Source organism: Pseudomonas sp. FG43, assembly GCF_057809175.1.
This window is the reverse complement of the sequence record NZ_JBMDJL010000016.1, coordinates 1-57,671: the sequence shown is the minus strand read 5'-3', so window position 1 is coordinate 57,671 and position 57,671 is coordinate 1. Positions and strand designations below refer to the sequence as shown.

The 57,671-nt window shown below is 58.4% G+C and carries 38 protein-coding genes (1 of these 38 running past the window's edge); 19 read left to right on the top strand and 19 right to left on the bottom strand.

Annotated features, from left to right (window positions below):
• A protein-coding gene (locus ACODS3_RS18325; protein WP_489035621.1) for a calcium-binding protein crosses the window boundary here: on the top strand, positions 1-4,457 show its final stretch. It extends 4,795 nt beyond the left edge of the window; only the last 4,457 of its 9,252 coding nucleotides appear in the window; the start codon falls outside the window, past its left edge; its stop codon occupies positions 4,455-4,457.
• 90 nt (positions 4,458-4,547) lie between these two features.
• Here the strand turns inward: ACODS3_RS18325 and ACODS3_RS18320 are convergent, their stop codons facing one another.
• From ACODS3_RS18320 to ACODS3_RS18280, 9 genes are all read right to left on the bottom strand, one after another.
• Positions 4,548-8,192 carry an AAA family ATPase gene (locus tag ACODS3_RS18320; RefSeq protein ID WP_489035619.1) on the bottom strand — a complete coding sequence of 1,215 codons (3,645 nt, stop codon included), beginning with the start codon at positions 8,190-8,192 and terminating at the stop codon, positions 4,548-4,550.
• Positions 8,189-9,433: an exonuclease SbcCD subunit D C-terminal domain-containing protein gene (locus tag ACODS3_RS18315; protein WP_489035617.1), complete on the bottom strand. Its 1,245-nt coding sequence runs from the start codon at positions 9,431-9,433 to the stop codon at positions 8,189-8,191. The genes ACODS3_RS18320 and ACODS3_RS18315 overlap by 4 nt, the downstream gene beginning before the upstream one ends.
• Before the next feature lie 66 nt (positions 9,434-9,499).
• Entirely contained in the window at positions 9,500-11,149 is a 1,650-nt protein-coding gene (locus ACODS3_RS18310) for a BatD family protein (protein WP_489035615.1), read from the bottom strand.
• Positions 11,146-12,861 (bottom strand): VWA domain-containing protein, encoded by a 1,716-nt coding sequence (locus ACODS3_RS18305; protein ID WP_489035613.1) that lies wholly within the window; start codon positions 12,859-12,861, stop codon positions 11,146-11,148. The genes ACODS3_RS18310 and ACODS3_RS18305 overlap by 4 nt, the downstream gene beginning before the upstream one ends.
• Positions 12,858-13,916, bottom strand: coding sequence for a vWA domain-containing protein (locus ACODS3_RS18300; RefSeq protein WP_201019820.1), 1,059 nt, complete (start codon positions 13,914-13,916; stop codon positions 12,858-12,860). Before ACODS3_RS18300 ends, ACODS3_RS18305 begins: the two co-directional genes overlap by 4 nt.
• Positions 13,909-14,403, bottom strand: coding sequence for a DUF4381 domain-containing protein (locus tag ACODS3_RS18295; protein ID WP_201004399.1), 495 nt, complete (start codon positions 14,401-14,403; stop codon positions 13,909-13,911). The genes ACODS3_RS18300 and ACODS3_RS18295 overlap by 8 nt, the downstream gene beginning before the upstream one ends.
• Positions 14,400-15,344: a DUF58 domain-containing protein gene (locus ACODS3_RS18290; protein WP_201004397.1), complete on the bottom strand. Its 945-nt coding sequence runs from the start codon at positions 15,342-15,344 to the stop codon at positions 14,400-14,402. The genes ACODS3_RS18295 and ACODS3_RS18290 overlap by 4 nt, the downstream gene beginning before the upstream one ends.
• A 4-nt stretch (positions 15,345-15,348) precedes the next feature.
• A complete protein-coding gene (locus ACODS3_RS18285; RefSeq protein ID WP_025259182.1) occupies positions 15,349-16,308 on the bottom strand; it encodes an AAA family ATPase in 960 nt (319 codons plus the stop codon).
• 349 nt (positions 16,309-16,657) lie between these two features.
• On the bottom strand, positions 16,658-17,404 hold the full coding sequence (locus tag ACODS3_RS18280) for an amidohydrolase family protein (RefSeq protein WP_201019819.1): 747 nt from the start codon (positions 17,402-17,404) through the stop codon (positions 16,658-16,660).
• A gap of 58 nt (positions 17,405-17,462) precedes the next feature.
• On the opposite strand from ACODS3_RS18280, the gene ACODS3_RS18275 reads away from it, so the two are divergent.
• Together ACODS3_RS18275 and ACODS3_RS18270 are read left to right on the top strand one after the other, a co-directional pair.
• A complete protein-coding gene (locus ACODS3_RS18275; RefSeq protein ID WP_489035610.1) occupies positions 17,463-22,568 on the top strand; it encodes a Tc toxin subunit A in 5,106 nt (1,701 codons plus the stop codon).
• Positions 22,569-22,588: 20 nt separating this feature from the next.
• Positions 22,589-27,157 (top strand): Tc toxin subunit A-related protein, encoded by a 4,569-nt coding sequence (locus tag ACODS3_RS18270; RefSeq protein WP_201019817.1) that lies wholly within the window; start codon positions 22,589-22,591, stop codon positions 27,155-27,157.
• Here the strand turns inward: ACODS3_RS18270 and ACODS3_RS18265 are convergent.
• On the bottom strand, positions 27,150-27,506 hold the full coding sequence (locus ACODS3_RS18265; protein ID WP_201019816.1) for a hypothetical protein: 357 nt from the start codon (positions 27,504-27,506) through the stop codon (positions 27,150-27,152). The genes ACODS3_RS18270 and ACODS3_RS18265 overlap by 8 nt on opposite strands.
• 444 nt (positions 27,507-27,950) lie before the next feature.
• On the opposite strand from ACODS3_RS18265, the gene ACODS3_RS18260 reads away from it, so the two are divergent.
• The gene (locus ACODS3_RS18260) at positions 27,951-32,807 is read left to right on the top strand and encodes an NAD-glutamate dehydrogenase (RefSeq protein WP_201019815.1); all 4,857 of its coding nucleotides are present in this window, start codon (positions 27,951-27,953) and stop codon (positions 32,805-32,807) included.
• A gap of 144 nt (positions 32,808-32,951) precedes the next feature.
• On the opposite strand, the gene galE is transcribed toward ACODS3_RS18260, so the two are convergent.
• Positions 32,952-34,055 (bottom strand): UDP-glucose 4-epimerase GalE, encoded by a 1,104-nt coding sequence (gene galE / locus ACODS3_RS18255; RefSeq protein ID WP_201019814.1) that lies wholly within the window; start codon positions 34,053-34,055, stop codon positions 32,952-32,954.
• Positions 34,056-34,312: 257 nt separating this feature from the next.
• Between galE and ACODS3_RS18250 the strand changes: the two genes are divergently transcribed.
• The 4 genes from ACODS3_RS18250 to ACODS3_RS18235 are packed head-to-tail and all read left to right on the top strand — an operon-like array spanning position 34,313 to position 39,555.
• Positions 34,313-35,482 (top strand): glycosyltransferase family 1 protein, encoded by a 1,170-nt coding sequence (locus tag ACODS3_RS18250; RefSeq protein ID WP_201019813.1) that lies wholly within the window; start codon positions 34,313-34,315, stop codon positions 35,480-35,482.
• Positions 35,470-36,669 (top strand): UDP-galactopyranose mutase, encoded by a 1,200-nt coding sequence (gene glf / locus ACODS3_RS18245; protein WP_489035606.1) that lies wholly within the window; start codon positions 35,470-35,472, stop codon positions 36,667-36,669. The genes ACODS3_RS18250 and glf overlap by 13 nt, the downstream gene beginning before the upstream one ends.
• On the top strand, positions 36,656-37,804 hold the full coding sequence (locus ACODS3_RS18240) for a beta-galactosidase (protein WP_489035604.1): 1,149 nt from the start codon (positions 36,656-36,658) through the stop codon (positions 37,802-37,804). The genes glf and ACODS3_RS18240 overlap by 14 nt, the downstream gene beginning before the upstream one ends.
• A complete protein-coding gene (locus ACODS3_RS18235; protein ID WP_489035603.1) occupies positions 37,801-39,555 on the top strand; it encodes an ABC transporter ATP-binding protein in 1,755 nt (584 codons plus the stop codon). The genes ACODS3_RS18240 and ACODS3_RS18235 overlap by 4 nt, the downstream gene beginning before the upstream one ends.
• Before the next feature lie 6 nt (positions 39,556-39,561).
• Here the strand turns inward: ACODS3_RS18235 and ACODS3_RS18230 are convergent, their stop codons facing one another.
• Complete coding sequence (locus ACODS3_RS18230) at positions 39,562-39,726, bottom strand: hypothetical protein (protein WP_201019890.1); 165 nt, start codon at positions 39,724-39,726, stop codon at positions 39,562-39,564.
• A 216-nt stretch (positions 39,727-39,942) separates the two neighbouring features.
• Here ACODS3_RS18230 and ACODS3_RS18225 point away from each other — a divergent pair, with 216 nt between their 5' ends.
• The 3 genes from ACODS3_RS18225 (at position 39,943) to ACODS3_RS18215 (ending at position 41,206) form a co-directional block, all read left to right on the top strand.
• Positions 39,943-40,284 carry a hypothetical protein gene (locus ACODS3_RS18225; protein WP_304575223.1) on the top strand — a complete coding sequence of 114 codons (342 nt, stop codon included), beginning with the start codon at positions 39,943-39,945 and terminating at the stop codon, positions 40,282-40,284.
• 49 nt (positions 40,285-40,333) lie between these two features.
• A complete protein-coding gene (locus tag ACODS3_RS18220; protein WP_201019886.1) occupies positions 40,334-40,672 on the top strand; it encodes a low molecular weight protein tyrosine phosphatase family protein in 339 nt (112 codons plus the stop codon).
• A gap of 93 nt (positions 40,673-40,765) precedes the next feature.
• Complete coding sequence (locus tag ACODS3_RS18215) at positions 40,766-41,206, top strand: YqaA family protein (protein WP_201019808.1); 441 nt, start codon at positions 40,766-40,768, stop codon at positions 41,204-41,206.
• Positions 41,207-41,254: 48 nt separating this feature from the next.
• Here ACODS3_RS18215 and ACODS3_RS18210 read toward each other — a convergent pair whose 3' ends face one another.
• Positions 41,255-41,659: a RidA family protein gene (locus ACODS3_RS18210; protein WP_201019807.1), complete on the bottom strand. Its 405-nt coding sequence runs from the start codon at positions 41,657-41,659 to the stop codon at positions 41,255-41,257.
• 144 nt (positions 41,660-41,803) lie between these two features.
• Here ACODS3_RS18210 and ACODS3_RS18205 point away from each other — a divergent pair, with 144 nt between their 5' ends.
• Positions 41,804-42,730 (top strand): LysR family transcriptional regulator, encoded by a 927-nt coding sequence (locus ACODS3_RS18205; protein ID WP_201019806.1) that lies wholly within the window; start codon positions 41,804-41,806, stop codon positions 42,728-42,730.
• Between the two features lie 9 nt (positions 42,731-42,739).
• Here ACODS3_RS18205 and ACODS3_RS18200 read toward each other — a convergent pair whose 3' ends face one another.
• The 3 genes from ACODS3_RS18200 to acnB form a co-directional block, all read right to left on the bottom strand.
• Complete coding sequence (locus ACODS3_RS18200) at positions 42,740-43,162, bottom strand: MarR family winged helix-turn-helix transcriptional regulator (RefSeq protein ID WP_201019805.1); 423 nt, start codon at positions 43,160-43,162, stop codon at positions 42,740-42,742.
• Complete coding sequence (locus ACODS3_RS18195; protein ID WP_201019804.1) at positions 43,152-44,030, bottom strand: alpha/beta hydrolase family protein; 879 nt, start codon at positions 44,028-44,030, stop codon at positions 43,152-43,154. Before ACODS3_RS18195 ends, ACODS3_RS18200 begins: the two co-directional genes overlap by 11 nt.
• Before the next feature lie 151 nt (positions 44,031-44,181).
• Entirely contained in the window at positions 44,182-46,782 is a 2,601-nt protein-coding gene (acnB, locus tag ACODS3_RS18190; RefSeq protein WP_201004364.1) for a bifunctional aconitate hydratase 2/2-methylisocitrate dehydratase, read from the bottom strand.
• Between the two features lie 399 nt (positions 46,783-47,181).
• Between acnB and ACODS3_RS18185 the strand changes: the two genes are divergently transcribed.
• Entirely contained in the window at positions 47,182-47,652 is a 471-nt protein-coding gene (locus ACODS3_RS18185; RefSeq protein ID WP_201004362.1) for a DUF1289 domain-containing protein, read from the top strand.
• Positions 47,653-47,852: 200 nt separating this feature from the next.
• Here the strand turns inward: ACODS3_RS18185 and ACODS3_RS18180 are convergent, their stop codons facing one another.
• Positions 47,853-48,713 (bottom strand): universal stress protein, encoded by an 861-nt coding sequence (locus ACODS3_RS18180; RefSeq protein ID WP_201019803.1) that lies wholly within the window; start codon positions 48,711-48,713, stop codon positions 47,853-47,855.
• A gap of 150 nt (positions 48,714-48,863) precedes the next feature.
• Here ACODS3_RS18180 and ACODS3_RS18175 point away from each other — a divergent pair, with 150 nt between their 5' ends.
• From ACODS3_RS18175 to ACODS3_RS18160, 4 genes are all read left to right on the top strand, one after another.
• A complete protein-coding gene (locus ACODS3_RS18175) occupies positions 48,864-49,475 on the top strand; it encodes a MiaE family protein (protein WP_122320629.1) in 612 nt (203 codons plus the stop codon).
• Positions 49,476-49,625: 150 nt separating this feature from the next.
• Positions 49,626-50,114, top strand: coding sequence for a MarR family winged helix-turn-helix transcriptional regulator (locus ACODS3_RS18170; RefSeq protein WP_201004356.1), 489 nt, complete (start codon positions 49,626-49,628; stop codon positions 50,112-50,114).
• A gap of 61 nt (positions 50,115-50,175) precedes the next feature.
• Positions 50,176-51,381, top strand: a complete 1,206-nt coding sequence (locus ACODS3_RS18165) for an EmrA/EmrK family multidrug efflux transporter periplasmic adaptor subunit (protein ID WP_489035597.1) — start codon at positions 50,176-50,178, stop codon at positions 51,379-51,381.
• A gap of 63 nt (positions 51,382-51,444) precedes the next feature.
• Positions 51,445-52,974, top strand: coding sequence for a DHA2 family efflux MFS transporter permease subunit (locus ACODS3_RS18160; protein WP_489035595.1), 1,530 nt, complete (start codon positions 51,445-51,447; stop codon positions 52,972-52,974).
• A gap of 119 nt (positions 52,975-53,093) precedes the next feature.
• Here ACODS3_RS18160 and lpxH read toward each other — a convergent pair whose 3' ends face one another.
• Both lpxH and ACODS3_RS18150 read right to left on the bottom strand, forming a co-directional pair.
• Positions 53,094-53,840 (bottom strand): UDP-2,3-diacylglucosamine diphosphatase, encoded by a 747-nt coding sequence (gene lpxH, locus ACODS3_RS18155; protein WP_304575227.1) that lies wholly within the window; start codon positions 53,838-53,840, stop codon positions 53,094-53,096.
• On the bottom strand, positions 53,837-54,340 hold the full coding sequence (locus ACODS3_RS18150; RefSeq protein WP_201004349.1) for a peptidylprolyl isomerase: 504 nt from the start codon (positions 54,338-54,340) through the stop codon (positions 53,837-53,839). Before ACODS3_RS18150 ends, lpxH begins: the two co-directional genes overlap by 4 nt.
• 208 nt (positions 54,341-54,548) lie before the next feature.
• Between ACODS3_RS18150 and ACODS3_RS18145 the strand changes: the two genes are divergently transcribed.
• Positions 54,549-56,243: a glutamine--tRNA ligase/YqeY domain fusion protein gene (locus tag ACODS3_RS18145; RefSeq protein WP_201019798.1), complete on the top strand. Its 1,695-nt coding sequence runs from the start codon at positions 54,549-54,551 to the stop codon at positions 56,241-56,243.
• Between the two features lie 10 nt (positions 56,244-56,253).
• Positions 56,254-57,636 carry a cysteine--tRNA ligase gene (cysS, locus tag ACODS3_RS18140; protein WP_201019797.1) on the top strand — a complete coding sequence of 461 codons (1,383 nt, stop codon included), beginning with the start codon at positions 56,254-56,256 and terminating at the stop codon, positions 57,634-57,636.
• The last annotated feature ends 35 nt before the right edge of the window (positions 57,637-57,671 follow it).

The following is a 57,671-nucleotide window of genomic DNA, read 5'->3' as shown; positions in this document are numbered from 1 at the left end:
GCGATGGCAATGACCTTCTGGACGCCGGCAATGGTGATGACCTGATCATCGCAGGCGCTGGCGCTGATTATGTCTATGCAGGTCATGGCAATGACATTCTGCAGGGCGATACCGGTAACGATCACCTTGAAGGCGGAGCGGGCAACGACCAATACCGGTTCGCTGCCGGTTGGGGGCAGGACCTCATCATCGACAGCGCTGGCAGCGACAGCGTTCAGTTCACCGGCGTAGAGCCTGCTGACCTGCTGCTGCGCCGTGAAGGTTCGGATCTGGTGGTGCTCAACCGGGTCACCGGAGATCAGTTGCGTATCAGTGGCCAGTTCTCCTATCTGGCTGGTGTGGCCGGGGTGACGGCCATCGAACAGTTCGTGTTCGATGGCGGCGTTACCTGGGGCTATGAGGCCATCAAACTCAAGGCGCTGGAAGGAACGGCACAGGACGATACTATCTACGACCATGCCGACGATGACACGATCGACGCCGGTGCTGGCAACGACTACGTCCAGGCTGGAGATGGCAACGATACGGTGCTTGGTGGCGAAGGGACCGACACACTCTATGGCGGTATTGGAAACGATCTGCTGTCCGGTGGTGCCGGAGTCGACTTGCTCGATGGTGGCATTGGCGACGACAGTTTGCATGGCGGTGCCGACAACGACACCCTGCAGGCTGGCAATGGCGATGACCTGCTCGAAGGCGGTACTGGAGACGACCACCTGGAGGGTGGTGCGGGAAGCGATCGGTACCAGTTCACTGCTGGATGGGGCAACGATCTCATCATCGACAGTGCCGGCACCGATAGCGTGCAGTTTCAGGGCGTGGCGCCAGCCGATCTGCTGTTACGCCGTGATGGCACCGATCTGGTGGTGCTCAATCAGGTCACCAATGACCGGTTACGTATCCTCGGCCAGTTCTCTTACCAGGCGGGCGTTGCGGGAGCGACTGCGATCGAGCAGTTCGTGTTCGACGGCACCACCTGGGACTACGAAGCGATCAAGCGCAAGGCTCTGGAAGGAACCGCTCTGGATGACATTATCTTCGGCCATGCCGACGACGATGTGGTCAGTGCGGCGACAGGCAGCGACCTCGTTTACGGTCAGGATGGCAATGACCAGATCAGCGGTGGCGATGGTATCGACACCCTTTATGGCGGCAACGGTGATGATCTGCTGAGCGGCGATATCGGCGACGACCTGCTCGACGGCGGCAGTGGCAACGATACCCTGCACGGCGGTGACGGGAGCGACGTTCTGATCGGTGGCGGTGGCTTCGACGTCCTGTATGGCGAGACAGGCGACGACACTCTCCAGGGGAATGGCGTGCTTGACGGCGGTGACGGTGACGATCTGCTTGAAGGCAGCGGCGATCTGTACGGCGGCGCGGGTAACGATATTCTGCGCGGTCAGGGCTTCGATACCTTGCGAGGCGGTGCGGGTGACGACGTGCTGGAGGCTTACAGCAACCCCTGGAATCAGGGCAACAATACACTTGAGGGCGGAGCCGGCAGCGATACGCTTTACGGTTCGTTCGGCGATGACACTTACCTCTTCAGTCTGGGCGATGGCCAAGACCTGTTGATCGAGCGGCGGCCGGGTGAGTCTTACAGCAACATCGAGCCGAGTACCGACACCCTGAGCTTCGGTGCCGGTATCGCAGCTTCCGACTTGAGTTTCGTGCGCCGTGGCGACGACCTGATCATCGAGCATGCTAACGGCAGCGATTCGATCACGGTGCAGAACTGGTTCCAGGAGCCGACCGACCACTTCAAGCTGGAGCACTTCCTGTTCGCCGACGGCAGCTCGCTGAGCCAGGCCGATGTGGAGAACCGTGTGGTCTGGCAGGGTACTTCCAGTGGCGACAGCTTCATTGGCTACCGTGAACTCGACGACCATATCCGCCTGGGTGCCGGTGATGATCAGGCATGGGGCCGTGCTGGCGACGATGTGATTCATGGCGAAGACGGCAACGACTACCTCGAAGGCGAGGCCGGCAACGACAGCCTCTACGGAGGCAGCGGCAATGACCAGCTCAACGGAGGTGCCGGAGACGACTTCCTGGCAGCCGGAACGGGTGACGACAAGTATGTTTATAACCCGGGAGGCGGGGCCGACATCATTGACAATAGTGGCGGCTATTCAGGGGTGTTTTTCACGGATGATATCGGTCAGGACCGCCTGAGCTTCAGTCGTGTTGGCGACGACCTGCTGATTTTGATCGATGGCGACAGCGCGCAGTCGGTGCGGGTGCTCGGTCACTTCCTCGGGGGCGACAAGGCTATCAGCTACGTGCAACCCTCCGGTGGTTATCTGCTGAGCGCCGAGCGCATAGGCCATATCGTCGCTGCGCAGGGCGTGGCTGGCGGCTTTGACGCCCTGATCGAAGGCACGGTAAGCGGTGAGCAACTGGCTGGTTACGACGGTCGAGACCTTCTGCGTGGCCTGGCAGGTAACGACACCGTGTTCGGCATGGGCGGCGACGATCAGGTCGAGGGTGGCGACGGTAACGACTACTTGTCAGGCGGCAATGGCCAGCACAATGGCTCAGGTAACGACTGGCTCATCGGTGGCGCTGGCAACGACGTATTGATCGGCGAGGATGGCGACGATGCCTTGGCCGGTGGATCGGGTGACGATGCCTACTATTACCGCGCGGGCGACGGCGTGGATGTCATCGACAACAGTGGGGGCGGCTTCGACGGAGTGTTCTTTCTGGACGTGGCGTTGTCCCGCCTGAGTTACCACCGTGATGGTGATGATCTGATAATCCTGGTCGATGGCGATCTTGGTCAGCAGGTCCGTGTCACCAATCATTTTCTCGGCAGCGATTACGCCATCGATTATGTGCAACCCGATGGCGGCAGTTACCTGACCACCGCCCAGATCGCCGGGCGGCTCACGGCGCTGCCCGACGGGAGCGGTGGCGAAGAGCCGGTTGAGCCGGGCGAACCGGAGGAACCGACCGAACCCGGCAATCCAGGCGGGACGGGAGAGCCGCCGGTGGCGGGTGTGGGCGGTTCAGATGTACTGACCGGCACGACTGGCAACGACATCCTTCTGGGCGGGGCCGGCAACGATACGCTCAATGGTGTTGCGGGCAACGACACCCTGATTGGCGGCATTGGCGATGACACTTATGTCTATACCGCGGGCCAGGATGTCATCGAGGAAATCGGTGGCGCAGATACGCTGCTGTTCGCCAATGGCATCACTTTCAATCAGGTGGCCAGTGGTTTGATGAAGTCGGGCAATGACCTGATTCTTCGGGTCAACGGCAGTTCGGCCAACCAGATAACGCTCAAGGAATTCTTCCTGGGCGGCGACCGTCTGGTGGAGAATTTTACCTTTGAAACCGGCGGCCAGCTCACGGCAGCGCAGATCTACGGTGCCTTCGGACTGTCCATGCCGGCTCCAGCGGCAGGCTTCGACAATACGGCCCAGGGATCGACCGGCGATGATGTGCTCGACGGCACTGCGCAGAGCGACCTGTTGCAGGGGTTCAATGGCAATGACGCCTTGTTCGGCGACGCCGGGAACGATCGTCTGGAGGGTGGCAACGGCAGCGACACCCTGGACGGCGGTGCAGGCAACGATACGCTGATCGGTGGTCGTGGTGACGACACCTATGTCTTTTCCGCCGGAGGCGGTCAGGAGACGATCGACAACAGCGGCGGCGGTACCGACACGCTGCATTTTGAGGGCGTCAGCTTCAATCAGGTTGCCAGCGGCCTGATGAAAAGTGGCAATGACCTGGTGCTCAATGTCAGTGGCGGCAGTGACAAGGTGACGATCAGGAACTGGTTCCTGGGTGGAGACTACGTGGTGGACAGCATCACATTCGCCTCGGGCGGGCAGATCACGGCCAGTCAGTTGTTCGATGCCTTTGGCCTGAGCAATCCCGATCCAGCCGGTTCACCGGCTTACCTGAACCTGCCCGACGAGCGTGCTTTCGGCACGGTTTTCGCTGGTCAGGCGGGCAACCAGATCATCCTGGGTTCATCCGATGCTGACCTGATCGACGGCGGTGCGGGTAACGACTTCCTGCGTGGTAATGCTGGTAACGATTACCTGATCGGTGGCGGCGGGAGTGACACCTATGCGTTTGCCAGCGGTGATGGTCAGGACGTGCTAAACAACCTGTCGAACACACCTGAGGCTGATAACGATGTGCTGAGCATTGAAGGTGTCAGCCGTGACAACCTCTGGTTATCGCGTCAGGGGAATAGCCTGGTGATTGATCTTCGGGGAGCGCAAGACAGCGTTACCGTACAGGATTGGTATGTCGGTTCGTCCCAGCGCCTGGATGCCATTCAGGCGGGCGGTTCGACCTTGTATGCCAATCAGGTCGAGAACCTCGTCAGTGCCATGGCGGCTTTTGGTGCGCCAGAGGGAGGGGAAGTCAACCTGAGTCAGGCGCAGCATGATCAGCTCAATGCCGTGATCGCAGCCAACTGGCAGTAGTCTTCAGGAGTAAACGAACAGCCCGCCTTGATGGCGGGCTGTTCGTTCAAGCAGGTTATCCAGCTCATGCAAGAGCGAACAACCTCGCCCTCAATCCCCAACCTCTATCGTACTCAACCCGTTCCCCTGTCGACGTACCTTGATCTGTACCGGAATCCGCTCATGCATTTCCTGTACGTGAGAGATCACGCCAACCTTGCGTCCCTGGGCCTGTAGGCCGTCCAGGGCGTCCATGGCCAGTTGCAGGGATTCGGGGTCCAGGCTGCCGAAGCCTTCGTCGATGAACAGCGATTCGATACGCAAGGTGCTCGACGCCATCGAGGCCAGCCCCAATGCCAGGGCCAGCGAGACGAGGAAGGTTTCCCCGCCCGACAGCGAATGCACCGAGCGCAGTTCATCGCCCATTTCCGTATCCAGCACCAGCAGGCCAAGCATGCTGCCGCCGCGCTTGAGGCGATAACGGCGTACCAGTTGCCTGAGCTGGGCGTTGGCGTGATGGACCAGCAGGTCGAGGTTGTAGGCCTGGGCGATCTTGCGGAACTTGTCGCCTTCCGCCGAACCGATCAACGCCGCCAGACGCGCCCAGCGTTGATACTCGCTTGTGGCCAGCGCGATGCGCGCTTGCAGCTCGCTGTTGGCGTTACGTCGCTGTTCATCTTCGCTCAGCTTGGCGCGCAGGTCGGCGCAGTGCTGTTCGCTGATTTCACATTCGGTCTGAACCTGAAGCAGGGCAGCGGCCAGTTGCTCGTTATCGGTAATGTCGCTGTGTTGCGCCTGATGCTGTTGCAGGCGCTGTTCGCGCTCATGCAGCAACACTTTGGCTTGCTCCAGGGCCTTTTCACTGCGGCTTAGTTGCTGGCGCAGTTGATCGGTGCGTGCGTCGTCGTAAGTCAGCAGGTTTTCAAGTGCTGCGTCATCCAGTTCGTGATGGCTGCTGCGCCACTCGCTGATCTGGCCGTCGAGTTCGCGGGACTCCTGTTCCAGAGCCTGCAACTGTTGTTGATCGGCCTTGAGTTCGGCATTGAGCTGAATCAGTTGGTGGTGAACATCCTGCAAGGTCTGGCCTGCCGAGGTTTCAGCGTGTCGGGCCTGTTCGACGGCTTGTTCCAGCGCGTTTTGCCACTGTTGGGCATCGGCATGGGAGCCCAGCAGTTCGGCCAATATCTGTTGGCTGGCGTGTTGCTGCTGGCTCAGGGCCTGAACCTGTTCAAGCAGTTCAGCCTGACGCTGGACACGGTTCTGTTGCTCGACCTGTTCCTTCTCGATCCGCTGCTGGCGTTCGCGCTGTTCCTGCTGTTCTTCGCTTTGCTGTTCGAGCTGGTCCAGACGCTGGGTCACTTGTTGCTCAAGCTGCATGACGGTGGCCGAAGCGTCGCTGCGCAGGTTGTCCAGAAGCACTGGCGATACCAGCGTGGCCAGTGCCGTCAGTTCCTCCTCCAGACGCTCGCGATCCGCTTCAAGTTGCTTGATCTGGTCCGTGACATGCCGTGCGGCGGTCTGGCTGGCTTCATGGGCGGCCTGGACCTGCTGTTGCAGGCGCGCAGCGTCTTTTTGCAGCTTGAGCAATGCATCCTGGCGCTGCTCGTCGCGGCTGATGACTTCGCTCAACTGGCTGAGCTGCTGCTTCAGCCAGCCGTCACGTTGCGTGGCATCACGGTCCAGCAGTTGCGCACCGAGGGCGTGGGCTTGCAGATCAGGAGCGAGTTCCTGCTGCTGGAGCGTCAGTTTTTCCTGCTGACGGATGAGTTCTTTCTGCCGGGCAATGACGCCGCCGACCTGTTCGCGCAACTGGGTGTACTTTTCCTTTAGCTCATCCACCGCTTTCTGTGCGCCGGCCTGTTCGGTTTCATCGTGTCGAGTCAGGCTTTGCAGCAGTGCTTCGGGTTGATGCCAGGGATGTTCGACGCTGCCGCACACCGGGCATGGCTGGTCATCCTGCAACTGTTCGCGCAGTTCTTCGACGCTGGCGCTGCGGGCCAGACGCTGACGCTCCAGCAATTGCTGAGTGACGCTCAGGGTCTGCTCGGCAACTTTCAGATCGTCCCGGGTCTGGATGCCTTCGGCATTGAGCTTTTCACGTTCCTGCTGGGCGTCTTGTTGCTGCTGCGCGAGTGCCTGCAGTTGTTTATCGATCTCTTGCTGGCTGGCCCACAAGCGAGCCAGTTCTTCAAAGGCGCGCTGCTGCTTGCGGTTGTCCTGCAACAGGCTGCCCAGAATCTGGGTCTGTTCGGTGACAGCTTCTGCTTCGCAATCGGCCTCGCGGTACAGCACTTCCAGGTCGCTGCGCTGCTGGATCAACTGCTCATCGGCATCGGCGGCACTTTGTTGCAGGGCAGGCAACTCGCCTTGCCCGTGCTTCAGGCGATTGGCGGTCAGCGTCAGGGATTTGAGTCGGTCGCGCCAGGCGTTCCAGGCGTGTGCCAGCGGTGCGAGTTCAGTGCTTTGCTCCAGTTGTTGCGCGATGCGCTCCAGGCGCTCTGCGACCTGTTGCTGTTGGTCGAGCAAACCTTGCAACTGGCTCTGGCCCTGTGTGCTGCTCTGCTCCGCCTGTTGCTGGAGCGCGACGATCTTTGCCAGTTCCTGAGTCAGGTGGTTCAGGGTGTTCTGGCTTGCAAAGGCCTGTTGCAGCAGTGGCTTGGCATCGTTCTGTTGCTGCTGGGCTTCGAGCAGTCTGGCGTGCGCGTTGCTGCGGGCGCTTTCCAGTTGCTGCTGTTGCGTCTGTAGCGCGGCTTCTTGAGTTTGATGCTGACCAATACGCTCAGCCAGTGGGTTTAGCTGGGCATTGAGGGCTATGCGGCGGGCAAAGCGATGGCGTTGCGGCCCCAGACGCTCCAGTTGGCCGAGTGTCTGGCGCTGGCCTTGCTGGTTGTCCCAATCCTGTTGCGCGCTACTCAGGCTTTCGTTGGCGCTGAGCTGTTCATCGCGCAGGCGATGCAGTTCGGTGAGCCATTGTTGCTTGAGTTCCAGTTGGCGCAGTCGGGCCTGATGGGCCTTGTGCTGTTGCTGGGCTTCGCTGAGGTTCTGTTCGAGTTCAGCGCGCTGCTCAGGCTCAAGCGGGGTGATGTTACCTGCCTGGGCGGTAAGGGTCTTGAGCGTTTCTTCGGCTTCCTTGCTCTTGCTGTAGGCGCGGCGTCCGAGCTGGCTGTAGATGGCCGTGTTGGTCAGTTTTTCCAGCAGCTCGCTGCGTTCCTTGTCATCGGCCTTGAGGAAAGCACTGAACTCGCTCTGCGCCAGCATCACGGCACGGGTGAACTGCTCGAAGTTGAGCCCCAGGCGCTGTTCGATCAGTTGCTCGAACTCGCGTTTGCTCTGGTTGCTGAGGATTTGTTCGCTGTCCAGATCGGTAAGGGTCTGGCGGCTGGCCTGCAGCTTTTTCGCAGCGTTGTCCCGTGCACGGTTGGTTTCCCAGCGGGCGCGGTAGCGACGTTGATCGATGCCGACAAAATCCACTTCGGCGTAGCCGCTGCCTGTGCCGCGTCGCAGCAGGGTTCGAGGGTCGCTGGTGGTGATTTCGCCTTCCACATCCGGGACCTTGGACTGGCCGATATTGCTCAGGCGCGGAATCGCCCCGAACAGCGCCAGGCACAGGGCGTCAAGCAACGTGCTCTTGCCCGCGCCGGTAGGGCCGGTGATCGCGAACAGACCGGCACTGGCCAGTGGTTCGGCGGTGAAATCCAGCTCGAACGGCCCGGCCAGCGAGGCGAGGTTTTTCAGGCGAATGGCGAGAATCTTCATGGCTGTTCGCTCTCCTGCTGAACTTCACGCAGCAGCGTGGCGAAATCGGTAAGGGTCTGTTCATCCACCGCGCTGCCGAAGTTTTCCTCCCAGGCACGGCTGAACAGCTCCTGTGGGCTGAGCTGGTCCAGTTCGATCAGGGTCGATTGCTCATCACCGCCATCAAGGCTGCCCTTGCCGGCATATTCGGCACCGATGCGTACCAGACGCACGGCCTTGCCTTGCAGGGCGGTTTCTATCTGGTTGCGCAGGTCCGGTTGCGGCTCGTCCAGGCGTACGCGCACTTCCAGCCAGGGCTGGCGGTCAATGTCGGCCAGCAGGTCGATGTCCGGCAGGCCCTTGAGTTGCAGCAACAGTTCGGCCAGCGGGGCAGGGCCGAGGCGTTGCAGGTTGACGGCGCGGGGGATCAGGCGAGGTTCTACGCTGACCAGTTGCTCGCCGTCGCAGTTGATTTCCAGAATCTGGTGCTTGTAGTCGATTTCCGAGAATGACAGTGGAATGGGCGAGCCGCTGTAGCGGATACGATCTTCACCGTTGACCCGCTGCGGCTTGTGCAGATGGCCGAGGGCGACGTAGGTGATGCTCGGGCCGAACAGGCTGGCGGGCAGCGCTTCGGCATTGCCGATGATCAGGCTGCGTTCGGAGTCTTCGGACACCGAACCTCCGGCCATGTGCGCATGGCTGACCGCGATCAGGGCCTGACCCGGCTGACGTTTTGCGTTGGCGGCTTCGATCAGCAATTCATGGACTTTGGCAATACCGCGCAGGTAATCGTCGCCCAGGGTTGCGCCCGTGACTTCGGCCGGGCGCAGAAACGGCAAGGCCAGACACCATGCCCGAACCTCACCTTTTGCATCAGGCAACGGCAGCAGCAGGCGCTCTGCATCCAGCGAACCATCATCCAGCCACAATACCCGCCCAAGCGCGTGGGTGCGCAAGCGGCGCATCAGCGGAGCAGGCAATTCGATACGCGAGCCGGAGTCGTGGTTGCCGGCAATCATGACGATGGTGAGCAGCGGCTGTTGCTCATGGGCGTTGACGATAAAGTCGTACAGGCGCTCCTGGGCTTTGACCGGCGGGTTGACCGTGTCGAAGATATCGCCTGCGATCAGCAATACATCAGGTTGACGTTCGGCCAGACGGGCCAGCAGCCAGCTCAGAAAGTTGGCGTGTTCGAAGTCCCGCTCCTGACCGTGGAGGTTCTGACCCAGATGCCAGTCGGAGGTGTGAAACAAACGCATTGATTGACCTGTATTTTGGGGCGGACTCCTACAAGCGGTGTAGGAGCGAATTCATTCGCGAAGATCTCATTTCGGATAAAGCGGCGGCAACCCTGCATCGCCCGTCGGGTCCTGTATCCGCTCGGCAGCGGGCAGGGTGCGGATGGCACGCCATAGTTCTTCACCCAGCCAGAATTTGCCGGTTTCGCTGTACAGCGCGCCGTTCAGGCCATCCAGCGCATCGGATAGCGGCACGAAACGGGCGGCCATATCGGTCAGGGTTTCGGGTTGCTGGCGTGCCCAGGCGTCGAGGGCCTGACGGGTTGCATGGGGATCGTTGGCCGTACATGCGCGCTTGAGATCGTCCAGCACGGTGCGCGGGCTTGGCCCGGTCTGTACCGTGCGAGTCACCGCTGGCATGCCGCGTGCCCGCCACCAGAGGATCAGGCTCACCAGGGTGGTGAAGGCAAAAAACAGGGTGCTCAGTTGCCACGGCCAGACCGGCGGGCCAATGATCGTCAGGCCACCTTGCTCGTTGTTGACCGGGGTGTCCACTGCAAGCCCCGGATTGTTGTTGATCTGCAGGGTCCGCGCAGGCAGGCTGCTGTGCTCCAGGTGATCTTCGCGGGTGTTCCACCAGGTCACGTCCACGGTAGGCAGGTCGATGGCGCCGGGACGATTGGGCACCAGGGCTTCACGTTCTTCGCGAGTGCCGATCAGGCCGCGTTCACTGACCAGATTACCCAGTTGCGGTTGATCCGGGTAATGCCTCAGGCCCGCGACTTGCGTGGCAGGCAGCGGCGGCAGTTGCGAGCCGGACAGGCCTTCGGCCTTGAGAATGATGGTGCGGGTCAGGGAGTCGCCGACCTGACTGTTGCCCGGTTCGGGGTTCCAGTTTTCTTCGAGGGTCACACTGCGGGCTGGCAGCCAGGGCACATCGGCCGGGTAGTCGGCAGGCTTGGGTTTGACGTTCAGGGGAATCCTGGCAGAGCTGACCCGCATCAGCTTGCCCGGCTGCGGACCGAACGGGCTGGCTTCCTGATTCTGGAGGCCGGTCTGCACCAGCGTTGCACTGAAGACCAGCGCCGGAACCTGAAGCGTGCCGCTCTGTTGGGGATAGATCGCATAGCGCGTTTCGATCACGCCATGGCGTACGCCATTGATCAGTTTTTCATAGGTGCGCGAGTCGCCGAGCTTCTCGACCCGAGCCTCGGCGATCTGCAAGGCGCTCAGGCTGCTGTCGTCGAACAGCGATACCGAGTGATAGATGCGCAGCGTCAGTACCGCCTGGGCCTGAACGTAGACGCTGTCCTGATCCAGACTTGCCTCAATGAAGATCGGCGCCAGTTTGCTGCCTTGCTCCCGGGTGTCGCTCTGCATGACTTGCAGGCTGACCGGCTGGCTTTTCATTTCACCCAGTTGCAGCGAAGGGATTACCACAATGCCGGACTGTCTGGGCAACAGGGTAATGATCCAGCGTGTCGTGGCCTGGTTGCCGCCATCCAGTGTGGTCAGCCGGTTGATCTGGCGGGTGCCGCGCACATCGAAACTGTCATCCAGAGGGCTCAGGTCGGGCTTGCCGAACAGCGTGACATCGGTGGTTTCCAGGGTCAGTTCCACGGTCTCGCCGGAATTGAGGCGCGTGCGATCGACCTTGGCGATCAGTTCCGCTGCCTGTGACGACAAGACGACCAGCCCCAGAATCAGGCCGGTCAAAAGGGTGTAAACACGACTCATCGGGTCTTTTCCTGATGTTGCTGTTCGTAGCGAAATTTGCGCCGCAGCAGCTCGCCGGGATCGTCCGGGATCTGCCTCAGCCATTGATCCAGTGCCTGGCGTCGTTCGACAGTGATCTGGCTCTCGGCCGGCTGGATCGGTGGACGAGTGGTTTGTTCGTCGTCCAGCGTCGAGCCTGACTTGTCGTTTCCAGCCGATTCAGGCGGCTGATTGTCGGTACTGTTTTCCTCCTCGGATTGAGGGGGGTTCTGGTCCGCTTCAGGTGTGCTGCTTGTCTGTTGATGTGGAGCCTCTTGGCCGTCTTCGCCTTGCTCGCTCTTGTCCTGCCCTGTTTCTGACGGGGTTGGACTGTTGGCCTGATCCAGCAGGCGCTGGATCAAGGCCTTGTTGAATTGTGCTGCCGGGAAGTCCGGTTGACGCTCCAGAGCCTGTTCGTAAGCGTCCAGTGCCGCTTCCAGTTCCCCGCTATGGGCCAGGGCATTGCCGCGATTGTAATGATCGGCAGCCGTGTTGCCCTCGGCGAAGCGTTGTGCTGCCGTGGCGTAATCGCCTGCTTCATAGAAGGCCATGCCTTTCCATTGCGGGTTTTCAAAGTGCTGCGCGGCTTCGGCCGGGCGGCGTTGCTCCAGCAAACGCTGGCCCTGTTGATCCGGGCGCAGCCAAAGGTCCTGAAACTCGAATGCCTGACTGTTCTGCGGCAGCATGAACAGCAGCGGCAGACAGAACAGCCAGCCCCGTCGCCCGGCACAGGCTGCCAGCAACAGCAGTGGCAACAGGAACCAGTAACCCTGATCGGCCCAGGTATCCAGGCGCAGGACCTGCCCGTCGCTGCGCAGGTTCTGCGGACCGGCAAACAGGCCCAGGCTGCGCAGGTCTTCGTCGTCCATTCTGGCTTGACGATAGCTGCCGCCAAGGTTGTTGGCGAAATCGTTGAGGCTGGCGCTGTCCAGACGCGGTACCAGAATCGCGCCCTGGGCGTCCTTGAGCAGGCTGCCGTTTTCCAGTGTTACCGGAGCACCTTCGGCGGTGCCGATGCCCAGGATCAGCAAGGGCGGTGATTGTCCTTTGAGAAGCTGCTCGATGCCCTGGCGTTCCTGTTCGTTCAGCGAGGAGCCGAGCAACAGAATCCGGCCCTGACCCAGTGCGCCTTGCTTGAGCAGATCAAGTGCTTTCTTGACGGCCAGATCGGCGCGTTGACCGGCCTGGGGCATGATCGATGGCTTGATGGCATCCAGCAGGTTATGACTGGTCACCTGATCGTCGGACAGCGGCACCAGCGTGTGGGCGCTGCCGGCATAAACGATGATTGCGGTCTGTGAGTCGCTGCGCGCCTGCAACAGGTCGAGCAGTTTGCGTTTGGCCTGTTCCAGACGTGTCGGTGGGCTGTCGGTGGCGAGCATTTGTGGTGTCAGCTCCAGCAACACTACCAGCGGATCGACCGGTTTCTGGCTGATCTGTTCGACACGCTGCCAGCCGGGACCGAGCAAGGCCAGTACGGCCAGGGCCCAGCAGAGTCCCAGAATGACCCACGGCAATTTGTTGTTACGGCCGCGTCCGCCGCTGAGCAGCACGGAATGGAACGCCACGGGCATGATCATCTGCCAGCGTCCGGCGCGTTTCTGCCGGTGCCAGAGGTGCCAGATCAACAAGCCCAGCAGTGGCAGGATCAGCAGCCACCAGGGTCGCAGCCAGTGAGGCCAGAGTGCGATCATCGTGGCCTCCGGATACGTTCCAGACGTTTACGCAGGCGCACCAGACGTTGCTGGTTGAGCAGGCGTTGCAGGGCGTTGTTGGCCCACAGATCGAGCAGAACCAGCAACACACTCGCCACCAGTGCCGCCGCCAGCGGCCATTGATACAGCGCCATGGCCGGACGAGCCTGGGTGGGCTGCTGGGCAACGGGCTCCAGTGAATCGAGGGTGAGGCGGATCTTTCTCAGCTCATCGCCGTCACGTGCGCGGAAGTACTGGCCGCCGCTGAGGGTTGCGATTTCCTTGAGGGTGGGCTCATCCAGATCCAGGCTGGGATTGAGGCCGAGCATGCTTTGCACACCGCTGCTGTCGGGGTCGGAGCCGATGCCGATGGGGTAGATTTTCACTCCTTCCTCAGCGGCCAGCCGTGCAGCGGTCACCGGATCGATCTGCCCGCCGTTGTTGGCGCCGTCGGTCACCAGCACCAGCACCCGGCTGTTGGCCGGACGCAGGCGCAAGCGTTTGAGCGCCAGGCCGATGGCGTCACCGATGGCTGTGTTCTTTCCGGCAATGCCGATCCGGGCCTCATCGAGCCAGATGCGGACGGTGCGGCGGTCGAAGGTGAGGGGCGCTTGCAGAAATGCCTGACTGCCAAACAGGATCAGGCCGACGCGATCACCCTGGCGGCTTTCAAGAAAGTCGCCCAGCAGGTGCTGGACCAGAACCAGCCGGCTGACGTCTTCGCCTTTCCACTGCATGTCGGGGTAGTCCATGGAGCCGGACACATCCACGGCCACCAGCAGATCCCGGCCGCTGGCGGCAATCGGCAGCGGTTCGCCCAGCCATTGCGGGCGCGCCGCAGCGATCAGCAGCAACAGCCAGATCAGCAGCAGTGGCAAGCGTTGCCGCCAGGCAGGCAGATTGGCCTTGGCCCGGCGTCCGCTCAACTCTTCAAGTTCGTTGAGAAAGCTGACTTTGAGCGCCGCTTCACCGCTGTCTGCAATTGGCAGCAAAAACCGCATCAGCCAGGGCAATGGCAGCAGGGCGAAGACCCAGGGCCAGGCGAATTCAAACATGTTTGCGAATCCAGGTTTCGACCGACTGTGTCAGGCCGGTAATGGCCTTGTCGTCGAGTTTGCATTCGGGTTTATAAGCGCCTTCGACCAGAATCATCCAGCGGGTCAGGCCCGCGGCGGGGCAGCGGTTATCGAGGAAAGCCAGCCATTTTCGACCGTTGAGGGTATGGCTCTGGCTGTGCGGATAGTGATTGCGGCACACGCGCTTGAGCAGGCCATTGATCTGTTGCAGCCAGGCACCGGCCGGTGCGCCGTCGTAGGGCTTGGGCAGGCTGGCCAGCTCGGCCAGCGCCGCAAGGCGGACCGGGTCCAGAGGTTGCTCGCTGCGACGGTTGCTGGATTTGACCGGCAGCAGCACGCGCAGCCGCCAGAAACCCCAGGCCACGGCAGGTATCAGCAGCATCAGCAACCACCAGCCCGGTGCCGGCGGCCAGAAGCCCACGGGAGCAGGGGTGATCAGTGGTTGTAGCTGATCCAGAGGATTCATTTGTTTTTTACCGGACGCCGGGCATCCAGATAGTCACGCAATTGCTCGACCATGGCGGTTTGGGTGCTCAGGGGCATGAGTAATACCCGCAGCTTTTTCGCCAGCAGTTCCCAACGGTCGGAGCGAGCCTGGCCTTGCGCGCGATAGGCCTTGCGCAGTTCGGGGTCCAGAGTGTCGAGTTCCAGCTGGGCACCGCGTTCGGCAAAACGCAGCAGGCCGGCAGCAGGCAGTGCCCGGTCCAGAGGATCGGAAATGGGCAGCAACAGCAGGTCGCAATGCCGTGATAGCAGGCTCAACTGCTGTTCTGCCGCCTCCGACAGGGCGCGCTCGTCACACAGCACAATGACCAGACTGCCAGGGCGCAGCACTTCGCGTGCCCGACGCAGGGCAATGCCGAATGCGTCGCGGTCGGCGGCAATTTCGGTATGCAGCGACTGATTGACCCGCACCAGTCGATTCAAGAGCTGCAACAGGCATTGCTTGCTGCGCCGGGGCTTGATTTCGTAATGCTCGTTGTCGCCGAACACCAGCCCGCCGATCCGGTCGTTATGTTCCAGTGCGGCCCAGCCGATCAGTGCGGCAGCCTGAGCCGCCAGCACCGACTTGAACATCAGCCCTGAACCAAAGAACAGACGACGGCTTTGTTCCACCATGATGAAGATCGGGCGTTCGCGTTCTTCATGAAACAGTTTGGTATGCGGCTCCTGGGTCCGGGCCGTGACCCGCCAGTCGATGCTGCGCACATCGTCGCCGGCCTGATAGACCCGCACCTGATCGAAGTCCACGCCACGCCCGCGCAATTTGGAGTGGTGCAGGCCGATCAGGGGGCTGCGCCTGCTTGGCGTTGAGAACAGTTGCACTTCCCGCACGCGATGGCGCATCTCGATCAGCTCGCTGAGGCTGACACGAATGCCCGGCTGTGAGATCAGGTAGGGTTGCATGGCTTCAGGCAACGGCGACGACGTCGAGGATCCGCTGGATTACGCGGTCCTGATCAATACCGGCAGCCTCGGCTTCAAACGACAGAATGATGCGATGGCGCAGCACGTCGAACAGCACTGCCTGAATGTCTTCGGGGCTGACGAAGTCGCGTCCGGCCAGCCATGCGTGCGCACGGGCGCAGCGGTCCAGGGAAATGGAGCCACGGGGGCTGGCACCATAGCCGATCCATTCGGCCAGTTCCTGATCGAACTTGGCCGGAGTGCGGGTGGCCATGACCAGTTGCACCAGGTATTCCTCTACTGCGTCGGCCATGTACAGGCCGAGAATTTCCTTGCGGGCAGCAAAGATTGCCTGCTGGCTGATCCGGCGCTCGGGCTTGGTTTCACCGTTGAGTGCTTCACCGCGGGCCTGTTGCAGGATCTTGCGCTCTACGGCCGCGTCCGGGAAACCGATCTTGACGTGCATCAGGAAGCGGTCCAGCTGCGCTTCGGGCAGCGGATAGGTGCCTTCCTGTTCGATGGGGTTCTGCGTGGCCATGACCAGAAACAGCGGTGACAGGTCATAGGTACTGCGCCCGACGCTGACCTGACGTTCGGCCATGGCTTCGAGCAGGGCCGATTGCACCTTGGCCGGAGCACGGTTGATTTCGTCGGCCAGTACCAGATTGTGGAAGATCGGCCCTTGCTGGAAGACGAAGCTGCCGGTTTCCGGACGGTAGATCTCGGTGCCGGTGATATCGGCCGGCAGAAGGTCCGGAGTGAACTGAATTCGGTGGAACTGCGCTTCGACGCCTTCGGCCAGCTCCTTGATGGCCTTGGTCTTGGCCAGACCCGGAGCGCCTTCGACCAGCATGTGGCCGTCGGCAAGCAAGGCGATCAGCAAGCGTTCGATCAGCTTTTCCTGGCCGAGGATCTGCGTTGAAAGAAATGTTCGCAGCGCAATCAGCGCTTCACGATGTTCCATCGATGAGTGTTCCTGGCAAGGTAATCAGCGGTGTCACACGACACCGAAGCTGGGGGCGATACTTTAATCCATCCCGATAGGGATCGACTAACCGCTACAGGGTTTTTTATACACTTTCAGGAAGTAGGTGGCGTTTATTTGGGAATCGTCCCACATGTTTTGTCAAAGATGCGTGTAGGTGTGTGAACTGGGAGGGTCCTTGGCCGCGACGACCAGCTTCCAGTCACCGCATTTTCAGAGCCTTCAACATGCTGTCGCGGCCAAGGCCCCTCCCACGGATTGCCTGCTCACTCAATCGCAATATGAGTGTCAGAAGACGCTATCTACCCTGTGTCGTTCGGGCGACGTTTTATAGCCGATAGAAGTCTGCGGCGTTCTCCCATAGAACCTTGTGTGCAGCCTTTTCGCCCAGTGACTCCATGACCAGTTCGATATCGCTCGCCTGGAAAGGGCGTGGTGCGCGGGTCGAGGGCAGGTCGGTGCCGAACATCAAGGCATGGGGGTTGGCCGAGTAAATGTCCTTGAGCGCTTGCTCCACCGGAAAGTCCACACGCCCGAAGCCACACGCCTTTACCCGTATACCCCGCTCTGCAAGACGCAACACGGTGGGCAGACCTTCCCGGCTCAGGCCCAGATGATCGATGCTGATGGCGGGTAATTGCAGCAGACGGGTTTCGATTTCGGCCAGTTCCCGGGAGTCGATATAAAGCTCCGAATGCCAGCCCAGTTGCCGATGCACACGTCTGGCCAGTGATTCGAGTTGATCCAGTTGCTCCGAGCCACCGCGCTTGAGGTTGAAGCGCAGAGCTCGCACGCCGAAGCCATTGAGGGTTTCAAGCTCGGCATCGGTGACGCTGGCGGGCAATTGGGTTACGCCGACGAAGTCTGGCCCGAGCCGACGCAGGGCCTCAAGCAGATAGCCTTGGTCGAAAGCCTGAAACGACCCGGAAACCACTGCCCCGCCCGCGACACCCAGCGCAGACGTGGCTGCCCGGTAGTCGGCGACGCCGAAAGGGTCGGGCAAGTAGCCGTTGTTGGCCTTGAGCGGGAAGTGCGGATCGATGATATGGCAGTGGGCATCGAAGATAGGCTGCATGACAGGCTCCAGATAGCGAAGCCCTCACCTTACTCCTTTGCGTTGCTCGAATTCGCTGATGTATGTACCGACATTTTCAAAAGTTATCTGCAGTTCAGCTCTGCCGCCCGTTTATCTCCCATTGTTGAATACCTTTGCCGCCTGTCTATTAGAGGGCGTCGAGGAGGGCAGGGTCTGCTTCACTTTTTCATTAGCGGTCTTTAGCAGTGGCCATTTCATGGACGAAATGACTCGGTGTGTTGCCATCATGAAGAAGGAAGCTGGAAAAGTCGCCCAGACAGATTCTGCTCTGGCGATTCTGTTGAAAAGATTCGCTCAGCCTCAAACGCCACAAGCGGCTATCAGTGATCGATTCCCCTCGGTGTTCAGCATTGCCAAAGGCACCACTGCGCAACTGCTCGAATCTGACCCTTTGCTGCATATATCGACTGCGCGTAGTTTGCATGCCGCATCTGTTTCCATGACTGCAATGGTTGCCCGGCAGTTTCGGGAAAGGCGACTGACGGCTTCGGTGCGGCGAGCGTTACGTTACGAAAACGGGATCTCCAGTCTGGTAGACACACCTACTTATACCGACATGTTCAACCCTGACTGGGCCAGCCATTGTCCTCCTGACGCAATCGAAGCTACTACTTCGCCAATTGCCTATCTGGCAGATCTGTACCGGGAAGTGGAGACCATCGAAAAGACAGGCGATCAGGAACGAATCATTACCCTGGCAACTCGACGACCTGATCTGGCTTCGTTGATGCTGGATCATAACGCACTCAATCGCATTGAGCCGACTCTGGTATTGGCCAATGAAATTCTTGAAAAGTCGATTCGCAGTTATCTCGATGGCATCAGCCTGCAAGACAAGTCGGTGGATGATGTCATGTTGGAAACACGTTATCCGTTTGCATTGCCATACGAACGTTACCAGCAGCAAATCAACTACGTGCTCAATCGCAGGGAGCGTCTGCCCGGCGATCCGATTCGGGCCGCGGATCCGGCTTATCCGTACTTCAAGGAGCCGGGTGTACATTCGCTGCTGTCCGATATCGCGCTGATACAGGACAGCGGTCTGGGGCCTGTGCAGCAGGGGATATTGGTTGAAGCGCCGCATATGGTCGCGCTTGCGCCTGATGATCAAGGCAGGGTGATCAACCAGCGACGTATCAACCCCAGAAATGGAAAGCTTGAAAGCGCGCTTCCGGCAATATCAGATTTTTTCAAGGACCACTTCGGCACCGATGACATACTGGCATTAACTGATACTCAGACGTTCTGCCTGAGAACCGGGCTGAGCACTGACCAGCTCGATTCATTACTGTCGGTGGGACCTTACGCACCCTCGCTATCAGCCAACGTCACTGATCCAGGCGCAACGGTTGACGGTTCAGCTTACGGCTCGGTTTATATAAACGCCGGGCAAAGCCCTGGAATCGCCATCAAGTCGACTGAGGAGCAGGGAGTACCCGTCCATCGCTTGATCAATTGCCCGGTCGAGCGCTTTGATCGGATGAATCGCATGATTCGTCTGGCGCGCTGGCTGCAATTGCCGTTCGAGGATGTGGATCAACTGCTCACAGCTTCCCAGCAAGCGGAGCAGCGTGCAGCCAATGTGGTTCGGCGACGTACGGCATCTTCCCCAAATCTCATTACGCAGGACACGCTGCGTGCGCTTGGCTTGTTCCAGGTAGTGCGCACTCTATATGACGTCCCGGCAGAAGATTTTGCAGCGCTGCTTTACGGTATGGCGGTACACGCTCGTGGCAAGACGCCGTCGCAGTTCGACCGGATATTCAATCGTCAGGCCATGTTTTCCATACCGCTTGTTCTGGACGGTTCGCCCTTCACGATAACGCCGAAGAGCGAAACCGAACGGCAGAAAGTCGACCACTTGTGTGCGGCACTGGGGTTGACCTATGAGATGTACCGGTTCGTTGCCAAGGTTGTCGAGCAGTCCTGGGCGGGTGAGTCTTTGCACTGGACGCGGGAGGTGGTATTTGCCTTTTATCGGCTGGTCAGGCTGCCACGCTATCTTGGGCTCACTACGATTGAAACGCTGGCGCTCCTTGAACTACTGGACGATGGCGGCAGTCAGTTGACCTCGAAACTGGCCGGTATTACACAGATTGCCACTTATTACGCTTCGGCCAATACCGACACTTTGAGTGTCATCCATGCTCTGGTGGACTGTGCAGCGTGGCTACAGGCAAACAAATGGACCGTCGCGCAATTGTGCCGTCTGGTATTGCCTGCCGTAACACAGCCCGTAGCAACCGATGCCGAGCACAATCTGCTGCAACAAATCCACTCACGGCTGACGTCTGCGCTTATCACCGAAAGCAGTTTTGCCCAGGTCGGAGCGCCTGACTCGTCACTGATCCTGCAAGTCGATGACAATGGCATACAGGCTTATCTCAGCGAACCGATCGACTGGTTTGCAGAGTTGAGCGGTTTTGTCGATGCCGGGACGACGAACCCGGCTGCCAAAGGGTTGGTGAAGTATTTGAAGGGAGAGAGCGAAGAGGTATTCGAGCACGCTCTCAGCAGTGATGTGAAACATGTTCTGGAGACGCTAGGTCTGCCAGTCGAGGAGTTACATCCAAAAATTACCAATATGATCATGCGCGCCAGGGGCGCACAGGAAGCCTTGCTGATGGAAGGCCTCGCGGGTTATTTGGGTGCATCCGCAGACCAGGCCAAGGCCCTGTTGTTCTGGAGTGAGGGCAACCGCTATCAATTGCTGGCTGAAGTGCTGCGTGTCTACGGTTTCAGCACGACAGCAAATGTTGCCATTGGGGACGAGGTTTTACTGGTTCTGGATGCTCTGTCAAAACGTGCTGTGCTCTGTGGGCATCTGACGCTGAGCCCGGCGCTGATCATTCAATATGTCGAGCATCCCGAATGGTTTGGTCTACCGGATACCGAACTGTCTCTGCAATCCGTTTACTTCCTTACCCAGTACGCCAACGCACTACGCCTCAGTGAGCAGGACGAAGACACGTTGCTCGACTATTTTCGGTTGATCAACACCCTTTGGGAAGGCGCAACGGAGGGCGACAAGCGTCTGATACGTGACAGCGCTGCCAGCAAACTGGCCGGCTTTCTGCGTTGGGGGGTACGTGATGTCCTTGCAGTTGCCCACCAGTTGAACCCCGATACAGGCGTCATTTTTACCCTCCGTGAGTTTGATGTATTGGCGCGCGAGTCCTTGCTCAGTCGGCATACGGGACTGGACGCAAATGCCTTGTTGGCTCTGCATGAACTGACTCCGACAACCTCGACCGAACTCTATCGCAAGGCGGCGGAGCTGGCACTGAGCTGCTTGACCGAGGCCGTGCCCGCAAGTGCTGTTGGTGAAGTGGGGCAAAGCCATTCCAGTGTGATTACCGTGACTCCAGATTACCTGGTGGCCCAGCGTGGGGGAGAACTCGCAACCTACACCATCACCTTGCGTGATTTCATGGATGAGCCTTTGGACAATGTGACGGTCAGTTGGACGACGGATCTGGGCAGTCTTGATCAGGTAAGCAGTATCACGGACGAATATGGACAAGCCTCGAACACTCTGCGTAGCGGTAACGTGATGGGGATGGTGCATGTTGTCGCCCATTACGGACTTGGCGAGCAGTTGATGGCCCCGGTTGTGGTCATTGGCTGCGATGAAGATTCCTTACACTTCATAGAGGGGGAATACGAGCCTTCGACGGCTCTGGCCAATAAAATTGAGGGTATTTATTTCTCTGTCACGATGGTCGATGACTATGAAAATAAGGGAATTGATCGTGCTGTTGAATGGGGCGCGACCCTCGGGGAGTTTAAACGCTTTCAAACCTATACCGATGATCAAGGTATTGCCAGAGCTGAGTTGCGGAGCCGGCCTGCGGGTGAGTCCATAGCGATTGCACACTATAAAAATGGCCGTGAGTGGGAATTTGTTCCTGTCGAGTTTGTGAGTATTCCTTATTTTCAATATGTGCGCTTCAGCAATACGGTAGTGGTCGGTGTTGAAGCGGAGGTACGGTGCAGTCTTGTAGAACTGGATGGTACGCCCGTTATGGGTGCGGAAGTGACTTGGAGTGATGATGTGGGTGGGGTGTTAGATGCAACCAGTAAAACCGATGATAACGGTATTGCTATTGCACGATTCATTACTGATAAAGAGGGTAAGGTTGTGGTGACTTCTAGTGTGGGTGCCCCAACCAAAGACAAGCACAGTGAGCAAACGGTAATTTATCCAGCGGCCGTCATTGATAAATACGAAGCAAGTGATGTCGAGTTTCTTGTCGGGAGTGCGGACCCTCTTGTATTTTCTGTATGGCTGAAAGCGGGCGGGCAGGTTGTTCGGCGTTTTCCTGTCGAGTGGTTTATTGATGAAGGGTTGATTGCTACCACTTACACTGATAGTAATGGTGTTGCAAATTTTAGTTCAAAATTTACAACGGGAAAACATGTGGTAAAAGCGGTTGTCGGCGGCACTGATGAGTCAGTTGAGTTTCCAGTTTCTGCATTGCCTCCGTGTGAGTTTGAGGTGGTAGTGGACGGGACGCATGATCCGAAAAATCCTGATCTTCTGGCGAAAGGATATTCACATAGTCTGCTTGTGAAAGTTGTTGATCAAAGCGGGAATGCTCTTGAAGGTGTTGAGTTTAGGATGAGCCATGTCTATCAACCGTTTAACTATACTATTGTGGGGCTTGAAGAAACCAAGGTGTCCTCGTTGGAGGGAATCAGATTTCCGGTTCATTGTTCGCACAGTGCTACCTACGGGGAGATTGCAGTGACTCTGAGTGGGCGCTTGCCAAAGACGTTTGTAAAGTCTTACAAGATTGGATGGCTCTGGAGGATGGAGGCTGCGAATGTATTTAGCTTTAAAGAAGACTGCGATATATATTACGCGGATTGGGGGAGTAATAGCTACTTGGCTGGTCGTGATGCAGGAATAATGACCTCGCCACTTGATGTGAGTATCATGATTGATTTTTCTATTAAGGGTAAAGATTGGAGGGCTTCTGTGCCTGTTGTAGATATGGGGAACATTATCATGGCGTATATAAGACCTCCTGATGTTGAGGGGGTGGCCGTAGGTGATGTGTTGGTATCCAGTTATTCCACTGGCTTGAATGGTTATATCTCTGTTGTTTCGGGGGAGGTTGTAGTCCGCCTCCTCGGCTAAACTTTACCAGGGTCATTATTATGATCAGCCATATAATTCCCGAACTCGAAGAACAACGCCGTGACGCTTTGGTTGGTTATTACCTCGGTCAGCTTGTTCCTTCGGATGCAACCTCCGCTCCCTTGGGGTTGACCACGCCTGATGATTTATACGAATACCTGTTGATCGATAACCAGGTCAGTGGTGAGGTTGAAACCAGCCGGGTTGCGCAAGGTATTGCCAGCATTCAGCAATATATCAATGCCATCTACAACGGCATGGAGCCAGGGTATGCGCGTGGTTTTGATGACGAGCGTTTACGGCTCTGGCGTGAAGGCATGAGTGAATACAGCGTCTGGGCAGGTTACCAGATGATTGAGGACTACCCGGAAAACTATATTGATCCGACACTTCGCCTGAACAAGACCAGTCAGTTCGAGGTGTTTGAGTCGGAGCTGGGGCAAAGCCGCATCAATGAAGATAATGTAAGTTCGGCTCTGAAAAACTATCTGGACAGCTTTGAGCTCATCAGTAATCTACAGGTTGTTGCCTGTTATGTAGACGGTGAAGATTTTCGACGGGCCGACTATTATTTTGTCGGGCGTCAGAATGTTGAACCCTTTGCTTATTACTGGCGTATGGCAAAAATTGATTTACAGGAAAACAGCACTCAGATATTGCCATCGGCGTGGACAGAGTGGAAAAGGATTGATATAGCGTGCGATGCGAAGGTGCAGCATGTACGCCCGGTCGTAGTGGATGGCCGGTTACATTTTATCTGGGTGGAGCTTGGACAGGCAGAAACCGATGACCTGGGTGCAAAAACCGGTAAATATTATTATCGGGCCAAGATGTCCTATAAGCACATCTCTGACAAGTGGTCGTCCGCAACGGTGATTTACGAAGGGTTGACCGAAAAGCAGAGTCTGGATAGTCGTCATGACGGGAGTCCCTTGGCAGGGCGTTTTACTCTTGTGGCTGCCATGGATGTTCGTTTTGCAGGTGAGCCTCGTTTGATTATTTGCTTTCAATATAGAACGGATGCCAGTACGGCAGAAGTGACGGCTGATCCTGAGCGTTTTGTGCGGGTGTTCGATAAGCTTTTTAACAGGATTGTATTGAGTCAGGCTGAAGAGATACAGCTGTATGGAATTGCTGTCACCCTGCTGGGCGGGAACCCGGCGCGTGCGCAATATCCCTTGAGCGGGAAATACGCTGACGGTAATAGTGAGTGGATGTTGGATGGCGTTATCTGGAGTACGAGTGGAGATAATGACATGCCACCAGGAGGTATCAATCAATCGCTTGAACTTAAGGCGGAACTTCGCAGTTCGGGAGACGGATGTGTGTTGGAGACGCAGGGTATCTGCTCTGCAAAGCGCTATCGGCGTAGCGAGTTCTATATTTGTGTTTATGGAGCAAGGCGAGTAGATCTATCTGAGTGTAGGTTTGTTGTAGAGGGTACTCATAAAGGATTTCAGCTTGAAATTACAATTTCCATTCCCAGCTTTTTTTTACCAACTGTACGCGGCGACTTGAATTGGAATGAGGAAGTCATCAAGAGCTTTGGTACTGAAGATTTTGAATTGATATCTACTGATGATCCTTGGGTTTCTGTTTATCGGGCCAATTTTGATTTATCCATTAATCCTGAAGATTTCCCAACACCGACAACTGAAGAGGTTAAAGCGGGAGCCGGATTCGCGCTGGATTTCCAGGGGGAGCCGGGGCTTCTGGACAGTAACTCCAATCATTATGGTGAAACGATGGTTACGGTGACTCAAGGTTTTGATATCTGGGATACCTCTCCGGCCGTTTCGAGTCAGCTTGTGCTTAATGGTGCAGCCAAGACACCAGTAGAATCCATTTCCTGGCCCGGTATTGAAACGGTAAAAGTCCTTCATTTCGGAGCGCTGCCCAAAGGTTCCGGTTATGGTTATAACGAGTTTCATATTACAAGAACCGTAAAGCCGACGCCGGTACCTCTTATTGTCACTACGCCTGCGGGAGGACAATTCCTTGATCTGGAGGCGCTCAAGTTAACCTCTTTGCGTTATGTACGAATGAATACCACCTTCGCCAGAGAGCTAGTAAAAAAAGCTGAGCTCTCTCTGAAAAGTGTATTGAGTTGGGAAGTTCAGCATACCCAGGAGCCACCGGCTCCTGGTAGCACCTCAGTGCCACTGGATTTCAAAGGTGCCAATGGCCGTTATTTCTGGGAACTGTTCTTTCATGTCCCGCATCTGGTTGCCCACCGGTTACATACCGAGTTCGATTATCTGGGGACGGAAAGCTGGCTGCATTACCTGTTCAATCCCTTGGAACGCATTGCGCCCCTGTATCCGCCACCTGTTGCAGAACACCCATATTGGACCAGCCGGCCGCTGACCTTTGAAAATGACCCGGCCTACGAGTGGGGCGGGCTGGGCGATCCCGATGCAATCGCCTATGGCGCGCCATCCCATTACCGCAAGACCATTTTCGTCTTTTATCTGAATAATCTGATTGCCCATGGCGACATGCTGTACCGGCAGTTGACTCGCGATACGCTCAATCAGGCGCAGCTTCTGTATGTTCGGGCGGCTTCATTGCTTGGGCCTCTCTCCAAAGGCCGCAGCATCAGCCGCTGGACTCCCATGATGCTTAAGGATGCTGCCGCCAGTGATAAGTCATTGTTCGCGGACTTTGAAGCTTCGGGGCTTGAGGGGCTGGAAAGTGATATCCCGAGCCATTCTGAGGGACAGCTCTGGTTGCACTTGCTGGATGCGCCGTGGTTTCGTCTGCCGGTCAACACCAGACTGCTTGATCTCTGGGACCGCCTGGCCTTGAGGCTTTATAACCTGCGTCATAACCTGAGCCTGGATGGCAAGCCCCTTTCTTTGTCGCTCTACGCACCAGCGGCAAATCCGACCGATCTGCTGCGAGCACAGGCCGCGGGCGGCGGCAGTGGCCAGCGACGTCTGGGTTCGCTGGCGATCATTCCTCCATACCGTTTCCGGGCCATGTTGCCGAGGGTACAGAATGCAGTCGAAACGCTGATCCGCTATGGAGATCAATTGCGTAACTATATGGAGTTGCGTGATCGTGCCGATCAGGAGGAGTTGCAACAATCTCATGTGCTGGAGCTGTCGGCCTTCACCGAGACTCTGCAGACGCAGATGATCGAGCATGCAGTCAAATCCCGAGATGCGTTGACGGGGAGTCGTGCTGCCATTGAATCGCGTAAAGTCTATTACCAGCAACTGGAGCAGGAGGATGTCAGCCAGGCCGAGAAACGTGCAATGAGTTTGCAGGGTGATGCCAAAGACAAAGATGAAAGTGCCTTGATCGATACGGCTATCTCCCATGTAATTGATGCTTTGGTTCCATCCATCTTTGGCACCTCGAACGGTGGTATGCGCCCGGCCGGATTTGGCTTTTCTGTTGCAACGTATCTACAGAGTGAGGCGTTGGGAAAATCCAGAGATGCCGAACAGGCGCTGATCAGCGAACAATACCGCCGCCGTCGCATCGAGTGGCAGTTCCTGGCCCGTCAGGCCGAACAGGATCTGGAGGCGATTGACCTGCAGATCGAGGTTCAGGACATTGCCGTCGAGGCCGCCAAGACCAGCCTTGCACAAGCGACCAAGGCTCAGGAGCAGGCTCAGACCTACTACACCTTCCTGAAAAATCGTGCCACGGGGCCAGCGTTGTATCAATGGCTGATCGGCCAGATGGCGACTCTGTATTTCCAGGCTTACGATGTGGTGCTGTCGATGTGCCTGGGGACCGAGGCCTGTTGGCAGTACGAAATCGGTGATCGCGATACACGATTCATTCCTGTCAACGCCTGGGCCGATAACCGTTACGGGCTGACAGCAGGCGAGATGCTGAAACTGGGGTTGTTACAGATGGAGTCGGCGTTCCTCTCCCGGCACGAGCGGCGGCTTGAACTCACCAAGACGATCTCCCTGAAAGCCCTGCTCAAGAACTACGACCCCGGCGCAAATACTCGTGAGCCTGAACCTCGTGCAACGGGCTGGGAAGCAGTCATTGCCCAACTGGAAACCACAGGAGAAATTGCTTTCGATTTTGACTCCTCGTTATTCGACAAGGATTATCCAGGCCATTATTTGCGTCAGATCGTGCGCCTGTCTGTATCCATCCCCGCCGTGCTCGGGCCTTATGAAGATATTCGCGTGCTATTGACTCAGCAGACGAGCAGCGTGTTGTTGACTCCTGATATTCGCGGCGTGAATTATCTCTACAAAGAGGCGGGCGAGTTGCCGCCGGATTCGGATGATGAGGTCGATCCGACGCATATCGTATTCAACCCCAGAGCCAATCAGCAGATCGGTATTTCCACCGGCGTGGATGACCATGGCATGTTCATGCTGGATTTTGGTGACGAGCGTTACTTTCCGTTCGAGGGGACGGGGGCGGTTTCCCGCTGGACCCTGACTTTTCCACGTCATGAGTCTGAGCGGCAAAAGGCAATTCTGGGTTCGCTGACCGATATCATCCTCCACGTGAAATACCTTGCGGTGGACGGTGGCAAGGTATTCAACGCGGCAGTGGAAGCGTTGGTAAAGGCTGTGGAAGAGGGCGAATCTCCCAGACGTGTCAGTTGAAACTGCTTTCGAGCGTGCCGACATCCTTGAGAAGTATCTGCAGGGTTTCACGCACCTCGCCCAAATCATCAGCCGAAGTGTCATGCAGAATCTCGTATCGGGTATCGCCACCCAGGGCTTCTGCATCCTCGGCTGAAATCTCTACCACCAGATGCGTGGCATTCAAGGAAACCTTCAGGGCGGTGACGTACACCGTGTCATCGCAGACGGTGATTTCGACTTCGTCTTCATCCGGAAAACGCGCCAGGGAAAACAGCTCGTTCTTTTCGTCATGGCAGCAAAGCAGCGCCATGTCGTCGTTCTCGTCGTCGCAAGGATTGGCGAGTAAAAGGGCGGTCTTGATTTGCATGTCGAGGTCCTGGCTGGGCTAGCGGACGAGTGTGCCAGCCCCGGAAAAAATTTGCTGGGTAATTCACCCGGGCAGGACCTGTACACCCGCCGCATCTTTATCTGAAGAAATAATGCCTTCCCGAATGAATTCGGTCCCACAGATTTGCCATGCAGGGTTTATGTGACGGCACCTGTTCGCGGATGTCCGAATATGTCGCAGCCCTGTAAGTATCGGCCAGCCTGCTCTCGTTAAGCTGCGATCAGATGAGTGGTCAAAGAGCCACTCCGTTCCGTGTCGATCTCATTTGTGAAATGGAATGTGACGACTCGTTCGCGGCAAGCGTTATTTCTTTAGCTTTACACTCTGCCATGCTGTGCCTCTGCCCGTTACATCCCGGTGCAGTCTGGTACGAGACACTTCCATCAAGCTTCCTCCTTATAAAAGCAAAGCGGAGTACCACAGATGGCGTTCTTCACCGCAGCCAGCAAGTCCGATTTCCAGCACCAACTGAAATCGGCACTGGCTCAGCACATCAACGAACAGGCATTGCCACAAGTAGCGCTGTTCGCTGAGCAATTCTTCGGCATCATTTCCCTGGATGAACTGACCCAGCGTCGCCTTTCCGACCTGGCAGGCTGCACCTTGTCCGCCTGGCGCCTGCTGGAGCGTTTCGAGCATGGCAAGCCTCAGGTGCGGGTCTATAACCCTGATTACGAGCGTCATGGCTGGCAGTCGACTCACAGCGCCGTTGAAGTGCTGCATCATGACCTGCCGTTTCTGGTCGACTCGGTTCGTACCGAACTGAACCGTCGCGGTTACAGCATCCATACCCTGCAAACCACCGTCTTGAGCGTGCGTCGCGGTGCTGCGGGCGAGTTGCTTGAGTTGCTGCCCAAGGGCACGACAGGCGAGGGTGTGCTGCAAGAGTCGCTGATGTATCTGGAGATCGACCGCTGCGCCAATGCCAACGAACTGAGTGTGCTGGCGCGTGAGCTGGAGCAGGTGCTGGGTGAAGTCCGTGCTGCGGTAGAAGATTTCGAGCCGATGAAAGCGCGCCTGCACGAGTTGCTGGCAAGCATCGACACCAACGAATACAACGTTGATGAGCAAGAGAAGGCCGAGATCAAGGTCTTCCTGCAATGGTTGGTGGATAACCACTTCACCTTCCTGGGTTATGAAGAATTTGAAGTTCGCGGTGAAGGCGATGGCGGTCAACTGATCTACGACGAGTCGTCTCTGCTGGGTCTGGCCAAGCTGCTGCGCCCGGGGCTTTCCAGCGAAGACCTGCATATCGAAGGTTATGCGGTGAATTACCTGCGCGAGCCGACACTGCTGTCGTTCGCCAAGGCCGCGCACCCAAGCCGTGTACACCGTCCGGCTTACCCTGATTACGTTTCGATCCGTCAGATCGATGCGTCGGGCAAGGTCATCAAGGAATGCCGTTTCATGGGCCTGTACACCTCGTCGGTGTATGGCGAGAGCGTGCGTCAGATCCCGTACATCCGTCGCAAGGTCGCTGAAATCGAGCGTCGTTCCGGCTTCGATGCCAAGGCTCACCTGGGCAAGGAGCTGGCGCAGGTCGTTGAAGTGCTGCCACGCGACGATCTGTTCCAGACGCCGGTGGACGAACTGTTCAGCACCGTGATGTCCATCGTGCAGATCCAGGAGCGCAACAAGATTCGCGTGTTCCTGCGCAAAGACCCGTATGGCCGTTTCTGCTACTGCCTGGCCTACGTGCCACGCGACGTGTATTCCACCGAAGTGCGCCAGAAGATCCAGCAGGTCTTGATGGAGCGCCTGAAGGCCAGCGACTGCGAGTTCTGGACCTTCTTCTCCGAATCGGTCCTGGCCCGTGTGCAGTTGATCCTGCGCGTGGACCCGAAGGTGAATCTGGATATCGACCCGGTACAACTGGAAAACGAAGTCATCCAGGCCTGCCGTTCTTGGAAGGACGATTACTCAAGCCTGGTGGTCGAGAGCTTCGGCGAAGCCCATGGCACCAATGTGCTGGCCGACTTCCCCAAAGGCTTCCCGGCAGGCTACCGCGAGCGTTTCGCTGCGCACTCTGCTGTCGTGGACATGCAGCATGTCCTGAGCCTGAGCGAAACCAACCCGTTGGTCATGAGCTTCTATCAGCCGCTGGCCGGTGGTCGTCAGCAACTGCATTGCAAGCTGTACCACGCCGACACGCCGCTGGCGCTCTCGGATGTGCTGCCGATTCTGGAAAACCTCGGCCTGCGCGTGCTGGGCGAGTTCCCGTACCGCCTGCAACACGCCAATGGCCGTGAGTTCTGGATTCACGACTTTGCCTTTACCTATGGTGAAGGCCTGAACCTCGACATCCAGCAGCTCAACGATACGTTGCAGGATGCTTTCGTCCATATCGTGAGCGGCGATGCCGAAAACGATGCCTTCAACCGTCTGGTGCTGACCGCCGGCCTGCCATGGCGCGACGTGGCGCTGCTGCGTGCTTATGCCCGTTACCTGAAGCAGATTCGCCTGGGCTTCGATCTGGGTTATATCGCCAGTACCCTGAACAACCACACCGACATTGCCCGTGAACTGACGCGCCTGTTCAAGACCCGTTTCTATCTGGCACGCAAGCTGGGTTCCGACGATCTTGACGACAAGCAACTGCGTCTGGAGCAGGCGATTCTCACGGCGCTGGACAACGTTCAGGTGCTCAACGAAGACCGCATCCTGCGTCGCTACCTTGACCTGATCAAAGCGACTCTGCGGACCAACTTCTACCAGACCGACGCCAACGGCCAGAACAAGAGCTACTTCAGCTTCAAGTTCAACCCGCGCCTGATCCCTGAGCTGCCCAAGCCGGTGCCGAAGTTCGAGATCTTCGTCTACTCGCCGCGCGTCGAGGGCGTTCACTTGCGTTTCGGCAATGTGGCCCGTGGCGGCCTGCGCTGGTCGGATCGCGAAGAAGACTTCCGTACCGAAGTGCTGGGGCTGGTAAAAGCCCAGCAGGTGAAGAACTCGGTCATCGTGCCGGTCGGTGCCAAAGGCGGTTTCCTGCCTCGTCGCCTGCCGCTGGGTGGCAGCCGCGATGACATCCAGGCTGAAGGCATCGCGTGCTACCGCATCTTCATCTCGGGTCTGCTGGATATCACCGACAACCTCAAGGAAGGCGTGCTGGTGCCGCCTGCCAACGTGGTTCGTCACGATGACGACGACCCGTACCTGGTCGTGGCAGCCGACAAAGGCACTGCGACTTTCTCCGATATCGCCAACGGCATTGCCATCGACTACGGCTTCTGGCTGGGCGATGCCTTTGCTTCCGGTGGTTCGGCCGGTTATGACCACAAGAAGATGGGCATCACCGCCAAGGGCGCGTGGGTGGGTGTGCAGCGTCACTTCCGTGAGCGCGACATCAATGTCCAGCAGGACAGCATCAGCGTGATCGGTATCGGCGACATGGCCGGTGACGTGTTCGGCAATGGCTTGCTGATGTCCGACAAGCTGCAACTGGTCGCAGCCTTCAACCACCTGCATATCTTCATCGATCCAAACCCGGATCCTGCCACCAGCTTCGTTGAGCGTCAGCGCCTGTTCAACCTGCCGCGTTCGGCCTGGACCGACTACGACACCAGCATCATGTCCGCTGGCGGCGGTATCTTCCCGCGCAGCGCGAAGAGCATCGCGATCACCGAGCAGATGAAAGCGCGCTTCGACATCAAGGCCGACAAGCTGACCCCGACCGAGCTGCTGCACGCGCTGCTCAAGGCTCCGGTGGATCTGTTGTGGAACGGCGGTATCGGTACTTACGTCAAGTCCAGCGAAGAATCCCATGCCGATGTGGGCGACAAGGCCAACGATGCACTGCGCGTCGATGGCAACGAGTTGCGCTGCAAGGTCGTGGGCGAGGGCGGCAACCTGGGCATGACCCAACTGGGCCGTGTCGAGTTCGGCCTCAATGGCGGCGCGACCAACACCGACTTCATCGATAACGCCGGTGGTGTTGACTGCTCCGACCACGAAGTGAACATCAAGATCCTGCTCAACGAAGTGGTGCAGGCCGGTGACATGACCGAGAAGCAACGTAACCAGTTGCTCGAAAGCATGACCGACGAAGTCGGCAACCTGGTGCTTGGCAACAACTACAAGCAGACCCAGGCTCTGTCGCTGGCGGCACGTCGCGCCTACGACCGGATCGCTGAATACAAGCGCTTGATGAATGACCTCGAAGTTCGCGGCAAGCTGGATCGCGCCATCGAGTTCCTGCCGGCCGAAGACCAGATCGCCGAGCGCGTTGCTGCCGGTCAGGGCTTGAGCCGTGCCGAGCTGTCGGTATTGATCTCCTACAGCAAGATCGACCTCAAGGAAGCCTTGCTGGAGTCCCGTGTTCCGGATGACGATTACCTGACCCGCGACATGGAGACGGCGTTCCCGCCGTCGCTGAGCGCCAAGTTCTCGACCGCCATGCGTGCTCACCGCCTCAAGCGCGAAATCGTCAGCACCCAGATCGCCAATGATCTGGTCAACCACATGGGCATCACCTTTGTGCAGCGGCTCAAGGAGTCCACTGGCATGAGCGCGGCCAACGTGGCGGCTGCCTACGTGACCGTACGTGACATCTTCCACCTGCCGCACTGGTTCCGTCAGATCGAGGCGCTGGATTACAAGGTTCCTGCTGAAATCCAGTTGTCGCTGATGGATGAGCTGATGCGTCTGGGCCGTCGTGCCACACGCTGGTTCCTGCGCAGCCGTCGCAACGAACTGGATGCCGGTCGTGACGTCGCTCACTTCGGTCCACACCTTGCAGCGCTGGGCCTCAAGCTCGATGAGCTGCTGGAAGGACCGACCCGTGAGGTCTGGCAGGCTCGCTACGAAGCTTATGTTGAAGCCGGCGTGCCCGAGTTGCTGGCCCGCATGGTTGCGGGCACCAGCCACCTGTACACCCTGCTGCCGATCATCGAGGCTTCCGACGTCACCGGGCATAACGCTGCCGATGTAGCCAAGGTGTATTTCGCTGTGGGTAGCGCGCTGGACGTGACCTGGTACCTGCAACAGATCAGCAATCTGCCGGTGGAAAACAACTGGCAGGCGCTGGCCCGTGAAGCGTTCCGTGACGATATCGACTGGCAACAACGTGCGATCACCATCTCCGTGCTGCAAATTCCGGAAGGCCCTGCCGATCTGGAAGAGCGTCTGGCCTTGTGGCTGGAGCAACACGCACCGATGGTCGAGCGCTGGCGTGCCATGCTGGTCGAGCTGCGTGCGGCCAGCGGCACTGACTACGCCATGTATGCAGTTGCCAACCGCGAGTTGCTGGACCTGGCAATGAGTGGGCAAGCCGTCGCGGTCTGATGGTCTAGCCCGGTTGTAACGAAAAGCCCTGCATCGTCGCGATGCGGGGCTTTTTGTTTTCAGGGTGCAGGATTTGAAGGCAACATTTTTTCGCGAATGAATTCGCTACCGTATGAGCGAATTCATTCGCGAAAGCTCACAGAATCACTGCCGCGTGCGAGACATGGAAAGCGCACGCAAGCCATCGTCTGTCGCGAGCGGCACGCCGGGTATCGGCTCTTGCACGGCGAGCAGTCCGTCTTCGTAACCTTCGGGGCTCGTGCATTGCCAGTGCCAGGCATCGCGCAACATGGTTTCCAGGCCATGCCGGGCTACCCAGCCCAGTTCACGCAACGCCCGTGACGGATCGGCCCAGCATTGCGCGACATCGCCGGGACGCCGCTCGCGCATTTGTACAGGCACCTTCATCCCGGTGACCCGCTCGAAGGTACTCACCACTTGCAGCACCGAATAGTCGATGCCTGTTCCCAGGTTCCAGGCGCGGATTCCGCTGTTGTTGCGCAGGTAGCGCAACGCATCGAGATGTCCGGCGACCAGGTCTTGAACGTGTATGTAGTCCCGCACGCCGCTGCCGTCCACCGTCGGGTAATCCCCGCCATAGACCGGCAGCACCGGCAACTGCCCGTCAGCGACGCGCAGCAGATAGGGCAACAGGTTGTTCGGGATCGCGGTGGGCGATTCGCCGATCAGCCCCGACGGGTGAGCGCCAACCGGATTGAAGTAGCGCAGCAGCGCGATGCGCCAGCGTTGATCGGCACGCGCCAGACTGCCGAGCACCTGTTCGGCCATCAGCTTCGATTGGCCGTAGGGATTGGTTGGCCGGCCTCGGCGTGCCTGTTCGTCGATAGGCATCTTGCGGCAACTGCCATAAACGGTAGCCGACGAACTGAACACCAGAGTGAAAACACCGGCGGCTGCCATCGCCTGGCACAGGTTGATACTGCCGCTGACATTGGTGTCGTAGTAGTGCAGCGGCTTGCGCACGCTTTCGCTCACCGCCTTGAGGCCAGCGAAGTGCAGCACTGCCCGGATCGGGTAGCGTGCAAACAGTTTGGCGAGCACTTCGCGGTTGCGCACATCGCCTTGCACCAACACAGGACGACGGCCACAGATCTGTTCTATTCGTGTCAGAGCATGTGGGCTGCTGTTGCAGAAATTGTCCAGAACCAGCACATCTTCGCCTACCTCCAGAAGGGCGAGTACCGCGTGGGCTCCGATGTAACCAGCTCCACCGGTCACAAGGATCATAGAGTCACCTTCGCATGAAATAAGTGGGGTGCGACCGCTGTTGCGCTATGGCGAAGGTCTGCGCGGATGAAATGGATCGCTTACTTCATAACGAAAGGCAGTTCCGATCCCCGGTTCCGGGAATTGGCCGGACGGTCATGTCACTGGTCGGCCATCAAGGTGTCTCGACTGAACGCTCGTCGCAGGGCACTCGTCCATAACTCTGTGTCGGGTGTCTTGCTCATCGCCACGACATCACTTGCTCTGGAGAGAACCTCATGATTGCAACCCCGGCTGCATACCCCATCGCAGAGCATTTGGCCGAAGGCCATGAAGCAGTTGCCAGCATACGTCCCTTGCTTGTTTGCCTTTCACATTTGCGTTGGGGGTTCGTCTATCAGCGCCCGCAACACCTGATGACGCGCATGGCTCGGCGCTACGATGTGCTTTTCTTCGAGGAGCCGCTGGCGGCCGAAGGTGAGCAGGCTTATCTGCAACTGTCCCTTCAGAGCAGCGGGGTCACGGTGGCAACGCCGCACCTGCCGGTCGGGCTGGATGCCGCACAGACCGAACAGAAACTTCGTGAGTTGCTGGATGACTACCTGCTGCGCAATCCTCGCGAGGTGCTGTTGCGCTGGTATTTCACGCCCATGAGCCTGGGGTTCAGCGAGCACCTGCCGGCCCGAGGGACGGTTTATGACTGCATGGATGAACTCTCGGCATTCAAGGGCGCGCCGCCGCAGTTGCTTGAGCGCGAGCGGCGTCTGTTGGCCTTGGCGGATGTGGTTTTCACGGGCGGTGTCAGCCTGTGGGAAGCCAAGCGTGCCCAGCATGGCAATGTCCATGCGATGCCCAGCAGTGTTGATATCGAACATTTCGCCAGCGCCCGGCAGGCTTTGCCCGAGCCAGTCGATCAGGCGGTTATTGCCCATCCGCGACTGGGTTTTTTTGGTGTGGTCGACGAGCGTCTTGATCTTGCTTTGCTCGAAGGTCTGGCCAGGCAGCGCCCCGACTGGCAACTGGTGATTCTGGGGCCTGTCGTCAAGATCGACGAGGCCAGCCTGCCGAGGCTGCCCAACATCCATTACCTGGGCGGCAAGGCTTACAGTGAATTGCCCGCTTACCTGAGCGGATGGGATGTGGCCCTGATGCCCTTTGCCCGCAATGAAGCCACACGCTTCATCAGCCCGACCAAGACGCCTGAGTATCTCGCGGGTGGTTGCCCTGTAGTCAGTACGCCGATCCGCGATGTAGTGCGCACCTATGGCGCTTGCCCGGTGGTGCATATTGCCGAGGATGTGCCCGGTTTCGTCGCTGCCGTCGAAGCTGCGCTGATCCAGCGCCAGGACCGTGAGGCATTGTTTCGTCTGGCGGATCAGGCCCTGAACGGCATGAGCTGGGACACAACCTGGAACGCCATGATGGAGCACATTGCATGCCTGGCCTGACACTCGAACAGGCCCGGGAGCGTGCCGGGCAATTACAGGAGGGCGGCGCACCCTTCTACGACTATCTCATCGTCGGTGCCGGTTTTGCGGGTAGCGTGCTGGCCGAGCGTCTGGCTTGCGGGTTGGGCCTGAAGGTCTTGTTGATCGACCGTCGCGGGCACATCGGCGGTAATGCCTACGATCATCTGGACGAGGCCGGGATTCTGGTGCATCGCTATGGGCCGCATATCTTCCATACCAATGCCCAGCGGATCGTCGACTACCTGTCGCGCTTCACCGAATGGCGGCCTTATGAGCATCGGGTATTGGCTCAGGTGCGTGGGCAACAGGTGCCGCTACCGATAAACCTGACCACGCTCAATCGGCTCTATGACCTGGAGCTGGACGAGGCAGGTGCCGAGGCGTTTCTTGCCGAGCGCGCCGAAGCTGTCGAGCCGATACGTAGCGCCGAGGACGTGGTGGTCGGTCAGGTCGGGCGCGAGCTGTATGAGCTGTTCTTTCGTGGTTATACCCGCAAGCAGTGGGGGCTCGATCCGGCGCAGCTCGATCGTTCGGTCACGGCCCGTGTGCCAGCGCGGACCAACACCGATGACCGTTATTTCACTGACAGCTTTCAGATGATGCCTCAGCAGGGTTACACCGCCATGTTCGAGCGAATGCTGGATCATCCGGGTATCGACATTCTGCTGGATGTGGATTTCGCCGAGGTCGACCGGCTACTGCCCCGTGGCCATCTGGTTTATTGCGGGCCGGTGGACGAATACTTCAGCTATTCGCTTGGGCGTCTGCCTTACCGTTCCCTGCGTTTCGAGCACCGGACCCTGGAGCAGGAACACTTTCAAGACGTGGCCGTGGTCAACTATCCCGACGAGAACGTGCCCCATACCCGCATCACCGAGTACAAGCACCTGACCGGTCAGGAGCATGCGCAAACCAGTGTGACCTACGAATACCCCTGTGCTGAAGGTGATCCCTATTACCCGGTCCCGGCTCCAGAGAATGCCGAGTTGTATCAGCGCTACAAGGTGCTGGCCGAGTCCACCGAAGGCGTGACCTTCCTCGGGCGCTTAGGGACTTACAAGTACTACAACATGGATCAAGTGGTGGGGCAGGCGTTGGCGCTTTACCAACGTATTGCCCAGACCCGCGGCGCAACTGCCGAGGGCGCGTCCCATGAGTGGGCTTGAGCCATTCGCCAGTTTTCTCATGGGAGGTTTTGAATGCACCAGCAGCCGTAGAGGCGACGGGCGACGTCTGGACCTGATCGCCTCAACCGGGCATGACCGCTGGGCCGAGCAGGATTACAGCAGCCTTGCCGGGCACGGAATGCGCACGGTGCGCGACGGGGTGCGTTGGCACCTGATCGAGCCGCGCCCCGGCCATTATGACTTCAGCAGTCTGGATCAGCTGTTGCTGGCCGCCACGAGGGCCGGCACCCAGGTGATCTGGGATCTGGGGCACTACGGATATCCGGACGATCTGGATATCTGGCGACCGGTCTTCGTCGAGCGTTTCGCCCGCATGGCCCAGGCGGTGGCCAGGCGGGTACGCGAGTCCAGTGATGCCGTGCCGTTTTACTGCCCGATCAACGAGCCGTCTTTCTGGGCATGGGGCGGTGGCGAGGTCGGCTATTTCTATCCGCTGGGGCATCGGCGCGGCACTGAACTCAAACACCAGTTGGTGCGCGCCAGCATTGCAGCCATGACAGCCATTCGCGAGGTCGATTCACGGGCGCGTTTCATCCATGCCGACCCGCTGATTCATGTGCGCGCCATGCGTCAGCGGTCGGCTGATATCGAAGCGGCCGAGGTCTACCGCATGGCTCAGTACGAAAGCTGGGACCTGATCAGCGGCCGAAGCTGGCCGGGCCTGGGCGGTCAGGAGGATTTTCTGGATATCCTCGGTGTGAACTTCTATCCACATAACCAGTGGTACCTCGATGGACCGACGATCCGTCTTGGTGATCCGCACTTTCGGCCATTGGCTGGCATGCTGATGGAAGTACATGTCCGCTATGGTCGCCCGTTGGTGATCAGTGAAACCGGGACCGAAGGTATCGGGCGTGAATCGTGGCTGGATTACGTCGGCGAGCAGGCAATTCTTGCGCTGAGCAAAGGTGTCGACTTGCGCGGCCTGTGCCTGTACCCGGTGCTCGACTATCCCGGCTGGGATGACGACCGTCACTGCGACAGCGGTCTGCTTGGCTATGCCGATGCCAGTGGATTTCGTCCCGAAGACCCTCCGACCCGTGCTGCTCTGGCCCGGTTTGCGTTGCGGCTGGCCGAGGCCCAAGTGCGTATTGCCAAGAGGCCGCCAGCATGAACATCGCGCAAAGTGTGCCGCCCAACCCCAATCCCGGACGCTTTCTGTGGGGCTACGCCAGGCGTCGGCCATGGGCTTATGGCGGTATGGTCACGCTGGTGATTGCCGCCGCCAGTTGTGCGGTGGCCGTGCAGTACGGCATGAAGCTGCTGGTCGACAGTATGGGAGAAGAGGGAAATCGTTCCGGGGTCTGGTTCGCTTTCGGGTTGTTCATTTTTCTGATTGCCATCGAAAATCTGTTCTGGCGTCTGGGCGGCTGGCTGGGCTGTCGCACGGTGGTTGCCAGTTGCGCGGACATGCGGGTGGACCTGTTCAGCCATCTGACCGGACACCCGATGCGCTACTTTGCCGAGCACTACGCCGGAGCCCTGGGCAGCCGCATTTCGGCTACCGGCGCGGCGGCGGGGCAGATCTACAGTGCGCTGTTGTGGAAGATCATTCCGCCCTGCGTCGACTTTCTAGGGGCTGTGGTGCTGCTGGCCATGGTGCGTATCCAGATGGCTCTGGCACTGGTGGCTTTCGTGGTGCTGGTGGCGGCGATCATTACCTTCTTCGGTATTCGCGGGCGCAGTCGTCATCAGCTTTATGCGGCGCAGGCTGCCAGTGTGGGCGGTGAGCTTGTGGATCTGGTCAACAATGTCTGGACGATCAAGGCCTTCACGGCGCGGGAGCGGGAGCGCCTGCGTCTGGATGCGAAAATCCGCACGGAGGCGCGGGCTCAGAGTCGCAGCTGGATGTACGTGGAAAAGGCCCGGGTACTGCATGACCTGTGTCTGGCGAGCATGGCGGGAACCATGCTCGCCTGGTCCATTCTGCTCTGGACTCGCGGTGCAGTGAGCATTGGCGATGTGGTGATGGTCAGTGCTCTGACGTTTCGTATCCTGCATGGCTCACGCGATCTGGCGCTGGCCCTGGTCGAGACCAGCCAGCATCTGGGCGCTGTCGGCGACACATTGGCAGTGATCGCCAAACCCTATGACCTCAGCGACTCCGAGCTGGACTGGGCTGTGCCATCCGGCACCATCGAGTTGCAGGATGTCGGGTACGCCTATCCCGGTGCTCGCAAGGTGCTGTGTGGATTGAGCCTGCGCATCGAGCCCGGGCAGCGGGTTGGCATCGTCGGCCCGTCCGGCGCAGGCAAGACCACTCTGCTGGGGCTGTTGCAACGCCTGGATGACGTCAGTACGGGGAGCATTCGCATCGATGGCCGCGACCTTCGGCAGATCAGCCAGGACAGCCTGCGCCGACAGATAGCCGTAGTGCCTCAGGAGCCAACCCTGTTCAACCGCAGCATCTACGAAAACATTGCCTACGGCCGACCCGAGGCCACCCGCGAGGAAGTGATCGCCGCCGCTCGCAGTGCTTATTGTCACGAGTTCATCGACCAGTTGCTCCAAGGCTATGAAACCCTGGTGGGCGAGCGGGGCGTGATGCTTTCCGGTGGTCAGCGCCAGCGCCTGGGCATTGCACGGGCCTTCCTCAAGAACGCTCCGATCCTGTTGCTCGACGAAGCCACTGCTGCTCTGGATTCAAGCTCCGAAGCCATCATCCAGTCGGCGCTCGGCAGCCTGATGCGCGGTCGAACGGTACTGGCCATCGCCCATCGGCTCACCACCCTCAGTGCGTTTGACAGGGTGCTGGTGATGCAACAAGGCTGCATCGTCGAAGACGGCCCGCCCGGGCGGCTGCGTAGCGCGGGCGGACTGTTCCAGACATTCTGGCAGGCTCAGGAAATGGGCCGCCAGGATTGATGGGGCTCAAGGTGAAATCGGATCGCTGGCTGGGAAGGTTTCCTCGATGGCATGATCGATCTTCTCCTCGCTCGGCTCCTCTGGCTCGTTCTGAGTGGGGTCGTTGTCCAGATCGCCTTCGGTTCCGGATTGATCTGGCGTGCTTGGGGTGTTGGGCAGGGACGTGTTCATCGGTTCACCTCGGGTTGGGTTCTACCTGAGTTGAGGAAGGTGCCGGGAGGAATGTTCAGTAGGATTGAAGCGGGGCGGACGGACGGGGCCGACTTCATCGGTGTCGCTGATAGTGACTATCAGAAACCAGAGATTTTATTCCCTGTAATAAATATGGAAAATGCGCGCATTGGACATACGGCTCGATGAGCCGTTTTTTTATTTCAGGATCTTCACATGCGCCTTTTGACTGTTCCGGCCATTGCCGTCGTTTTTGCGTTGTTGAATGGCTGCGCTTCTGCACCGAATCAACCGACGCTTGTCTTGCAAACCAGTAAGGCTCCCGATGAATACGTGCAGTGTGTAATGCCCAAACTGCAAGAACATTCATTGAACCCGGTGTTGTCGCAATCTCAGCGGCACTACAGGATTGTCGTCTCCAGCCCGGTCGCGGCTGACAACGTCATTGAGGCCTACAAGGCTCCGGCAGGCGGAAAAGTGTTTTTGTATGAGCGCCAGTTATTGGCATCGACGCTCACTACCTCCCGATTCGAGCGAGCGGCGCAGGAGTGTTTGTAAGTAGCCGGTAGTATATTGAGCGATTTCCAGTTGCTCGTTGGAGCCGATCATTTTGAATGTGCTTTTTATCTGCGGTAAAAACCGACTGCGCAGCCCGACCGCCGAGCATGTATTTGCACAGTGGCCGGGCGTGGAAACCGCGTCGGCGGGTGTTGGCAGGGATGCTGATATCCCAATGGATACCGAGTCTCTGGAATGGGCTGATGTAGTGTTTGTCATGGAGCCTGCGCACCGCAGAAAACTGGCAGCCCGATTCCGCAAGGTATTGGCTGACAAACGCATCGTATGCCTGGATATTCCTGACGATTTTGAATACATGAGCCCGGATCTGATCACGATACTGCGGACACGTGTCGAGCCATATCTACCTGCCGTTAATCCAGGTTAGCCGAGATAAGAAGCGCCAGCATTCCACATAAACCCCATTTAATTCATGATGTTGCGTTTTTTGATGAGAGCGGCGGCATGAAGGTATGACTCGATGTTCGAGCTGACAAGTTATCTGGGGCTTTTTGCCGTGGCGTTTGGCGCTGCCACGCTGTTACCGCTGCAATCCGAAGCCGTGCTGGTCGGCATGCTGCTTTCGGAGCGCTATACGACGATTCTGCTCTTGCTGGTTGCCACGTCAGGCAATGTTCTGGGCTCAGCCGTGAACTGGTATCTGGGCCGCTCTATCGAGCGCTTTCGGCATCGGCGCTGGTTTCCGGTCAGCGAGCGCCATCTGGACAAGGCCCAGCACACTTACAAGCGCTACGGACGCTGGGCGCTGTTGTTCAGTTGGGTGCCGATCATCGGCGACCCCATCACCATGATCGCGGGCGTCATGCGCGAGCCGTTCTGGAGTTTTCTGCTTATCGTCACGCTTGCCAAAGGGCTGCGTTATCTGGTGCTGACAGCGATTACTCTCGGGTGGATGGCCTAAAGGGCCAGAACTGATGATCTGCATGGCGAGCCAGATCATCATGGCGGCTCAACCCTCAACAGCATCTGGAATCCTGGCAATCACCTTGATCTCGAAATCAAAGCCATAAAGCCAGGTGACGCCCACTGCCGTCAGTGTCGGGTACGGTGCCTGGCCCCAGAACTCAGGGAACACCGTCCAGATTTTCTCGAACTTCGATTCGGGGTCGACCATGAAGACGGTGACATCGACTACGTCATCGAAGGTGCAACCCGCCTCCTTAAGGATGGCATTCAGATTGCTGAAGGCTGTCCTGACCTGTATCACCAGATCCTGCTCTGGCGAGCCATCCTCCTTGCTGCCGACCTGACCGGAAACGAACAGAAAGCCATTGGAACGGATCGCGGGCGAATAGCGATTGCGCTCGTAAAGTTCGAGGCGTCCGGCGGGGAAAACTGCATCACGCTTTGTCATGGTTGATCTCCATCGAGGCAGGTCAAGGCGACCCGTCATTAACGATGGGAGAACTCTAAGAGCTTGTATCCGGGCGATAAACGAGCAACTGTAGCCAGCACTGTTTGTAAAATCCAAACAATCCAGCCGTTATCCGGAGTAGAAATGGACCGTTTCGATGCGATGCAGGCTTTTGCGCGGGTGGTAGAGGCGGGGAGTTTTACCAAAGCAGCCGAAACCCTGCACATGAGCAAGACCACTGTGACGCAACTGGTGCAGCAACTGGAGGCCCGCTTGCGGATCAAGTTGCTCAACCGAACGACGCGCAAGGTCAATGTCACGGCTGATGGCGCGGCTTATTACGAGCGCGTTGTCAGGCTGCTGGCTGACCTGGACGATGCCGAGACCAGCCTGTCCAGCGCTTCGGCCTTGCCCAGAGGGCGGCTGCGGGTGGATGTGCCCAGCCCGTTTGCCAGCACGATTCTGATGCCGGCCCTGCCTGAGTTTCATGCGCGATACCCGGATATCCAGATCGATATGGGCGTCAGCGACCGTATCGTGGATGTGATCGGCGAGAATGTGGATTGCGTGGTTCGCGGTGGCGAGTTGACTGACCAGTCCCTGATGGCCCGGCGTGTGGGTGATCTCAGGCTTGGGGTGTATGCGGCACCGAGTTACCTGGAAAGGGTCGGCACACCTGCGCATCCGCGAGAGCTGGAAGATTCCCACCACCGCATCGTCGGTTTCCTGTGGGCGCGTACCGGCAAGGCCTTGCCTTATGCCATGCACCGCGAGGGTGAAAGCCTTCACGTCCACGGGCGTTACGTGCTGGCGGTGGACGATGGCAATGCCTACCTCGCCGCAGGCCTGGCTGGTATGGGTGTTCTGTGGGTGCCGGATTACATGGCCAAAAACCATCTGGAGCGGGGTGATCTGGTGCCGCTGTTCAAGGATTGGCGCATGGATTCGATGCCGATGTACGTGGCATTTCCGCCCAACCGGCATATCAGCCTCAAGCTTCGGGTATTTATCGATTGGGTTGCTGAACTGATGACGCAACATGCGCCGGTCATTGACCGGCGCGGAGTCTGAATCAGGCCGTCACTGGCTGCGATCCCTGACGGCTGCGAGCCATCTGGAAACAACCTCCATTTCCTCATCGCTGAATGCCTGGGTCAGTTTTTCATTCAGCGGTGCCAGTTCCGATGTGGCCTGCAAGGTCGCTGTCCGGCCTGCATCCGTCAGCCACAAACGAAAGCTGCGCTTGTCATGTTCATCGACGCGGCGCTCGATCAGCCCTGACCTGACCATCCGGTCGGCCAGCCCGGTCATGGCGGAAGGCGCGATATCCAGCGCCAGCGCGACTTCGCCGCTGAGGGCGCCATCCTGCCCATTGAGTACAAAGAGTGCGCCAGCCTGAGTGGCGCTGATGCCGGCGCGATTCGAGATATGCCGCTCGATGTATCGGGACAGGCTTTTTTGAGCAGCATTCAATAAATAGACGTAGCGACGGTCATGCGCCATTTGGATTACCCGGTAACTGAGCTTCCAGCCATCTTGCCACTACGGGCCATAGGGTGTCGGCATGTTGTTGGCGGAAAAAGCCCAGGTGCCCGATGGTCGAACCGTGACTGTCCGCCGGAGCAAACTGACGTCGCTCTACAGCACAGCCGGTCAGATGCTCTGTCATCAGGTCGATGGCTTCGGCGGGTGCCCATGGATCGTCATCGACGCCTATGGCCAGCACCGGCAGTGTGGGCCTGGCAAAACGGGCAGTGGCATTGACTGTTGGGTCGTCAAAAAAGTACTGGCGAAGGCTTGTCCAGCGTGACCACTCGCGCATGACATCGGCTGGCAGGTCTTCACCAATTCCCAGCCTGCGCCCCGGAAAATAGCCCAGGAATTTGGCGCTGAGCGGGCCAAGGACTTTGAGCAGAATCGCCACTTTCAAGCGTTCCTGCCAGGGACTTATGAATCGCAGACAGCCCGCATGGGCGCATAGAGTCACTGCCGCGCTGAGCTTGTTGCTGCTCTCGCATAACCCGATGGCATGCCCGCCGAAGCTATGGCCTATCGCAAGGTGAGCAACCCCCTTGTACTGCCCGGACACCCAGTGGGTGACGGCTTCGACATCGTTGTCAGCCCACGAAACAAAACCCGCCTGAACGGTTTTCGGATGAGGACCTTTCCTGCTGACACCCCGATAGTTGTAGGTGATGACGGTAAAGCCATTGGCGACCAGATACTGGGCGAACGGCAAGTACATGCGCTCGGTGACGCCCGTCGCCGGGTTTATCTGAACCACTGCTTTCACAGGTCCTGCGCCGGTATGGGTCGTGACCTCGACGCTGTGACCATTGGTGCAGGTGATCGAATGGGTTGTCGTTCGCATGGGAGTTATTTCGTATGTGAAGTAAATTATTTAACATACGAAATAAATAGCGGCAAGCATTTTCCACGACGATTGGAGAGTTTGGAAAAACGCACAGCCAATAAAAAACCCCATCACAAGGATGGGGTTCTTTTAACGCTGTGTTTCGTGCTTACGCTTGAACGACCGGGATATTGGCGTTCGCAGCGGCTTCGCGGAACTCGGCGATCTGATCGAAGCTCAGGTAGCGGTATACGTCCGCTGCCATGGTGTCGATCTGGTTCGCGTAGCTCATGTACTCCTCGACGGTCGGCAGGCGACCCAGGATCGAAGCGACGGACGCCAGCTCGGCCGAAGCCAGGTAGACGTTTGCGCCGTCACCCAGACGGTTCGGGAAGTTACGGGTCGAAGTCGAAACCACGGTGGAGTTCGGTTCAACGCGAGCCTGGTTACCCATGCACAGCGAGCAGCCTGGCATTTCCATGCGCGCGCCAGCCTTGCCGTAGATGCCGTAGTAGCCTTCTTCGGTCAACTGGTGAGCGTCCATCTTGGTCGGAGGCGACAGCCACAGGCGAGTCGGCAACTGGCCTTTGACCTGATCCAGCAACTTGCCCGCAGCGCGGAAGTGGCCGATGTTGGTCATGCAGGAACCGATGAACACTTCGTCGATCTTCTCGCCCTGTACCGAAGACAGCAGGCGTGCGTCGTCCGGGTCGTTCGGCGCGCAGAGCACAGGCTCCTTGACGTCGGCCAGGTCGATTTCGATGATTTCGGCGTATTCGGCGTCCTTGTCGGCTTCCAGCAGTTGCGGGTCGGCAATCCAGGCTTCCATCGCCTTGGCGCGGCGTTCCAGAGTGCGTGGATCACCGTAGCCTTGCTCGATCATCCAGCGCAGCAGGGTGATGTTGGAGTTCAGGTACTCGATGATCGGCTCTTTTGCCAGCTTGATGGTGCAACCGGCAGCCGAACGTTCGGCCGAAGCGTCGGACAGCTCGAAAGCCTGTTCGATGCTGAGGTTTTCCAGACCTTCGATTTCCAGGATACGGCCAGAGAAGGCGTTCTTCTTGCCTTTCTTCTCTACGGTCAGCAGGCCAGCCTGGATCGCGTAGTAAGGAATGGCGTGAACCAGGTCGCGCAGGGTGATGCCAGGTTGCAGCTTGCCCTTGAAGCGGACCAGGATCGACTCAGGCATGTCCAGCGGCATGACGCCGGTGGCTGCGGCGAAGGCAACCAGACCGGAACCGGCCGGGAAGGAGATACCGATCGGGAAGCGGGTGTGGGAGTCGCCACCGGTGCCGACGGTGTCCGGCAGCAGCATGCGGTTCAGCCAGCTATGGATGATGCCGTCGCCTGGACGCAGGGAAACACCGCCACGGGTCATGATGAAATCAGGCAGCGTGTGGTGAGTCTTGACGTCGATCGGCTTTGGATAAGCTGCGGTGTGGCAGAAGGACTGCATGACCAGATCGGTGGAGAAGCCCAGGCAAGCCAGGTCTTTCAGCTCGTCGCGGGTCATCGGGCCAGTGGTGTCCTGGGAACCGACGGTAGTCATCTTCGGTTCGCAGTAGGTGCCCGGACGGATACCTTCCACGCCGCATGCCTTGCCGACCATTTTCTGCGCCAGGGTGAAACCCTTGGTGCTGGCAGCCGGCTGATCCGGAGTCTTGAACAGATCCGATGGTGGCAGACCCAGCTCGGCGCGTGCCTTGCCGGTCAGACCACGACCGATGATCAGGGGAATACGGCCACCGGCACGCACTTCGTCGAGCAGGACCGGAGTCTTCATCTCGAAGGTGGTCAGGACTTCGTCGCTGTTGTGCTTGGTGACTTTGCCTTCATGCGGGTACAGGTCGATCACGTCGCCCATGTGCATGTTGGAAACGTCGAATTCGATTGGCAGTGCGCCAGCATCTTCCATGGTGTTGTAGAAGATCGGGGCGATCTTGCTGCCGAAGCAGAAACCACCGGCACGCTTGTTCGGGACATAAGGAACGTCGTCGCCGAAGAACCACAGAACCGAGTTGGTTGCCGATTTACGCGAGGAACCGGTACCGACCACGTCACCGACGTAGGCGATAGGGAAACCCTGGCCGCGCATTTCTTCGATCTGCTTCATCGGACCGATGGAGCCTTGCACGTCAGGAACGATGCCTTCACGGGCCATTTTCAGCATGGCCAGGGCGTGCAGCGGGATATCCGGACGGGACCAGGCATCAGGTGCCGGGGACAGGTCGTCGGTGTTGGTTTCGCCGGTGACCTTGAAGACGCGCAGGCTGATCTTGTCAGCCAGTACAGGGCGCTTCTTGAACCACTCGCCGTCAGCCCAGGATTGCAGGACTGCCTGAGCGTGCGCATTGCCGCTCTTGGCTTTTTCAGCAACGTCGTGGAAGGCGTCGAACATCAGCAGCGTGTGCTTGAGCTGTTCGGCAGCGACCGGTGCCAGCTCTGCATCGTCGAGCAGGGCAACCAGAGTAACGATGTTGTAGCCACCTTGCATGGTGCCCAACAGTTCGGTAGCGCGTTTTTTGTCGATCAGCGGGGAAGTGGCTTCGCCCTTGGCCAGAGCAGACAGGAAGCCGGCCTTGACGTAGGCCGCTTCGTCCACGCCCGGTGGAATGCGATTGGTGATCAGATCGACAAGAAAGTCTTCTTCGCCAGCGGGGGGATTCTTCAGCAACTCAATAAGGGCTGCGGTTTGTTCGGCGTTAAGCGGCTGGGGCACGATACCCTGGGCGGCACGCTCTTCGATGTGTTTGCGGTAGGCTTCAAGCACAGTATTACCCTCATCAGTGGTCCCAAATGGGTGTCCGGGACGCTCATCCAGAAATTGTCCGCACCCACGCAAGGCTTTCGAGCCTTGTTGGCAGGGTATCGGCAATTCCTTACGAAGCTGTTTTCAAAGTTTTACGCCTGCAGGACGGGGGGAGTGTAGGTCGACATGGCCATTCGTGATGAGGGAACGGCCTGCCGACACCGGACTGCGGGATTAACTTGACTGTGCTCGTGACGCTTTGAAAACAGCTTCTAACGGACATTGGCGCCATCTAAGGCCCGATGATTCTACGGCAAAACTTCGTTAAAGGTAAGTTAGACCCTACATCTTCGGGGGTGACCCTTGTTAGACAAAGGGCTAACATGCCTTCTCGTTTCGCCTGCCCTTGTCCTGCCAGCCATGCCTGATCAAATCATCAAAACGCCTTGTGTCGGCCTTTGCTCCACTGTTTACGGGGACCTGGTGTGCCGTGGCTGCAAGCGTTTCCATCATGAAGTGGTCCACTGGAACGGCTATAACGAAGACGAGAAAAGAGCGGTCTGGCTGCGCCTGGAGCAATTGCTGGTTCAGGTGATGGCGGCCAAGCTCGAAATTTTCGATGTCGAGAAGCTGCGCATGCAGCTCGTCCAGCGCAAGATCCGCTTTGTGGCGCATCAGTCCGAATATTGCTGGGCCTATCAATTGATCGCTCGCGGTGCGCGGGTCATCAATCAGGTCGAGGCCTATGGCTTCGTGCTGCTGCCGGAGTTCCGCGACTGGGCGCTGCCTGAGTTGCGTGATGCCATCGACCGTGAGTTTTTCCTGCTGTCCGAAGCCCATTACCAGCGATATATCGCGCCGGGTTTCCTTAAGGATGCGCTCGGTTTGTAGGAGTAATGCCGACCTTGAGAGGCTGATTTCAAAAGTCGGGTGGCTGAAATCAAAATCCGTGAGAGGGGCCTTGACCGCGACAGCCCGGTTTCAGGCGCTGAAAATGTGTTGCCTGTCAGCAGGTCGTCGCGGCCAAGGCCCCTCCCACAGGTGACATGTATGCCTTGACTGATCGGCATCAGTTTGTAGGCGTTCATTCGCTACGCATCAAACATCTCCTCCAGATGCCGGATGATTTCCTCGGTCTTGAGAACCAGCACATCACTTTCCAGCGAGTCGAGTACCACTTCGGCGGTGTTGCCGATCAGTGCGCCTGAAAGACCGGTACGCGCCACGGTGCCGATGATGGTGACCACTGCGTCGAGCTGGTTGGCCGTAAAGGGAATCAGCACATCAGCCGGACCTTCTGCGATATGCAGGTGGGTGTCGTCGATATCGAATTCCGTCTGGAACGCCTGGCATTGCTCTCGATAGCGGGTTTCGATGCTTTCCTTGAGCTGGTAGATCGGGTCGGCAGCCGACAGCATGGGCGACGGATGGGCGGTTATGACGTGCAAGTGCCCCTTGGCCAGTGCTGCAATGTCATAGCCGTGATCGACGATGCTGTAATGCAGCGTCTTGTGTTCTCCATCCGCATTGCCGACATCCACAGCCGCGAGAATCACGCCGCCTGTCCAGGGCCGTGACGTCTTGACCATCAACACCGGGCTTGGGCAGTAGCGCAGCAGTTTCCAGTCGTCGGGAGTGAGCAGGGCCTTTTTCAGCGGGTTGTCCGGCAGGTGCTGCTTTATGACCAGGCCGCAGCCCTCGGTTTGCTGCACCTTGCAGATGGTCTTGTGGGTGGACTCTTCCCAGTGCTGTTCCGCGCTGGCGGTGAAGCCTTCTTCCTGAAGGTTTCTTTTCAGCTCGTTGAGTTGTTGCGTATGGGGATGATCCTTGTCACAGATCAGCAGGTGCAGATGAGCCTGAGTGACCCCGGCAATCAGTTTCGCGCGCTTTAGGGCCAGGCTATCGGCGTGGTTGGGATCGATGACCACCAGGATGCTGCGAATAGACTGCATGGGGTTAACCTCCACAAGGCAAATTGTGTTCCACAACTATAGTTGCAGCGCATCGGGTCGTCGCTTGATCTGGATCACTGCATTTCTATCGCCGCAGACGCACGCCCCTCGTATAATGCGCGGCCTTGCAAACCCGCTATCTGTGAGCTTATGTACCCGATCCCTGAAATCGAAGCCTTCCTGCTTTGCCGCACGCCCGACAGTTGGGTTCAGGCCGCTTTGCGCAATCTGGACATTCTGTTGATCGATCATGCGAACAACGAGAAAAAGGCGGCCGGGGCGGCGTTTCAGTTCATGTTCCAGTACAACGACAAGTTCGACCTGCTGAGCAAGATGTCGCGGCTGGCCCGTGAAGAGCTGCGGCATTTCGAGCAGGTGCTGAGCATTATCCGCAAGCGCGAAATCCCGATGGCCAACGTCAGTTCGGCGCGTTATGCGGGGGCATTGCGCAAGCTGGTGCGCAACCACAATCCCTACCGGCTGACCGACGCCCTGATTGTGGGGGCCATCGTCGAAGCCCGCTCCTGCGAGCGTTTCGCTGCGCTGGTGCCGCATCTGGACGAAGAGCTTGCCAAGTTCTACGGCGGGCTGTTGAAGTCCGAGGCCCGGCATTTTCAGGACTACTTGAAGCTGGCCTATACCTATGGCGATAAAGCCGATGTTGACGCCAAGATCGAAGAGATTCGCCATGCCGAGCGTGAATTGATCGAAAGTCCCGACGAGGAATTCCGCTTCCATAGCGGTGTGCCTGCCGCGGCCTGAGTTATCACTGGCTTCATAAAAAAACGACCGCCTTGCCAGCGGTCGTTTTTTTATGAAGATATTGTTAGCCAGCTAACAAATGTTTTGACATTAGCTGTCTAGGCAGTAATATCGCCACATTACTGCCTAAGCAGCTTTTATGGTGAATCATTGAAACATTTCACGTCCGAGAATTTCGATTCCAGCCTGATGGGGCTGTTGGTCGGTCGCACCAATGCTCTCAAGGACCGCATGCTGGACAAGTATTTGCTGCCTTATGACGTCACCTTTTCGCAGTTCAAGGTGCTGATCATCATTTCCCAGTTCGCCCTCGATACCCCTGTCGAATTGTGTCGGCACCTGTCCCTCGACAGCGGTTCCATGACTCGCATGCTTGATCGTCTGGAGCAGAAGGAGTTGATCGTGCGCACCCGTTCGGCAGCCGACCGACGCCAGGTGCATGTGGCCTTGACCGAGCAGGGGCAGAAACTTTCGGACCTGCTGCCGCAGATCGGTGCTGACGCGATGAACGACACATTTGCCGTTCTGGACAAGGAAGAAGTCGAAACCCTGCAAAGAATTCTGACCAAGGTGCTGGTGGCCGCCGACGACCACATCACCCTCACGCGCCTGAGCTTCAAGTCCACAGGGGCGAAATGAACGGCCCCGGTAAAACCTCGATATCCCGCAATTACTGCTTCACCGACTACAGGTAATCGTCATGGCTACTGCCGCTACTGAAAAACCATCTGCCAGCTCGCCGCAAGACACGAATCCGGGCAAGCGCAAATTCATGCTGCTGGTGCTCGCCCTGATCGTCATCCTTGGCGGTGCGGCTGTCTGGGCCTGGCATGAGTTTTATGGCCGCTGGAGCGAAAGTACCGATGACGCCTATGTGAATGGCAACGTCGTCGAAATCACGCCGCTGACCACCGGTACGGTCATCAGCATCGGCGCCGATGACGGTGATCTGGTTCGCGAAGGCCAGGTCCTGATCAAATTCGACCCCAGCGATGCCGAAGTCAGCCTGCAAAGTGCTGAAGCCAACCTGGCCAAGGTCGTGCGCCAGGTGCGCGGGCTCTACAGCAATGTCGATGGCATGAAGGCGCAACTGGCCGCGCAACGTGCCGAAGTACAGAAGGCTCAGGACAACTACAACCGTCGCCGTAGCCTGGCCGTAAGTGGGGCGATCTCCCAGGAAGAGCTGTCCCACGCCAAGGATGACCTGACCAGCGCGCAGAGCTCCTTGAACAATATCCAGCAACAACTGGCCAGTAGCGTCGCGCTGGTGGACGACACGGTGGTTTCTTCTCACCCGGACGTAAAAGCTGCCGCTGCGCAATTGCGTCAGGCGTATCTGGCCGATGCCCGTACTACGGTTGTGTCGCCGGTGACCGGTTATGTGGCCAAACGTACCGTGCAACTGGGCCAGCGGATTCAGCCGGGCACTGCAACCATGGCGGTGATTCCGCTGGATCAGCTGTGGATCGACGCGAATTTCAAAGAGACGCAACTGGGCAACATGCGCATTGGCCAGCCGGTGGAGATCACCTCGGACCTGTACGGCAGCCATGTGAAATACAGCGGCACTATCGACAGCCTGGGTGCCGGGACCGGGAGTGCCTTCGCTCTGTTGCCGGCTCAGAACGCGACCGGTAACTGGATCAAGATCGTTCAGCGTGTGCCGGTGCGGATTCACATCAACCCCGATGAGCTGGCGAAAAACCCGCTGCGGATCGGCCTGTCGACCACGGTCGATGTCAATCTGCATGACCAGAGCGGTCCGGTACTGGCCCAGCAGCCGCCGAAGAAAGCGAGCTTCAGCACCAATATCTACGCCGAACAACTGGCCGATGCCGACGCGATGATTGCGCGTCTGATCCATGACAACAGTGCAGCCAGTAGCAAAGCGACTGCCCAGCGCTGATCCGCCAATCCGCAAGCCCCGTCCTTCGGGTCGGGGCACCGTCTCAGTTTCCAAGGATTTGCGATGAGCAACAACACCCCGGCCTCATTTACGCCGCCCAGCCTGCTGATGTGTACCATCGGCCTGTCGCTGGCGACCTTCATGCAGGTCCTCGATACCACTATTGCCAACGTCGCCTTGCCGACCATTTCCGGAAACCTGGGTGTGAGTTCGGAGCAGGGGACCTGGGTTATCACCTCGTTTGCCGTCAGCAACGCGATTGCCTTGCCGCTGACCGGCTGGCTCAGCCGCCGTTTCGGTGAGGTCAAGCTGTTCCTGTGGGCAACCCTGCTGTTCGTGCTGGCTTCGTTCCTGTGCGGGATTTCCCAGTCGATGCCCGAACTGGTCGGCTTCCGGGTGCTGCAAGGTGTGGTGGCCGGGCCGCTTTATCCCATGACACAGACCTTGTTGATTGCGGTTTACCCGCCGGCCAAAAGGGGGATGGCGCTGGCGCTGCTGGCCATGGTCACGGTGGTCGCGCCGATTGCCGGGCCGATTCTGGGCGGCTGGATCACCGACAGTTACAGTTGGCCGTGGATTTTCTTCATCAATGTCCCCATTGGCCTGTTTGCGGCCTGGGTGGTGCGTACGCAAATGGCCAAGCGCCCGGTGAGCACCAGTCGTCAGCCGATGGATTACGTCGGGCTGCTGACCCTGATCATTGGTGTCGGGGCATTGCAGGTCGTCCTGGACAAGGGCAACGACATGGACTGGTTCGAGTCGAACTTCATCGTGATCGGTTCGGTGATCTCCATTGTGGCGTTGTCGGTGTTCGTGATCTGGGAAATGACCGACAAGCATCCCATCGTCAACTTGCGGCTGTTTGCCTATCGCAACTTCCGGATCGGCACTCTGGTGCTGGTCGGTGGATACTCCGGCTTCTTCGGGATCAACCTGCTGCTGCCACAATGGTTGCAGACCCAGATGGGCTACACCGCGACATGGGCCGGGCTGGCTGTGGCGCCTATCGGTATCCTGCCGGTATTGATGTCGCCCTTCGTCGGTAAATACGCCAACAGGTTCGACCTGCGCTTGCTGGCCGGTCTGGCATTCCTGGCCATGGGCTTGAGCTGCTTCATGCGGGCAGGGTTTACCAACGAGGTGGATTTCGAGCATGTGGCGCTGGTGCAGTTGTTCATGGGTATTGGTGTGGCGCTGTTCTTCATGCCGACCTTGAGCATCCTGCTATCGGACTTGCCGCCCCATCAGATCGCCGATGGCTCCGGGCTTGCGACATTCCTCAGGACTCTGGGCGGCAGCTTTGCGGCATCCCTCACGACCTGGATATGGATTCGCCGCGCCGATCAGCATCACGCCTACCTGAGTGAAAACATCAGCACCTTCGACCCGGCCACCCGTGACGCGCTCAACAGTTTGGGAGGCGCGAGCCCGCAGGCTTATGCGCAACTGGAACAGACCCTCAACAGCCAGGCTTACATGATGTCCACGGTGGATTATTTCTACATGCTGGGCTGGGTGTTTGCGGGGTTGATTCTGCTGGTCTGGCTGGCCAAACCGCCGTTTGTCGCCAAGGCCGGGCCGGGCGGTCATTAAATAGCCTGGTCGGACACGGTCCTATGGGAGCGACCTTGGTCGCGAAGAGGGCCTGGAGGGTGATGAGTTTTCACATTTACCGGCCCCGTCGCGAGCAAGCTCCCTCCCACTGAGCAGATTCAGTTCAGCAGTGTCATCTGCTCAGGCGGGAAGTCGAAGGCGTTCAGGGAGAAGCCCTGTTCGTCCACCTGCAAGGCCCAGCCCTGACGGTCCCAGTCGCCCAATACGATGCGTTGCGCTGTCTGGTCGCCTATCTGTAGCTTGTGAATGGCCGGGCGATGGGTGTGTCCGTGAATCAGTGTGCGGACGCCATATTGCTCCATCACCTGGGGAATGAACTCGGGTGTGACATCAACGATGTCATTGGCTTTCATGCGGGTTTTCACACGGCTTTCATTGCGCAGTTTGCGCGCCAGCTTGTGGCGGGTATTCAACGGCAGGTGCCGCAATATCCACAAGGTCAGCGGGTTGCGCAGGTAGCGGCGCATCTTTATATAGCCTTCGTCGCGGGTACACAGGCTGTCGCCATGCATCAACAGCACCGGCTCACCGTTTAGCGCAACCACGCTCGGGTCGTTCAGGAAGGTGCAGCCAGCCGCCTTGCAGAACGCCTTGCCGATCATGAAGTCCCGGTTGCCGTGCATCAGGAAAACCTGAGTGCCGCTGTCGCTCAGTTCGCGCAGGGCCTGACAGATCGAACTCTGGAACGGCGACATTGCATCGTCGCCGACCCAGACCTCGAAGAAGTCCCCGAGGATATACAACGCCTTGGCCTGGCGTGCCCGGCCAGAGAGTAGATCCAGAAACGCCCGGGTAATATCCGGGCGCTTTTCCTCAAGATGCAGGTCGGAGATCAGCAGTATCACTCAACGATCTCTGCTTTCTCGATGATGACGTCTTCGGACGGTACGTCCTGGTGGCCGGATTTGCTGGTGGTTGAAACGCCTTTGATCTTGTCGACCACTTCGCTGCCTTCGATCACTTCACCGAACACGGCATAGCCCCAGCCTTGAACGGTCGGTGCGCTGTGGTTCAGGAAGCTGTTGTCAGCCACGTTGATGAAGAACTGGGCGGATGCCGAATGCGGCTCCATGGTACGGGCCATGGCAACGCTGTACTTCTTGTTCGGCAGGCCGTTGTTGGCTTCGTTCTGAATGCTTGGGCGCTTGTCTTTCTTCTCTTTCATGCCCGGCTCGAAACCGCCGCCCTGGATCATGAAGTTAGGGATGACACGGTGAAAAATAGTGTTGCTGTAATGGCCAGCGTTAACGTATTCGATAAAGTTGGCAACGGTGACCGGAGCCTTCTCTGCGTTCAGTTGCAGAACGATATCGCCGTGGTTGGTGGTCAATTTTACTTTGGACATGCTTACTCGCTCTCTTGGCATTCGTGAATGGGCGCGGTATTACCCTGACGTGCAGTTTACAGGGGTGGTTACATATTTCAGGTATTTTGCTGCTTTTATCACCCTCAAATGCGCACTCTGTTGTCAGGGGCTTGACAGCTTCGGCTATGATAAGCGCTTTGATTTAGTCGGCCTACCCTGGCCGCGCACTTGTATGTCCAAGGATCCTATGAGCAAGCCCACTCCAGAACCCGCTGCGAATTCAAAGGCAGGCCCTGTCGTCCCTACCAATTTCCTGCGTCCGATCGTGCAGGCAGACCTGGATTCAGGCAAGCACACCCAAATCGTGACCCGCTTTCCGCCGGAGCCTAACGGCTATCTGCATATCGGTCATGCCAAGTCGATCTGTGTGAACTTTGGCCTGGCCAACGAGTTCGGTGGCGCGACGCACCTGCGTTTCGACGACACCAACCCGGCCAAGGAAGACCAGGAATACATCGACGCCATCATGAGTGACGTCAAGTGGCTGGGCTTCGAGTGGGCGGGCGAAGTGCGCTATGCCTCGCAGTATTTCGACCAGTTGCACGACTGGGCTGTAGAGCTGATCAAGTCGGGCAAGGCCTATGTCGACGACCTGACCCCCGAGCAGGCCCGCGAGTACCGTGGCAGCCTGACCGAGCCTGGCAAGAACAGCCCGTTCCGTGAGCGCAGCGTCGAGGAAAACCTGGACCTGTTCGCCCGCATGAAAGCCGGTGAGTACGAAGACGGCGCTCGTGTGCTGCGTGCCAAGATCGACATGGCTTCGCCGAACATGAACCTGCGCGACCCGATCCTGTACCGCATTCGTCATGCTCATCACCACCAGACCGGCGACAAGTGGTGCATCTACCCCAACTATGACTTCACCCATGGTCAGTCCGATGCCATCGAAGGCATCACTCACTCGATCTGCACCCTGGAATTCGAAGGCCATCGTCCGCTGTATGACTGGTTCCTGGACAACCTGCCGGTGCCGTGCAAGCCACGTCAGTACGAATTTTCGCGTCTGAACCTGAGCTACACCGTCACCAGCAAGCGCAAGCTCAAGCAACTGGTCGATGAAAAGCACGTCAGTGGCTGGGACGATCCGCGCATGTCGACCCTGTCGGGCTTCCGTCGTCGTGGCTACACGCCGGCTTCGATCCGTAACTTCTGCGAAATGGTCGGTACCAACCGCTCCGACGGCGTGGTTGACTTCGCGATGCTGGAATTCAGCATCCGTGACGATCTGGACCGCAACGCGCCACGCGCCATGTGCGTGCTGCGCCCGTTGAAAGTCGTGATCACCAACTACCCGGAAGGTCAGGTCGAGAAGCTTGAATTGCCACGTCACCCCAAGGAAGACCTGGGCGTGCGCGAGCTGCCGTTCGCCCGCGAGATCTACATCGATCGCGACGATTACATGGAAGAGCCGCCAAAAGGCTACAAGCGCCTGGAGCCAGCCGGTGAAGTGCGCCTGCGCGGCAGCTATGTGATCCGTGCCGACGAAGCCATCAAGGACGCCGACGGCAATATCGTCGAGCTGCGTTGCTCCTACGACCCTGACACCCTGGGCAAGAACCCTGAAGGGCGCAAGGTCAAGGGCGTGATTCACTGGGTTCCGGCGGACGCGAGCGTCGAGTGCGAAGTGCGTCTGTATGACCGCCTGTTCCGCTCCCCGACGCCTGACAAGGCCGAAGATGGCGCCACTTTCCTGGAGAACATCAATCCGGATTCACTGCAAGTACTGACGGGTTGTCGTGCTGAACCTTCATTGGGGCAAGCGCAACCGGAAGACCGTTTCCAGTTCGAACGCGAAGGCTATTTCTGCGCGGACATCAAGGACTCGAAGCCAGGTCGCCCGGTATTCAACCGCACAGTGACATTGCGGGATTCCTGGAGCTGAGGTTAGGACAGTGCTTTCAATCTACAACACGCTCACCAAGAGCAAAGAAGTCTTCAAGCCGCTGGATGGCAACAAGGTGCGGATGTACGTGTGCGGGATGACCGTGTACGACTTCTGCCACCTTGGCCATGGCCGCAGCATGGTGGCCTTCGATCTGGTCACCCGCTGGTTGCGTTTCAGCGGTTATGACCTGACTTATGTGCGCAACATTACCGATATCGATGACAAGATCATCAATCGTGCCCGTGATAACGGCGAATCGTTCGACGCGCTGACGGCGCGCATGATCGACGCCATGCACGAGGATGAAGCGCGTCTGAACATCCTCAAGCCGGACATGGAGCCGCGTGCCACCGATCATATCGACGGCATGCACGCCATGATCCAGACCTTGATCGACAAGGGTTATGCCTACGCTCCAGGCAATGGCGACGTTTATTACCGTGTCGGCAAGTTTCTGGGCTACGGCAAGCTGTCGCGCAAGAAGATCGAAGACCTGCGCATCGGTGCGCGTATCGAAGTGGACGAGTCCAAGGACGATCCGCTGGACTTCGTGCTCTGGAAAGGTGTCAAGCCGGGCGAGCCTAGCTGGGAGTCGCCATGGGGGCCGGGTCGTCCGGGCTGGCATATCGAATGCTCGGTAATGTCCACCTGCTGCCTGGGTGAGACGTTCGATATTCATGGTGGCGGCAGCGACCTGGAATTTCCGCACCATGAAAACGAAATCGCCCAGAGCGAGGCCGCTACCGGCAAGACCTACGCCAATGCCTGGATGCACTGCGGCATGATTCGCATCAATGGCGAGAAGATGTCCAAGTCCTTGAACAACTTCTTCACCATTCGCGACGTGCTGGCCAAATATCATCCGGAAGTGGTGCGTTACCTGCTGGTATCCAGCCACTATCGCAGTGCGATCAACTACTCCGAAGACAGCCTGAAAGAGTCCAAGAGTGCGCTGGAGCGTTTCTATCACGCGCTCAAGGGCTTGCCGTCTGTCGAGCCTGTGGGCGGCGAAGCGTTCATCGAGCGTTTCACGGCTGCAATGAACGATGACTTCGGTACGCCTGAAGCCTGTGCGGTGTTGTTCGAGATGGTTCGTGAGATCAACCGTCTTCGTGACAGCGATCAGGCCGCGGCGGCGGGTCTGGCGGCACGTCTGAAGCAACTGGCCAGTGTACTGGGTGTGTTGCAGCTCGAAGCGGAAGACTTCCTTCGTGCCGGCGCCGAAGGGCGTGTCGATGCGGCTGAAGTCGAAGCGCTGATCCAGGCGCGTCTGGATGCGCGTGCTGCCAAGAACTGGGCCGAGTCTGACCGGATCCGTGACCAGATCACCGCCATGGGCGTGATACTGGAAGACGGCAAGGGCGGGACGACTTGGCGTCTGGCTGACTGACCTGTTTTTTCGCGAATGAATTCGCTCCTACGGTA

Excerpts from the sequence above, each read along its gene's own strand:
- galE (WP_201019814.1), bottom strand. The coding sequence starts at position 34,055 with ATGATCCTTGTGACCGGTGGAGCTGGTTACATCGGAGCCCACGCGGTA.
- ACODS3_RS18260 (WP_201019815.1), top strand. The coding sequence starts at position 27,951 with ATGGCGTTCTTCACCGCAGCCAGCAAGTCCGATTTCCAGCACCAACTG.
- ACODS3_RS18200 (WP_201019805.1), bottom strand. The coding sequence starts at position 43,162 with ATGGCGCATGACCGTCGCTACGTCTATTTATTGAATGCTGCTCAAAAA.
- ACODS3_RS18195 (WP_201019804.1), bottom strand. The coding sequence starts at position 44,030 with ATGCGAACGACAACCCATTCGATCACCTGCACCAATGGTCACAGCGTC.
- ACODS3_RS18180 (WP_201019803.1), bottom strand. The coding sequence starts at position 48,713 with ATGCAGTCTATTCGCAGCATCCTGGTGGTCATCGATCCCAACCACGCC.
- ACODS3_RS18230 (WP_201019890.1), bottom strand. The coding sequence starts at position 39,726 with ATGAACACGTCCCTGCCCAACACCCCAAGCACGCCAGATCAATCCGGA.
- ACODS3_RS18145 (WP_201019798.1), top strand. The coding sequence starts at position 54,549 with ATGAGCAAGCCCACTCCAGAACCCGCTGCGAATTCAAAGGCAGGCCCT.
- ACODS3_RS18160 (WP_489035595.1), top strand. The coding sequence starts at position 51,445 with ATGAGCAACAACACCCCGGCCTCATTTACGCCGCCCAGCCTGCTGATG.
- ACODS3_RS18280 (WP_201019819.1), bottom strand. The coding sequence starts at position 17,404 with ATGCAGCCTATCTTCGATGCCCACTGCCATATCATCGATCCGCACTTC.
- ACODS3_RS18165 (WP_489035597.1), top strand. The coding sequence starts at position 50,176 with ATGGCTACTGCCGCTACTGAAAAACCATCTGCCAGCTCGCCGCAAGAC.
- ACODS3_RS18250 (WP_201019813.1), top strand. The coding sequence starts at position 34,313 with ATGATTGCAACCCCGGCTGCATACCCCATCGCAGAGCATTTGGCCGAA.
- ACODS3_RS18305 (WP_489035613.1), bottom strand. The coding sequence starts at position 12,861 with ATGATCGCACTCTGGCCTCACTGGCTGCGACCCTGGTGGCTGCTGATC.
- ACODS3_RS18205 (WP_201019806.1), top strand. The coding sequence starts at position 41,804 with ATGGACCGTTTCGATGCGATGCAGGCTTTTGCGCGGGTGGTAGAGGCG.
- ACODS3_RS18265 (WP_201019816.1), bottom strand. The coding sequence starts at position 27,506 with ATGCAAATCAAGACCGCCCTTTTACTCGCCAATCCTTGCGACGACGAG.
- ACODS3_RS18320 (WP_489035619.1), bottom strand. The coding sequence starts at position 8,192 with ATGAAGATTCTCGCCATTCGCCTGAAAAACCTCGCCTCGCTGGCCGGG.
- ACODS3_RS18300 (WP_201019820.1), bottom strand. The coding sequence starts at position 13,916 with ATGTTTGAATTCGCCTGGCCCTGGGTCTTCGCCCTGCTGCCATTGCCC.
- ACODS3_RS18295 (WP_201004399.1), bottom strand. The coding sequence starts at position 14,403 with ATGAATCCTCTGGATCAGCTACAACCACTGATCACCCCTGCTCCCGTG.
- ACODS3_RS18285 (WP_025259182.1), bottom strand. The coding sequence starts at position 16,308 with ATGGAACATCGTGAAGCGCTGATTGCGCTGCGAACATTTCTTTCAACG.
- ACODS3_RS18215 (WP_201019808.1), top strand. The coding sequence starts at position 40,766 with ATGTTCGAGCTGACAAGTTATCTGGGGCTTTTTGCCGTGGCGTTTGGC.
- ACODS3_RS18235 (WP_489035603.1), top strand. The coding sequence starts at position 37,801 with ATGAACATCGCGCAAAGTGTGCCGCCCAACCCCAATCCCGGACGCTTT.
- ACODS3_RS18150 (WP_201004349.1), bottom strand. The coding sequence starts at position 54,340 with ATGTCCAAAGTAAAATTGACCACCAACCACGGCGATATCGTTCTGCAA.
- ACODS3_RS18310 (WP_489035615.1), bottom strand. The coding sequence starts at position 11,149 with ATGAGTCGTGTTTACACCCTTTTGACCGGCCTGATTCTGGGGCTGGTC.
- ACODS3_RS18225 (WP_304575223.1), top strand. The coding sequence starts at position 39,943 with ATGCGCCTTTTGACTGTTCCGGCCATTGCCGTCGTTTTTGCGTTGTTG.
- ACODS3_RS18210 (WP_201019807.1), bottom strand. The coding sequence starts at position 41,659 with ATGACAAAGCGTGATGCAGTTTTCCCCGCCGGACGCCTCGAACTTTAC.
- ACODS3_RS18315 (WP_489035617.1), bottom strand. The coding sequence starts at position 9,433 with ATGCGTTTGTTTCACACCTCCGACTGGCATCTGGGTCAGAACCTCCAC.
- ACODS3_RS18240 (WP_489035604.1), top strand. The coding sequence starts at position 36,656 with ATGAGTGGGCTTGAGCCATTCGCCAGTTTTCTCATGGGAGGTTTTGAA.
- ACODS3_RS18275 (WP_489035610.1), top strand. The coding sequence starts at position 17,463 with ATGTATGTACCGACATTTTCAAAAGTTATCTGCAGTTCAGCTCTGCCG.
- ACODS3_RS18185 (WP_201004362.1), top strand. The coding sequence starts at position 47,182 with ATGCCTGATCAAATCATCAAAACGCCTTGTGTCGGCCTTTGCTCCACT.
- ACODS3_RS18175 (WP_122320629.1), top strand. The coding sequence starts at position 48,864 with ATGTACCCGATCCCTGAAATCGAAGCCTTCCTGCTTTGCCGCACGCCC.
- ACODS3_RS18270 (WP_201019817.1), top strand. The coding sequence starts at position 22,589 with ATGATCAGCCATATAATTCCCGAACTCGAAGAACAACGCCGTGACGCT.
- ACODS3_RS18290 (WP_201004397.1), bottom strand. The coding sequence starts at position 15,344 with ATGCAACCCTACCTGATCTCACAGCCGGGCATTCGTGTCAGCCTCAGC.
- glf (WP_489035606.1), top strand. The coding sequence starts at position 35,470 with ATGCCTGGCCTGACACTCGAACAGGCCCGGGAGCGTGCCGGGCAATTA.